Annotated in this window: 42 protein-coding genes and 2 pseudogenes (2 of these 44 only partly in view); 23 read left to right on the top strand and 21 right to left on the bottom strand. The window is 71.6% G+C overall.

Translation table 11 applies throughout. From position 1 onward, the window contains the following. Both efeB and efeO read right to left on the bottom strand, forming a co-directional pair. On the bottom strand, window positions 1-844 hold the 5' portion of the coding sequence (gene efeB / locus QF034_RS11310; protein ID WP_307174815.1) for an iron uptake transporter deferrochelatase/peroxidase subunit. It extends 401 nt beyond the left edge of the window; only the first 844 of its 1245 coding nucleotides appear in the window; the start codon lies at window positions 842-844; the stop codon falls past the left edge of the window. A gap of 14 nt (window positions 845-858) precedes the next feature. Next, window positions 859-2007: an iron uptake system protein EfeO gene (efeO, locus tag QF034_RS11305; RefSeq protein ID WP_307174814.1), complete on the bottom strand. Its 1149-nt coding sequence runs from the start codon at window positions 2005-2007 to the stop codon at window positions 859-861. Window positions 2008-2167: 160 nt separating this feature from the next. Here efeO and QF034_RS11300 point away from each other — a divergent pair, with 160 nt between their 5' ends. Together QF034_RS11300 and QF034_RS11295 are read left to right on the top strand one after the other, a co-directional pair. Continuing rightward, a complete protein-coding gene (locus tag QF034_RS11300; RefSeq protein ID WP_307174813.1) occupies window positions 2168-3037 on the top strand; it encodes a phospholipase D-like domain-containing protein in 870 nt (289 codons plus the stop codon). Next, on the top strand, window positions 3030-3674 hold the full coding sequence (locus QF034_RS11295) for a PhzF family phenazine biosynthesis protein (protein ID WP_307174812.1): 645 nt from the start codon (window positions 3030-3032) through the stop codon (window positions 3672-3674). The genes QF034_RS11300 and QF034_RS11295 overlap by 8 nt, the downstream gene beginning before the upstream one ends. 68 nt (window positions 3675-3742) lie before the next feature. Here QF034_RS11295 and map read toward each other — a convergent pair whose 3' ends face one another. Beyond that, window positions 3743-4600, bottom strand: coding sequence for a type I methionyl aminopeptidase (map, locus tag QF034_RS11290; RefSeq protein ID WP_307174811.1), 858 nt, complete (start codon window positions 4598-4600; stop codon window positions 3743-3745). Between the two features lie 58 nt (window positions 4601-4658). Here map and QF034_RS11285 point away from each other — a divergent pair, with 58 nt between their 5' ends. Continuing rightward, a complete protein-coding gene (locus tag QF034_RS11285) occupies window positions 4659-4889 on the top strand; it encodes a hypothetical protein (RefSeq protein WP_086560640.1) in 231 nt (76 codons plus the stop codon). Between the two features lie 78 nt (window positions 4890-4967). On the opposite strand, the gene QF034_RS11280 is transcribed toward QF034_RS11285, so the two are convergent. Next, window positions 4968-5570, bottom strand: a complete 603-nt coding sequence (locus tag QF034_RS11280) for a hypothetical protein (protein WP_307174810.1) — start codon at window positions 5568-5570, stop codon at window positions 4968-4970. A 109-nt stretch (window positions 5571-5679) separates the two neighbouring features. On the opposite strand from QF034_RS11280, the pseudogene QF034_RS11275 reads away from it, so the two are divergent. The 3 genes and pseudogenes from QF034_RS11275 to QF034_RS11265 all read left to right on the top strand — a co-directional run. Further along, window positions 5680-6368, top strand: a pseudogene (locus QF034_RS11275) (exo-alpha-sialidase); the annotation flags it as partial. Between the two features lie 33 nt (window positions 6369-6401). Further along, entirely contained in the window at window positions 6402-7121 is a 720-nt protein-coding gene (gene npdG / locus QF034_RS11270) for an NADPH-dependent F420 reductase (protein ID WP_307174809.1), read from the top strand. Window positions 7122-7194: 73 nt separating this feature from the next. Next, window positions 7195-7374, top strand: a complete 180-nt coding sequence (locus QF034_RS11265; protein ID WP_086560643.1) for a hypothetical protein — start codon at window positions 7195-7197, stop codon at window positions 7372-7374. 4 nt (window positions 7375-7378) lie between these two features. Here the strand turns inward: QF034_RS11265 and QF034_RS11260 are convergent, their stop codons facing one another. Continuing rightward, window positions 7379-8179, bottom strand: coding sequence for a site-2 protease family protein (locus QF034_RS11260; protein ID WP_086560644.1), 801 nt, complete (start codon window positions 8177-8179; stop codon window positions 7379-7381). Between the two features lie 103 nt (window positions 8180-8282). Here QF034_RS11260 and QF034_RS11255 point away from each other — a divergent pair, with 103 nt between their 5' ends. After that, window positions 8283-9020 carry a DUF6578 domain-containing protein gene (locus QF034_RS11255; protein ID WP_307174808.1) on the top strand — a complete coding sequence of 246 codons (738 nt, stop codon included), beginning with the start codon at window positions 8283-8285 and terminating at the stop codon, window positions 9018-9020. A gap of 673 nt (window positions 9021-9693) precedes the next feature. Beyond that, window positions 9694-12978: an AfsR/SARP family transcriptional regulator gene (locus QF034_RS11250; protein WP_307174807.1), complete on the top strand. Its 3285-nt coding sequence runs from the start codon at window positions 9694-9696 to the stop codon at window positions 12976-12978. Between the two features lie 21 nt (window positions 12979-12999). Here the strand turns inward: QF034_RS11250 and QF034_RS11245 are convergent, their stop codons facing one another. From QF034_RS11245 to panB, 5 genes are all read right to left on the bottom strand, one after another. Beyond that, window positions 13000-13815 (bottom strand): ABC transporter permease, encoded by an 816-nt coding sequence (locus QF034_RS11245; protein WP_307174806.1) that lies wholly within the window; start codon window positions 13813-13815, stop codon window positions 13000-13002. Continuing rightward, on the bottom strand, window positions 13812-14831 hold the full coding sequence (locus QF034_RS11240) for an ATP-binding cassette domain-containing protein (protein WP_307174805.1): 1020 nt from the start codon (window positions 14829-14831) through the stop codon (window positions 13812-13814). The genes QF034_RS11245 and QF034_RS11240 overlap by 4 nt, the downstream gene beginning before the upstream one ends. An 84-nt stretch (window positions 14832-14915) precedes the next feature. Then, entirely contained in the window at window positions 14916-18659 is a 3744-nt protein-coding gene (locus tag QF034_RS11235) for an AAA family ATPase (RefSeq protein ID WP_307174804.1), read from the bottom strand. Window positions 18660-18675: 16 nt separating this feature from the next. Beyond that, entirely contained in the window at window positions 18676-19044 is a 369-nt protein-coding gene (locus QF034_RS11230) for a hypothetical protein (protein WP_307174803.1), read from the bottom strand. 231 nt (window positions 19045-19275) lie between these two features. Further along, window positions 19276-20151: a 3-methyl-2-oxobutanoate hydroxymethyltransferase gene (gene panB, locus QF034_RS11225; protein WP_307174802.1), complete on the bottom strand. Its 876-nt coding sequence runs from the start codon at window positions 20149-20151 to the stop codon at window positions 19276-19278. Window positions 20152-20353: 202 nt separating this feature from the next. On the opposite strand from panB, the gene QF034_RS11220 reads away from it, so the two are divergent. From QF034_RS11220 to QF034_RS11205, 4 genes and pseudogenes are all read left to right on the top strand, one after another. Beyond that, on the top strand, window positions 20354-21955 hold the full coding sequence (locus QF034_RS11220) for an MFS transporter (RefSeq protein ID WP_307174801.1): 1602 nt from the start codon (window positions 20354-20356) through the stop codon (window positions 21953-21955). A gap of 49 nt (window positions 21956-22004) precedes the next feature. After that, the gene (locus QF034_RS11215) at window positions 22005-22643 is read left to right on the top strand and encodes a TetR/AcrR family transcriptional regulator (RefSeq protein ID WP_307174800.1); all 639 of its coding nucleotides are present in this window, start codon (window positions 22005-22007) and stop codon (window positions 22641-22643) included. Window positions 22644-22920: 277 nt separating this feature from the next. Beyond that, a pseudogene (locus QF034_RS11210) lies at window positions 22921-23881 on the top strand (endonuclease/exonuclease/phosphatase family protein); the annotation flags it as partial. Window positions 23882-24037: 156 nt separating this feature from the next. Continuing rightward, window positions 24038-25255: an MFS transporter gene (locus QF034_RS11205; protein WP_307174798.1), complete on the top strand. Its 1218-nt coding sequence runs from the start codon at window positions 24038-24040 to the stop codon at window positions 25253-25255. Window positions 25256-25387: 132 nt separating this feature from the next. Here QF034_RS11205 and QF034_RS11200 read toward each other — a convergent pair whose 3' ends face one another. The 5 genes from QF034_RS11200 to QF034_RS11180 all read right to left on the bottom strand — a co-directional run bounded on the left by QF034_RS11200 (window position 25388) and on the right by QF034_RS11180 (window position 31312). Then, entirely contained in the window at window positions 25388-25954 is a 567-nt protein-coding gene (locus QF034_RS11200) for an O-methyltransferase (protein WP_307174797.1), read from the bottom strand. Between the two features lie 137 nt (window positions 25955-26091). Continuing rightward, the gene (locus QF034_RS11195) at window positions 26092-27846 is read right to left on the bottom strand and encodes an NAD+ synthase (protein ID WP_307174796.1); all 1755 of its coding nucleotides are present in this window, start codon (window positions 27844-27846) and stop codon (window positions 26092-26094) included. Between the two features lie 77 nt (window positions 27847-27923). Continuing rightward, the gene (locus QF034_RS11190) at window positions 27924-29867 is read right to left on the bottom strand and encodes a S53 family peptidase (protein ID WP_307174795.1); all 1944 of its coding nucleotides are present in this window, start codon (window positions 29865-29867) and stop codon (window positions 27924-27926) included. A 159-nt stretch (window positions 29868-30026) separates the two neighbouring features. Beyond that, window positions 30027-30647 (bottom strand): DUF305 domain-containing protein, encoded by a 621-nt coding sequence (locus QF034_RS11185; protein ID WP_307174794.1) that lies wholly within the window; start codon window positions 30645-30647, stop codon window positions 30027-30029. Beyond that, on the bottom strand, window positions 30644-31312 hold the full coding sequence (locus QF034_RS11180; RefSeq protein WP_307174793.1) for a thioredoxin-like domain-containing protein: 669 nt from the start codon (window positions 31310-31312) through the stop codon (window positions 30644-30646). The genes QF034_RS11185 and QF034_RS11180 overlap by 4 nt, the downstream gene beginning before the upstream one ends. A gap of 196 nt (window positions 31313-31508) precedes the next feature. Between QF034_RS11180 and QF034_RS11175 the strand changes: the two genes are divergently transcribed. Then, window positions 31509-31958, top strand: coding sequence for an RrF2 family transcriptional regulator (locus QF034_RS11175; RefSeq protein WP_307174792.1), 450 nt, complete (start codon window positions 31509-31511; stop codon window positions 31956-31958). Here the strand turns inward: QF034_RS11175 and QF034_RS11170 are convergent. Next, window positions 31955-33145, bottom strand: coding sequence for a globin domain-containing protein (locus QF034_RS11170; protein ID WP_307174791.1), 1191 nt, complete (start codon window positions 33143-33145; stop codon window positions 31955-31957). The two genes, QF034_RS11175 and QF034_RS11170, sit on opposite strands and share 4 nt — an antisense overlap. Before the next feature lie 296 nt (window positions 33146-33441). Here QF034_RS11170 and glnA2 point away from each other — a divergent pair, with 296 nt between their 5' ends. Then, window positions 33442-34803, top strand: coding sequence for a gamma-glutamylpolyamine synthetase GlnA2 (gene glnA2 / locus QF034_RS11165; protein ID WP_086560677.1), 1362 nt, complete (start codon window positions 33442-33444; stop codon window positions 34801-34803). A gap of 84 nt (window positions 34804-34887) precedes the next feature. On the opposite strand, the gene QF034_RS11160 is transcribed toward glnA2, so the two are convergent. Further along, window positions 34888-35334 carry a VOC family protein gene (locus QF034_RS11160; protein ID WP_307174790.1) on the bottom strand — a complete coding sequence of 149 codons (447 nt, stop codon included), beginning with the start codon at window positions 35332-35334 and terminating at the stop codon, window positions 34888-34890. A gap of 15 nt (window positions 35335-35349) precedes the next feature. Next, window positions 35350-35871, bottom strand: coding sequence for a pyridoxamine 5'-phosphate oxidase family protein (locus QF034_RS11155; RefSeq protein ID WP_307174789.1), 522 nt, complete (start codon window positions 35869-35871; stop codon window positions 35350-35352). Window positions 35872-36017: 146 nt separating this feature from the next. Here QF034_RS11155 and QF034_RS11150 point away from each other — a divergent pair, with 146 nt between their 5' ends. Beyond that, entirely contained in the window at window positions 36018-39047 is a 3030-nt protein-coding gene (locus QF034_RS11150) for a bifunctional [glutamine synthetase] adenylyltransferase/[glutamine synthetase]-adenylyl-L-tyrosine phosphorylase (RefSeq protein ID WP_307174788.1), read from the top strand. Here the strand turns inward: QF034_RS11150 and QF034_RS11145 are convergent. Next, the gene (locus QF034_RS11145; protein WP_307174787.1) at window positions 39044-39661 is read right to left on the bottom strand and encodes a TetR/AcrR family transcriptional regulator; all 618 of its coding nucleotides are present in this window, start codon (window positions 39659-39661) and stop codon (window positions 39044-39046) included. The two genes, QF034_RS11150 and QF034_RS11145, sit on opposite strands and share 4 nt — an antisense overlap. Before the next feature lie 145 nt (window positions 39662-39806). Here QF034_RS11145 and QF034_RS11140 point away from each other — a divergent pair, with 145 nt between their 5' ends. Both QF034_RS11140 and QF034_RS11135 read left to right on the top strand, forming a co-directional pair. Further along, the gene (locus tag QF034_RS11140) at window positions 39807-41258 is read left to right on the top strand and encodes an APC family permease (protein ID WP_307174786.1); all 1452 of its coding nucleotides are present in this window, start codon (window positions 39807-39809) and stop codon (window positions 41256-41258) included. Window positions 41259-41284: 26 nt separating this feature from the next. Beyond that, window positions 41285-42856, top strand: coding sequence for an amidohydrolase (locus QF034_RS11135; protein WP_307174785.1), 1572 nt, complete (start codon window positions 41285-41287; stop codon window positions 42854-42856). Between the two features lie 634 nt (window positions 42857-43490). Here the strand turns inward: QF034_RS11135 and QF034_RS11130 are convergent. After that, window positions 43491-44369, bottom strand: a complete 879-nt coding sequence (locus tag QF034_RS11130; RefSeq protein WP_307174784.1) for a phosphatase PAP2 family protein — start codon at window positions 44367-44369, stop codon at window positions 43491-43493. A 93-nt stretch (window positions 44370-44462) separates the two neighbouring features. Then, window positions 44463-45497, bottom strand: a complete 1035-nt coding sequence (locus QF034_RS11125; RefSeq protein ID WP_307174783.1) for a LacI family DNA-binding transcriptional regulator — start codon at window positions 45495-45497, stop codon at window positions 44463-44465. Window positions 45498-45900: 403 nt separating this feature from the next. On the opposite strand from QF034_RS11125, the gene QF034_RS11120 reads away from it, so the two are divergent. From QF034_RS11120 to pulA, 6 genes are all read left to right on the top strand, one after another. Then, window positions 45901-47169, top strand: a complete 1269-nt coding sequence (locus tag QF034_RS11120) for an extracellular solute-binding protein (protein WP_307174782.1) — start codon at window positions 45901-45903, stop codon at window positions 47167-47169. Between the two features lie 138 nt (window positions 47170-47307). Continuing rightward, window positions 47308-48312: a carbohydrate ABC transporter permease gene (locus QF034_RS11115; RefSeq protein WP_307174781.1), complete on the top strand. Its 1005-nt coding sequence runs from the start codon at window positions 47308-47310 to the stop codon at window positions 48310-48312. Between the two features lie 14 nt (window positions 48313-48326). Beyond that, complete coding sequence (locus QF034_RS11110; protein ID WP_307174780.1) at window positions 48327-49235, top strand: sugar ABC transporter permease; 909 nt, start codon at window positions 48327-48329, stop codon at window positions 49233-49235. A gap of 194 nt (window positions 49236-49429) precedes the next feature. After that, entirely contained in the window at window positions 49430-51097 is a 1668-nt protein-coding gene (locus QF034_RS11105) for a glycoside hydrolase family 13 protein (protein WP_307174779.1), read from the top strand. A 154-nt stretch (window positions 51098-51251) separates the two neighbouring features. Beyond that, window positions 51252-52622, top strand: a complete 1371-nt coding sequence (locus QF034_RS11100; RefSeq protein WP_307174778.1) for an alpha-amylase — start codon at window positions 51252-51254, stop codon at window positions 52620-52622. Between the two features lie 106 nt (window positions 52623-52728). Next, window positions 52729-57671 carry the 5' portion of a pullulanase-type alpha-1,6-glucosidase gene (gene pulA / locus QF034_RS11095; RefSeq protein ID WP_307174777.1) on the top strand. It continues 487 nt past the right edge of the window, so the window shows 4943 of its 5430 coding nt (coding positions 1-4943); its start codon is at window positions 52729-52731; its stop codon lies beyond the right edge, outside the window.

Here is a 57671-nt window from a genome sequence, read left to right as displayed (position 1 = left end):
TGCGGTCCCAGGTCTCGATGTGCATGCGGATGCGGCGGGCGACGAGGTAGGAGCCGTTCGTCATCCAGGACGGGCCGTCCTTCTCGCCCACCCACACGAACTTCTTCAGCCGGTCCGTCTCCGTGCCCGCGATGTTGCGGGTGCCGTCCTTGAAGCCCATCAGGTTGCGCGGCGTCTGTGCCTCGGGTGTCGTCGACGACGTCTTGCCGAAGCCGAGCTGCGACCAGCGGATGACGACCTTGCCGAAGCCGATGCGGGCCAGGTTGCGGATGGCGTGCACGGCGACCTGCGGATCGTCCGCGCAGGCCTGGACGCACAGGTCGCCCCCGCTGCGGTTCTTGTCCAGGTTGTCGCCCGCGAACTTCGGCAGGTCCACCAGGGCGTCCGGTCGTTGCTCCGCCAGGCCGAACTTCTCGAACAGGCTCGGGCCGAAGCCGATCGTGAGAGTCAGGCGGGAGGGCTTGAGGTCCAGGGCCTCGCCGGTGTCGTCCGGGGGCGCTTCGGGGAGGCCGCCGAAGCCGCCCTCGCCCACCGGGCGCCCGGCCGTCATACGGCGGGCGGCTTCCGTCCAGTCCTTCAGCAGCTGGACGAACTCCGCCCGGTCGTCGGTCGTCACGTCGAACGCGGCGAAGTGCAGCCGGTCCTGGACCGGGGTGGCGATGCCCGCCTGGTGCGGGCCGTGGAAGGGGATCGCGGTTCCGGTGTCCGGCGCGGGATCGTCGTCGGTGCGGGCCATCGCCACGGCTCCGCCCGCCGCGGCGGCGCCGAGGGCCAGGCCCGCACCGCCCCAGCCGAGCAGGGCGCGCCGGGAGGGGGAGTGGGAGGGGGTGTCGTTGTCCGTCATGGCGGGCGCCCCCTCTACTTCGCGACTGCGGCGGCGAGCTTCGACAGGGGCTCGGCCAGCGCGTTGACCGCGTCCGAGAGCTCCTTGCGGTCGGCCTTGCCGACCTTGTCGTACGAGGTGAAGTCGTACGACGTCGTGTCCGGGCGGTACTTGTCGAGCAGCGTGTTCAGGGTGGCGAACTGCTTGTCCAGTTCAGTGGTGAGGGCCTTGTCGTTCTCCTGCGCGACCGGCTTCAGCAGCTCGTAGGACTTCTGCGCGCCCTCGACGTTGGCCTTGAAGTCGACCAGGTCGGTGTGCGAGTAGCGCTCCTCCTCGCCGGTGACCTTGCCGGTGGCGACCTCGTCGAGGAGTTCCTTGGCGCCGTTGGCCATCGAGGTCGGGGTGATGTCGGCCTTGCCGACCCGCTCCTGCCAGTCCTTCAGGTCGGTGATGAGCCGGTCGGCGAGCTCCTTCTCCCGGTCGCCGATCTTCTTGTCCTGCCAGAGGGCCTTCTCCAGGCGGTGCCAGCCGGTCCAGTCCTTCGCCGGGTCCTGGCCGGCCTCCAGGCCGTCCTCGCGGACGTCGACCTTGGGGTCGATGTCGCCGAAGGACTCGGCGACCGGCTCGGTGCGCTCCCAGCCGATGCGGGAGGGGGCGTAGGCCTTCTTCGCGGCGTCCAGGTCGCCGTCCTTGACGGCCCGGGCGAAGGTCTCGGCCTTGGGCAGGGTCTCGTCGGCCTGCTCTTGCGTGTAGGCGCGGTAAGCCGCCACGGCCTGGTCCAGGCGCGGGTCGCGCTTGACCGCCTTGCCGCCGGTGGCCTTGACGGCCTGGCGGATGCCCTTGCCCTTCATGCCGGGCTTGCAGGCGATCTGGTAGTCGCCGGCCTTCACCTCGGCGGTGACCCGCTGCTTGGTGCCGGGGCCTATGTTCTCCCGCTCGGTGACCACGCGGTCGTCGGGGAAGAGCACGTAGACCTCGGTGACCTTGGAACCCTTGTTCTCGACGGCCAGTTCGACGTGCCCGGCGGGGAACTCCTTCTTCGACACCTCGCACTTGTCGTCCGTGGCTGTCACGTGGACCACATGGTCGCCGTCCTCGGCGTTGCTCTTCTCCGTACAGCCGGTGACAGCGGTCAGAGCCGCCGCTGCGGCGATCACGACGGATACAGGGCTGGCGGGTCGCATGAAAGCTCCAGGTTACGGGGAAGGTGAGGCTCACCTAAGCTAGATAAGGATTACCTGAGTGGCTCAAAATCGCTGCCATGAACTGGTCAAGGGCAGGTCAAAAGTCGCGCTTCGGGAGGATCGGCGGTGCGCGGCGGCCGGCGTCCCCGAGACTGTCCCCATGACGCGGGCGCACAGGGAGACGGCACCGGCCGGGGCGCTGGTCCTGGACGTCCACGGCCGCCCCGGGCCGCCACCGTTGCGCTTCGAGGCGGCCGACGGCGGCCGGCTGCTGCTGCGGCAGGGTCGCCGGCCGGTGCTGCTCGGCCGCGTGGACGGCCCGAACGAAGGCCTCTTCCTGCATCGACTGCCCGGCTACCGCTCACCGCTGCCACCCGTCCGCGCCGACCTGGCCCGCTCGAACGCGAACGTGCCGCACCAGTACGCGCGATGGCTCGAAGACTCCTCGCGCGGCCCGCTGCATGACGCGCGCTGGCTCCTCGCCCCCCGGTGCGTCTTCCCGCCCTATGTGTGGACCGGCGACTTCATGCGCGGATGGCCCGGCTGCTACCTCGACTGGTGCGCCGGCGGCTGGCAGGGAGTCGTGCCTCTGCGCCCTCTCTCGGCGCCGGACGCGCCCCGGGTGAAGGCCTACCGGCGACGGGCCCGCGAGGGCACCCTGGCGCCGGTGCTCCTGTGGTTCGTGACCCCCCTCGACGGCTGGCTGATCCTCGACGGCCACGACCGGGCCGTCGCCGCGTTGGCGGAGGGCTCGGACCCCGAGTGCGTGGTGCTCGCCCGAGCCGTCGACGACGGTGTCTGGCGGGGGCAGCTGCGGACCCTGACCGACGAGCACGAGCGGCGCACGGCGGAACTGGCGCGCCGCCCCGGGACGGAGGACCTGAGGCACCGCCTGGCCCAGGGCCTCGGCACCGCACTGGCGGACCTGCCCTACGAAGCGGCCCGCACGGTCGCCTGGCCCCTTCCCGGCGGTCCGGCCGCCTGGGACGACCTGGCCGCCCGGGCGATGTTTGAATGCCTCCGTGACTGACTACGACGTGCTCCGCGTCTTCTGTGGCCCGGACGGTGGATACGGCAACGAACTCGGTGTCGTGCGCGAGGGCTCCCTGCTGCCCGAGCGGAGCGAGCGGCAGGCGTTCGCCGCGAAGCTCGGGTTCAGCGAGACCGTGTTCGTCGACGACCCCGAGCGCGGGGTGATCGACATCTACACGCCCACCCTGCGCCTGCCTTTCGCCGGGCACCCCTGTGTCGGGACGGCCTGGCTGCTCGACGTGCCCGAACTGGTCACGCCCGCCGGGGTGGTCGGTGCCCGGCAGGACGGGGAGTTCTGCTGGATCGAGGCGCGGGCGGAGTGGGTGCCGCAGCGCACCCTGCGGCAGTACGGCAGCGCCGCCGAGGTCGACGGCCTGGCCGTGCCGCCGCCGGGGGAGTGGGTGTACGCCTGGGCGTGGCAGGACGAGCCCGCCGGACGGGTGCGGGCCCGGGCCTTCCCCGGGCGCGGCGACGGGATCGACGAGGACGAGGCGACCGGGGCGGCGGCCCTGCTGCTCACCGACCGGCTCGGCCGGGCCCTCAACATCACCCAGGGCGCGGGCTCCCAGATCCTCACCGCACCCCAGCCGGGCGGCTGGACCGAGGTCGGCGGCCGGGTGCACCTCGAACGCTGACCCGGGGGGCGCGCGAGATCGACACCGAGCCCGCCGATCCGGAGTACCCCCTGTCCCCGCCGACCGGTCTACGGCAGCGTGAGGATCTCCGCGCCCGACTCCGTGACCACCAGCGTGTGCTCGAACTGGGCCGTCCGCTTGCGGTCCTTGGTCACGACCGTCCAGCCGTCGTCCCACATGTCGTACTCGTGCGTCCCGAGCGTCAGCATGGGCTCGATCGTGAACGTCATCCCCGGCTGGATGACCGTCGTCGCGTGCGGGCTGTCGTAGTGCGGGATGATCAGGCCCGAGTGGAACGACGAGTTGATGCCGTGGCCGGTGAAGTCCCGGACCACCCCGTAGCCGAAGCGCTTGGCGTACGACTCGATGACCCGGCCGATGACGTTGATCTGCCGGCCCGGCTTGACCGCCTTGATCGCCCGGTTGAGGGACTCCCGGGTCCGCTCCACCAGCAGCCGCGACTCCTCGTCGACGTCACCGACCAGGTAGGTGGCGTTGTTGTCGCCGTGCACGCCGCCGATGTACGCCGTCACGTCCAGGTTGACGATGTCGCCGTCGCGCAGGACGGTCGAGTCCGGGATGCCGTGGCAGATGACCTCGTTGACGCTGGTGCACAGCGACTTCGGGAAGCCCCGGTAGCCGAGCGTCGAGGGGTAGGCGCCGTGGTCGCACATGTACTCGTGCGCCACCCGGTCCAGTTCGTCGGTGGTCACCCCGGGGGCGATCAGCTTCGCGGCCTCCGCCATCGCCCGGGCGGCGATCCGGCCGGCGAGCCGCATCGCCTCGATCGTCTCGGGCGTCTGCACCTCCGGTCCGGTGTACGGCGTCGGCGCGGGCTTGCCGACGTACTCGGGGCGGCGGATGTTTCCGGGCACGGGACGGGTGGGGGACAGCTCCCCCGGTACGAGCAGCGACTGGCCAGACATGCCAGCGAGTCTAACCAGCGGCCATGGGGGAACATGACGGTGGCGAGAGGAGCTGGTCATGGCCCTGTTCAAGAAGCGGACGGTCGGCAAACCGGGTGAGTGGTACTACTGCCTGGAACACAAAAAGGTCGAGGAGGGGCCGGAATGCCCCAACAAGGACCGGTTCGGGCCGTACGCCTCCCGCACGGAAGCCGAACACGCGATGGAGACCGCCCGCGCACGCAACCTGCAGTGGGAGAACGACCCCAAGTGGCACGACGCCCCGGCGGGCGGCCGTAACGAGGAGTAGGCGCGTCCCGGCGGCTGCGCGCGCCTCGCGCAGCCGCACCACCGGCGGAAGTGCCGTCCTGGGACGGCCCCACCGCGCCTACCAGCGCGCCGGCGGTGGAGCCGTCAGGTGCTCCGCCAGGCGCGACACCCTGTCCCGGAAGCGGCGTCGGCCGCGCGGCGTCGGCAGGGCGTTCTCCCCGGCCGCCGCGCTGACCAGGTGCTGCACCGTATCCAGGTCCAGCTCCGAGCCGTCGGGCACGGCCAGGGACTCGTGGGCCATCGCCGGCAGCTCGCCCTCACCGGGGCCGAGGGACAGCACCGTCGCCCCGGCGCGCCGGGCGTCGGACACCCGTTCGAGGAGGGGTGAGGCCGGGCCCTCGGGGGACACCACCAGCAGCGTCTCGCCCCGCCGGGCCGCCTCCAGCCGCCCGAGGCCGACCGCCAGGTGCGCCGGATCCGAGGGGCGCGCGTCATGCCGTACCAGCGTCGGGGCCAGCTCCGGGGTGCCCGACCACGCCGCCTCGTCCACCAGGTGCGCCGCCAGGTGCCACGGCTCGAACTCCGGCGTGCCGACGAGCAGCAGCCCGCCGCCGTGCGACACCACCGACCCCCGCAGCGTGCCGGCGAACCGCCGCGTGGCGCCCAGCCACTCCGTCCCGGCGAGCACTTCCCGCAACAGCGCGACCCGTACGGCATCCATACGACCGCATCCTGCCCCAACCGGTCACTCGTGACGCGGAATTCACCACGAATTCGCCCGGCTTGGGCAGAGGGACCGGTCATCCGTACCGTCGTCGAACACCCAGAGGAACCCGCGCCCCGTCGTCCTCGACACCGGCCGCGTCCTCCTCGTGCACATACGCAACGCCGCGCTCGCCACCGAGGACGCCATCCGGCGCGGCAAGGTGAGCGCGGCCGACGGACCCCGTGTCTGGGTGCAGCACAGCGACGACGACGGACTCACCTGGTCCGCGCCGCTCAGCGACGACCGGGGCGCGACCTGGCGGATCGGCTACGTCGACGACAACACCGACGGTTGCATCAACGCCAACGAGACCACCGCCGCCGAACTCCCTGACGGCCGCGTGTACTTCAACACCCGCAATGACACGGGAAGTTCCCGCCCGCCCTGTCACCCGGCACCCGCGCCGACGCCCACTCCGCCGACGGCGGCCGGACCCTGGTGAAACCCTTCCGACCGCAGGCCGGCCTGTCCGCTCCCGTGTGCCAGGCGAGCGTCCTCCAGCTCCGCGACCCCGACGTGCTGCTCTGCTCCGGCCCCGCCGACCCCGGCTTCCGCGCTCTCATGACGATCCGCGCCTCCGCCGACGGCGGTACCACCTGGCGCCCGGCCCACACCGTGGACGGCCTGCCCGCCGCCTACTCCGACCTCGTGCGCGTCGACGCGGACACCGTGGGCCTGCTGTACGAGACCGGCGACTTCGGGCCCTACGAGACCATCACCTTCCGGCGGGTGTGCGTGACGGAGCTGACCTGAGGCGATGGCGGCGGCGGACGTAGAGTCGGGGCCATGACCTCTACCGACAGTGCTGCCACCGACAACGCCCAGAAGGCCCCCGCCAAGGACCCCTGGGATCTGCCCGACGTCTCCGGACTCGTCGTCGGGGTGCTCGGCGGGACCGGGCCGCAGGGCAAGGGCCTCGCCTACCGGCTCGCCCGGGCCGGACAGAAGGTGATCATCGGCTCCCGGGCGGCCGAGCGCGCACAGGCCGCCGCGGAGGAACTCGGACACGGCGTCGAGGGCGCCGACAACGCCGAGACCGCGCGCCGCAGCGACATCGTGATCGTCGCCGTGCCGTGGGACGGCCACGGCAAGACGCTGGAGTCCCTGCGCGAGGAACTGGCCGGCAAGCTCATCGTCGACTGCGTCAACCCGCTCGGCTTCGACAAGAAGGGCGCCTACGCGCTCAAGCCCGAGGAGGGCAGCGCCGCCGAGCAGGCCGCCGCCCTGCTGCCGGACTCCCGGGTCACGGCCGCCTTCCACCACCTGTCGGCCGTGCTGCTCCAGGACCCGGAGATCGACGAGATCGACACCGACGTGATGGTGCTCGGCGAGGTCCGCGCCGACGTCGAGATCGTGCAGGCCCTCGCCGGGCGCATCCCCGGCATGCGCGGCATCTTCGCCGGGCGGCTGCGCAACGCCCACCAGGTGGAGTCGCTGGTGGCGAACCTGATCTCCGTGAACCGCCGGTACAAGGCGCACGCGGGGCTCCGCGTCACCGACGTGTGAGCCGGTGAGCCCATGGGGGACACTGGACGGCACCAGCAGTGCCCGCAGTGTCCCCCGACAGGAGCCGACCGACATGCCCCGCCTCGCCCTCTATGCCCTGATCGTCTGCGTCCTCGCCGTGGCCGCGGCCGTCGTCTCCTTCACGCGGGGCAGCTGGCTGGGGATCGTCTGGGTGCTGCTGGCCGGCCTGTCGTCCAACATGTGCTGGTACTACGTGAAGCGCGGCAAGCAGGAGAAGTCCGTCACGGGCTGACGCCTCAGGGAGCGGCCGAGCAGAACTCGTTCGAGCCCTGCCAGAAGCGGTACAGCTCCTGACCGCAGTACGTCTCGAAGTCGCTGATCCCGAGCGACTTCAGGAGCGAGTCGACCACGTCGAAGAACACGCCGTTCACCGCCGGCAGCCACAGCAGCGCGAACACGAACAGCAGACCGAACGGCGCGAACGGCTCCACCTGCCGCCGGATGTTGTACGACAGCCACGGCTCGATGACGCCGTAGCCGTCCAGGCCCGGCACCGGCAGGAAGTTCAGCAGCGCGGCCGTCACCTGGAGCAGCGCGAGGAAGGCCAGGGCGAACCGGAAGTCGGCCGGCACGCCGTCCAGCGCGTCCAGCCAGAACGGGGCCGTGCACACGACCGCGAACAGCACGTTCGTCAGCGGACCGGCGGCCGAGATCAGGCTGTGCTTCCAGCGGCCCTGGATCCGCCCCCGTTCGATGAACACGGCCCCGCCGGGCAGCCCGATCCCGCCCATGATCACGAAGATCACCGGGAGGACGATGCTGAGCAGCGCGTGCGTGTACTTCAGCGGGTTCAGCGTGAGGTAGCCCTTCGCGCCGACCGAGATGTCGCCGCTGTGCAGGGCGGTGCGCGCGTGCGCGTACTCGTGCAGACAGAGGGAGACGATCCAGGCCGCCGTCACGAAGAGGAACACGGCGACCCCGGGCTGCTCCGCGAAACCGGTCCAGGTCGCCCACCCCGTGACCGCCGTCACGGCCAGAATCCCGACGAAGACGGGACTGATCCGCCGCTCACTGTGGCGGCTGGTGGCGGTGGTCATGGGACTCCCTGCACTCTCGGACACGCGATGGGACGCCCGACGGTACCGGGCGCACGGGGAAAACGTCTCGCGCGGGGCGGTCGGTTCCGGAGAGGGTGGGCGCATGGGGCTGTGGCACGTGTTCTACGCGGACTGGCAGATGGAGTGCTGCGGCACGCCGTTCTCCGTGGGGGAGGACGTGAGCTGGCCGCTGATGCTCGTGGACTCCGGCAGCGTGCTGGGCGGCGGCTGGCACGACCAGCTCACCGAGGTCGCCGGGCCGGTGGAGGACGTGGGCGGTGTCCGGGTCGTGCGGGAGGAGACGGGCCTCACGGCGGCCCTGGCCGCGGACCCCGACTCCGAGGAGGACCTGCGGCCGAAGCCGGGGGACTGGATCCGGTCGGTGGGGATGCTGTCCGTCGAGCGGCACGGGGCGGTGTGGCCGCGGGCCGAGGGGCGGGTGCGGGCGGTGCAGGTGCTGACCCAGGTCTACGCCGAGAGCGCGCCGGGATCGCGCTCTTGGGAGCCGGTGCACGGGGAGCGCGGGCTGCGGGCGGTGGACCGGTGCCCGAAGTGGTTCACCGAGACCGAGGGGGAGCGGGGTGCCGACGGACGGGGACGGCGGTCGCGTGAACCGGGAGTGGTGGTGACCCTGGACGTGCCGGGCACGGACTCCTGGCTCTCCCACGCGGTCCGCGAGGCCCGGGGCATCCCGCACCAGGGCGCGGAGCCCGGCGCGGAGACGGCGGGGCTTGCGGCGGCGGACCTGGCGGATCTGCTCCGGACACTGAGCACGGTGGCCGGCCCACGGGGGCGCCGGGGGCGGTCGCGGTCCGGTGGACGGCGCGGCCGACATGCCTGACCGCTGCCGCTCCCGCTGCGGCGGCGGTCGGGCACGGGCGGGGCTCGTGACGGGCCGGTGCCCGGTACCCGGTGCCGGGGTGTCGGCGGTTCGGGGGTTTTCTGTCTTGGCCGGGGTGGTTGGGCCGGTGGGTGTCGGGGGCTGTGGCCGGCCGACACGGCTCGCTCGTCGGGGGGTTGCCGTGGCGGTCGGGTATGGGCGGGGCTCGTGACGGGCCGGTGCCGGGCACCCGGCGCCCGGGCACCGACGGCGGCTGGGGCGCGGCCGGCACGGGCCGGTCCGGCCCGCCGTGGGCCTTGCGGGCTCGGGTTCGTTGGCAGGCTGGGGTTCTCTGTTCGTCGTCCCTGGGCCGTCGTTCGCCGGGTCCTGGGCTCCGGCGGGCGGTCAGCTTCGGGGGTGCGGGCCGACGCGCAGCCTCAGTTCGTGCCTTGTCCGGTCGGTGTCCGTGCCGTTCGGTCGTCGTTGTGGGCCCGGCGGGCCCGGGAACATGGCAGGCTGTGGCCCTCTGCCTGTCGCCCTCGGTCCGTCGTTCGCTGGGCCTTGGCCCTGGCCGGGGCCCGTTCTGGCCGTCGCCCCCGCACTGCCCGCGGCCGGGGTGCAGGCCGGCCTGCCGGTCCGTGCCCGCCGCGCCGTGGAACAACCGTCGTGACCCGCCCTCGGACCACCGGAGACAATGGACCCCGTGCGCTATCGCATCCTCGGCACCACGCAGGCGCTCCGCACCGACGGCACGGTCGTCCCGGTCGGCGGGGCGCGGTTGCGTGCGCTGCTGACCGTGCTGGCCCTGCGGGCCGGCCGTACCGTGCCCGTGGGGCTGCTGGTCGACGAGGTGTGGGGCGGGGATCCGCCCGCCGACGCCCCGGGGGCGCTCCAGGCGCTGGTCGGGCGGCTGCGGCGGGCGCTCGGGGCGGAGGCGGTCGCCTCCGACGAGGGCGGGTACCGGCTCACGGCCGCGCCCGACGACATCGACCTGCACCGGTTCGAGCGGCTGGCCGGTGAGGGGCTGCGGGCCCTGGCCGACGGCGATCCCGCCAAGGCGGTCATGCTCCTGGACGACGCCCTCGCCCTGTGGCGCGGCCCGGCACTGGCCGACCTCCCCGACCGCGCCGCCGAGGCGGCCCGCCGGGACACCCGCCGCCTGGACGTGCTGCGCGCCCGCCACAGCGCCGCCCTCGCCCTGGGCCAGGCCGAGCAGTCGCTGCCCGAACTGACGGCCCTGTGCGACAGCCACCCCCTGGACGAACCCCTCCAGACCCTGCGCCTGCGCGCCCTGCGCGACACCGGCCGCACGGCGGAGGCGCTGGACGCGTACGAGGAGGTGCGGCGGCTGCTCGCCGACCGGCTCGGGACCGACCCGGGCCCGGAACTGCGCTCCCTGCACGCGCAGTTGCTGACGCCGGGAGACGAAAGCCCCGGGCCCGCGCCCGCCGCGGACACCCCGGCCGTCGGCAACCTGCGCGCCCGCCTGACCTCCTTCATCGGCCGCGAGACCGACATCGAGACCATCCGGGACGATCTCGCCGCCGCCCGCCTGGTCACGCTGCTCGGACCGGGCGGGGCAGGCAAGACCCGGCTGTCGCAGGAGGCCGCCGAGGCCGTACGGCACGCCATGCCGGGCGGCGTCTGGCTGGCCGAACTCGCCCCGGTCGACGACCCCGCCGCGGTACCGGAGGCCGTGCTCACAGCCGTCGGCGCCCGCGAGACCGTGCTGTACGGCGCCGGCGCCGAGGGCATCCGGGCCGCCGTGACCGACCGGCTCGACGACCCCGTCGCGCGGCTCGCCGAGCACTGCTCCCGACCCCGCATGCTGCTGATCCTCGACAACTGCGAGCACGTCGCCGACGCCGCCGCCCGGCTCACCGAGGAACTCCTGGAGCGCTGCCCCGGCCTGACCGTCCTCGCCACCAGCCGCGAACCGCTCGGCGTGCCGGGGGAGTTGCTGCGGCCCGTGGAGCCGCTGCCCGAGCCGGTCGCGCTGCGGCTGCTCGCCGACCGGGGCGCGGCGGCCCGGCCCGGCTTCCGGATCGAGGACGACCCCGAGGCGTGCGCGGAGATCTGCCGGCGCCTCGACGGGCTGCCGCTGGCCATCGAACTGGCCGCCGCCCGGCTGCGGATGCTGACACCGCGCCAGATCGCCGACCGGCTCGACGACCGCTTCCGTCTCCTCACCTCCGGCAGCCGCACCGTGCTGCCCCGGCAGCAGACCCTCAGAGCCGTCGTCGACTGGTCCTGGGAGCTGCTCGACGAGGACGAACGGGACGTCCTGCGACGGCTGTCGGTGTTCGCGGGCGGCTGCGACCTGCCCGCCGCCGAGGCCGTGTGCGGCCCGGTCGCCCTGGAGGCGCTCGGCTCCCTCGTCGACCGCTCCCTGGTCGTCGCCACACCGCCCGGCGACCCGGCCGACGGCGAGATGCGCTACCGGCTGCTGGAGACGGTCGCCGAGTACGCCGCCGAGCGGCTGGACGAGTCCGGACAGCGCGCCGACGCCGAGCGCGCCCACCTGACGTACTTCCGTGAACTCGCCCGCACCACCGACCCGTTGCTGCGCGGCCCGGGCCAGCTCGCCGCGATCCGCCGGCTGGAGCGGGAGTACGAGAACCTGCGCACCGCCCTGCGGCACGCCGTCGCCCTGCACGACGAGCAGGAGGCGTTGTGCCTGACGCTGTCCCTCGTCTGGTACTGGCAGATGCGCGACCTGCGCATCGAGGCCCGCAACTGGTGCCGCGAGGTCATGGCCCTCGGCCCCGACCCCTTCGCCGAGCCCGTCCGCCGCGCGGCCCCGGTGTGGCAGCGCTGCACCGACGCCCCGCCCCCGATGACCGGCGAGGCGCTGTGGGAGGCCCGGCGCGGTGTCCATCTGGCCCATCTCGCCTGTATGGACACCGAACTGGACGCCTGGCAGAACCCGCGCTCCCAGCAGAAGCTGCGGACCATCGCCCTGACCTACGAGCCCGGTCTGCCGCAGAACTGCCGGTTGCCCGGCCTGCTCTGGTTCTTCGCCGTGATGCTGACCGGCGACATGGACCGGCTGCGCGTCATCATCGACGCCGCCATCCGCACCTGCCGGGAGACCCCCGGGTTCGACTGGGAGCTGGCCTCCGCCCTCCAGATGCGGGCCAACTTCCTCGCCAACCGCACCGACTGGGCGGGTGACGCCGCGCGCGACGCCGACGAGTCACTGGAGATCTACCAGCGCCTCGGTGACGACTGGGGCACCGCCGAGGCCCTCTCGGCGCGCGCCGAGGCCCATGAACGCAAGGGCCACTTCTCCCTGGCCGCCGCCGACTACGAGGCGGCCATCGGGCACGCCGAACGCATCGGCGCCCGCGCCCAGGCGGCCGTCCTCGCCGCCCGGCTGGGCAGCGCGCTGCTGGAGGCGGGCGAGGGCGAGCGCGGCGAGCGCCTGCTGCGCGAGGTGATCGCGGCGCGCGAGGACGCGCACAGCGAGGCCATGCCCGCCGCCCGCCTCTTCCTGGCCGGCCGGCTCGGCATGACGGGCCGTGTCCCCGAGGCGCGCGAGCAACTGCGGCGGCTGCGCCAGGACTTCCGTATCGCCCACTTCATCATCTTCGACGCGTACATCCTCGGCACGGAGGCGTGGCTGGACGCCACGGAGGGACGGTACGAGGAGTGCCTGGACCGGATCCGCAAGGCGCTGGAGCGGGCCGCCGACCCGCTGTCCGAGGCCATCGCACCCCATATGCGCTCGGGCTACCTGATCATCGGCGCCTCGGCCCTGGCAGCCCTCGACGGCGGGCGGCGCGCCGTGGACGCGGCCCGCTGCCTGGGCGCCTTCGACGCCCTGCTGCCGTCCGGCCACGTCGCCCAGCGGCAGGAGCGCGAGACCCGCGAGCGCACGGAGCGGCAGGTCCGTGCGCTGCTCGGCGACCAGGCGTACGAGACCGCGTACGCGCAGGGCGGCGGCCTCTCCCTGGAGGAGGCCATCGCCCTGCTCTGACGCGGATCGGGCTCCTTCCGGTCAGTTCTTCGTGCGGAACTTGTGGATGGCGACCGGCGCCATCACCGCGGTGATCGCCACCGACCAGCCGAGCGTCACCCCCAGATCGTGCGCGACGGGCCCGCCCACCATCAGACCGCGCGCGGCGTCCGCCAGCGTCGACAGCGGGTTGTAGTCGGTGAACGCCTGCAGCCAGCCCGGCATGGACGTCGTCGGCGCGAAGATCGACGAGCCGAACTGGAGCGGGAACAGCACCAGGAAGCCCATCGCCTGCACGGACTGCGCGTTCTTCAGGATCACGCCCAGGGTGAGGAACACCCACATGATCGACGAGGCGAACGCCGTGGACAGCGCCACGGTCGCGAGCAGCCCCGGCCAGCTCGTGATCTCGAACCCGACCGCGACGGCGACGATCATCAGCACGGCGGTCGCGAACAGCATCCGCAGCAGTTCCACGGAGATCTTCGCGAACAGTACCGAACCGCGCCCGATCGGCAGGGACCGGAAGCGGTCCATGACACCGGAGTTGAAGTCCTGGCTGAAGCCGGTGCCGACGCCCTGGGACAGCGTCATGCTCATCATCGCGATCATGCCGGGGATCACGTACTGCACATAGCGGTCCTGCCCGCCGCCCAGGGCCTGCCCGATCGAGCCGCCGAAGACGAACACGAACAGCAGGGTGAAGATGACCGGCATCAGCAGGGCGTCGGCCATCGACTCCGGGTCCTTGCGGATCCACAGCAGGTTGCGGCGGATCAGGGCCCCGGTGTGACGCAGATGGCCGCGCAGCGAGATACGGGCGTCGGCCTCGGCGTCGTGGACGGTGACGGCGCTCATACGGCGGCCTCCTGAAGGTCTTCGGCGGGCATGGCGTCCTGCGGGGCACTGGCGCGGTGGCCGGTGAGGGACAGGAACACCTCGTCCAGGCTGGGCAGTTCGGTGGTGAGGGAGGAGAGCGTGATGCCGCGCGCGGAGACCGCGCCGACCACGGCGGTCAGCTGCTCGTCGCTGAGGATCGGCACGAGGACGTCACCCCGTTCGGTGTCCACGGTCGTGGTGGCGAGCCCGGTGATCCCCAGCTCGTCCAGCGCGCCGGCGAGGGGCCGCAGCTGCGCCGGATCGGCCGGGCGGATCCGCAGCGCCCGGCCGCCGACCTTCGCCTTCAGCTCCTCGATGGCGCCGCCGGCGATGACCTGGCCCCGGTCGACGACCGTCAGCTCGGAGGCGAGCTGCTCCGCCTCCTCCATGTACTGGGTGGTGAGCAGCACGGTGACCCCGTCGCCGACCATGCGCTTCACCTCGTCCCACACCTCGTTGCGGGTGCGGGGGTCGAGCCCGGTGGTCGGCTCGTCCAGGAAGAGCACGGCCGGTTGTCCGATCATGGACGCGGCCAGGTCCAGCCGCCGCCGCATGCCCCCGGAGTACGTCGCCGCCGCCCGCTTGGCCGCCTCGGTCAGCGAGAAGCGCTCCAGCAACTCGTCGGCCCGGCCGCGGGCGTCCTTGCGGGGCAGGTCGAGCAGCCGCCCGATCATGTACAGGTTCTCCCAGCCGGAGAGCTTCTCGTCCACGGAGGCGTACTGCCCCGTGAGCCCGATCACCCGCCGCAGCTGCCGGGGCTGCCGTACGACGTCGTAGCCGGCCACGGTGGCCCGGCCCCTGTCGGGGGCGAGCAGGGTGGACAGGATCCGTACCAGGGTCGTCTTCCCGGCCCCGTTCGGCCCGAGGACCCCCATGACGGTGCCCTCCCGCACATCCAGGTCGACCCCGTCCAGTGCCTTGGTCTCGCCGTAGTGCTTCACCAGCCCCCGCACGGTCACAGCGGCGCCGCCGGTGTTCTTGTCGATTCGCGTCATGGCACAGACGGTGTCAGCCTCCACCGACAAACGACCGACAGATCACCGACAGCCGCCTGCGGGCCGCCGATACCTTTCCACGAGCTACGTCACGTCCAGCGGCTCCCACAGGAGTACGGTGCGGTCGTGTCCGCCGGTGGCGATCAGTGTGCGTCCGTCGACGTCCGGGACCGTGCACACCGCGCCGACCAAGGTGTCGTCGTCGTGGCCGCTCAGCGGTTCACCGAGTAGTTCGCGGGTGACCGGGTCCCAGAGCCGGAGCAGCCCGTCCCGGCCGACGGTGACGAGCCGCACGCCGTCGGGGCCCGGCAGGGCGCACATGCCGGTCACCCAGCCCCTGTGGGCGCGCAGCGGGTCGCCGACGGGTTCGCAGGTGACAGGGTCCCACAGCCACACGAGGCCGTCCTCGCATCCGGTCGCCAGCAGGGTGCGGCCCTCGACGCCGGGCAGGGCGCACAAGGCGTGGACCGGGCTGTAGCCGAGGTCGCTGCCGGGCCGCATGGCCTTGCCGACCTGGCAGCGCCTGTCCGGGTCGTACAGCCATACGGACGTCTCGCCGGTGATCGCGGCGACGAGGGTGCGGCCCTCGACACCGGGCACCGCGCATACCTCGTCGTAGCCCGTCCCGCCGTCACCGGCGAGCGGTTCACCCAGCGGCTCTCGCGTCTCCGGGTCCCACAGCTGTACCCACCTGCCGGACTCGGACATGGCGAGCAACGTGCGCCCGGCCACACCCGGCACGACACACATGGTGGACACGCTCCGCCAGCCGACCGCGACCGCGTTCCCGATCTGCTCGCCGGTCACCGGGTCCCAGCGCCGTATGTGATGGTCCTCGTGCGCGCTGACGACGACGGGGCGTCCGTCGGTCCCCGTGATCGCGCATACCGCCAGTGTCCAGTTGTGGCGCGGGAAATCCTCGTGGGGCACGTGGTAGGCACGCGGGATGTCGACCCAGGCCTGGACGAGGTCGCCGGTGGCCGGGTCCCACAGCCGGATCGACGCGTCATGGCCGGCGCTGGCGACCAGGGTCCTGCCCTCGACGTCCGGGACGGGACACAGTGCCCTGACCGGTGCGGTGTGACCTTCCGGTGCGGGGTCGGTCAGATCGTCGTGCGGCAGGTCCCAAAGCCGTAGCGAAGAGTCATCGCCGCCTCGCGCGACGCTCGCCAGCTGAACGCCGCCATCGCCCGAGGGCACCGCGCACAGGGACGCCACCTCATGGGTGTGCCCGGTCAGCGCGGGGCCCCACGGCTCTCCCGTCGCGGTGTCCCACAGCCGGATGGTCCCGTCCCGGCTGCCTGCGGCGAGCAAGGAGCGGCCTGCGGGGCCGGGGACCGCGCACAGGGCCCTCACGGAGCCGGTCAGTCCCGTCAGCTCCGGACCGACCCGCTCACCGGTGGCCGGATCCCACAGGGTGATCGGCCCGTCGTAGCCACCGGCCGCGAGCAGCGTGCGGCCGTGACCGTCGGGTACGGCACAAAGGACCGACCAGCCGTCGATCGCCATCTCGCCGACCGGCCGATCACGGCCTGGCTTCCAGAGTTGCAGGCGTGAGCCGTCGGCGGTCGCCAGTACCGGGCTGCCACCGGGGCCCGGGACCACATATATCTTGGCCCACATGCTGTGCAGGGCTACGGGCAGCGTGCCGACCTGCTGCCCGGTGTCCGGGTCCCACCACCGCACCGACCCGCTGTGGTTCACGGTCACCAACAGGTCCCGGCCGTCGGTGTCGGGCACGGCGCACACCTGTTCCACGGCATCGTCGCGGCCGTCCTGCGCGGCGTTGTCGTGGCCGGTCGACAGCGCACGGATCGGCTGTCCGGTCAACAGGTCCCAGATCACCACCGATCCGTCCTCACGCCCGGCTGCCAACAGCGTGCGGCCGTCCCCGGCGCGCACGGTGCACACGCTGTTGACCCACAGGAAAGGGAGCAACGACGGCACATCCTGATCGCCCTCAGGGCGGTCCTCCCGATCGTCCTGAGGGCCGGACAGGACGGCGAGCAGGTCACCGGAGACCGGGTCCCACAGCGTCACGGCCCCGTCGAAGCGGCCGACGGCGAGCAGGGGCGGCCCGCCGCCGACGCGCACGGTGCACACGCCCAGCGGAGTGGAGGTCGTGAGCACCCGGTGCGGGACCCCGGACCACCACGCGGCCCGCAGCCGCCACGGCCAGCTCTGTCCGTCCGCGCACGCCTCGGCCAGTTCGCCGCAGCGGTTCTTGCGCGCGTGTACGTGCAGCCACCACAGCCGGCGTTCGGTCGCGGGTTCCTCGCGCCAGTTGTGGAGGGCCAGTTGGTAGGCGCCGAGCGCGCGCCGCCCGGTGGTCGTGGCGAGGTCGGACCGGTGGCGCAGCAGCGACGGGGGATCGACGGCCAGCAGGAACCCGGGTGCGACCATCAGTTCGTCGAGCCGGTCGGCGGCGGCCGCGTGCCGCGGCAGCGAGAAACGCCCGTACTCGCCGAGGTGCGACCAGTCGCCGTCGTCCGGGACGAGCCAGTCGGCGAGGTGACGGTGTGCCGTCCGCAGCGCCGCACGCAGCGGGCGGCGTACGCCCGCGTCCAGTTCGTCGTCGGGCTCGACAGCGAAAAGGTCGCGCAGGCTCTGGTGGCGGATGGCGTACAGGCCGTCCTCGCGTCTGAGGAAGGGGCGCAGGACCGTCTCCAGCCACCGGCCCGTGGCCCGGGCGTCGGTGCCCGACAGTTCGGCCAGTACGTCCGGTGCGGCCGGGCCCTGCGCGGCGGCGAGCAGGGCGAGCAGCGGCTCTCCGACGCCGTCCCAGTCCGGACGGTCCTGCCAGCGGACGATCTGTTCCTCGTAGTAGCCGACGAGTCCGTCCGGCAGGCGGCCCACCTCGTGCGGCGAGCGGGTGCCCTGAGCGATCTCGTCGAGCACGTACTGCGCGTACATCCAGACCCCGGCGCAGCGTTCGGCCAGTTCGGCCGCGAACCGGGCCGGGGGAGTGCCGTGCGCGCGGACGGCCTGGTGCAAGGGGGTGCCGGCCTCGCCGGCCCGCAGGGTGAGGTAGGCGAGCAGGTCCCGGCGGTTCTCCGCGCCGTCCACCTGGATCTCCAGCACATCCGTCCGCCCCCTGAGGGCCGACAGGTTGGTGCCGAACCGGCTGGTCGTCAGGATGTGCACACCGCGCGGCAGGTGCTGGGGCCTCGGCAGGCCGAGCGGTACGCCGGTGTCGCTCGCGGACGCGGAGGGTTCCGCCTCGTCGAGTCCGTCCACGACCAGGACCAGCGGTGTCGACGGCGCCTCCCGGTCCCGCCGGGCGGCGGCCTCGTGCAGCACCGTCAGCAGCCAGTCGGGGCGGTCCGCGCTCTCGGGCAGCAGCCCGCCCGGGCACAACCGGTCCTCCAGGCGCCATCGCCGCACGAGTTGGGCGGCCAGGTTCTTGCGGGCGATCTCGGGGTTGCGGCCGCCGTAGAGCGCGGTGAAGTGCCGTGGCCAGTCCCGGGCCCGTGCCAGGTGCGCGGCCAGACTGGTCTTGCCGATCCCGGCCTCGGACAGGACGAGCACATAGCCCCTGTCCTGGCGCGCGAGCGCCCTGTCCACCCGCTCGACGAGCCACTCCCGTCCGGTGAAACGCTCCAGGCCGAGGGCGTCGACCAGCGGTGCCGGGTCGAGGAGCGCGTCCGTGAGCCGTTCGGACGACCCGTACTGGATCGACACCGTCACCGGGGCGTTGATGTCGCGCGCCGTCACCGAACCCGCGCCCGCAGCCGTCGCGTCCGCGGGCAGACCGCTGACGTGGGTCGACACCGCGGCCTTGATGTCGCGGCCGGCGTGGACCGAGCCGGGTCCGAGCTCGTAGTTCATCGCTCCGGGTCCGCGTTCATCGCTCCGGATCCGCGGGCGGCGAGGCGAAGTCCACGTGCGTGGAGACTTCGCCCGCGATGTCCCTGCCCGCCTGCACGGCACCCGCGCCTTCGGCAGCCTCGGGACTGTCCGGCAGTCCGGACACCCGGGCGGACACCGCGGCCGTGATGTCCCGCCCCGCGTGGACGCCACCGGGCCCGGGGCGTGACGGCTGCTGGCGAAGTGTCAGAAAGGCTGCCAGGCCGGCCGAGAGAGCGACGACGGCCGCGAGAGCGACCCACCAGCCCCAGCCCGCTCCCACCTCTTCGAGCACCACCGAGGTGACCACGCCCAGCACCACCGTCGCCGCGGCACCACCGGCGGCGATGATCCGCCCACTTGCCATCAGAACCCCCTCGGTCCGCCGGACGTGCCCCTGGGGAGGATAGCGATCCGCAGGCGCCGGGGCCTCGTCGACGGACGGCACGGACACGCCTCCACAACCACCGCAACCATCAATTGAGGAACCACGACGGCGAGCAACCACCTCCGCGAGAGCGGCGCCGGCTTAGGCGCAAAGAGCGGACAGCCCGTCGACGGGGGAAGATCGACGGGCTGCCCGTGGTGCCGCAGTGGCTCAGTGGACGCTGTGCTCCTCCAGCGGGAACGTTCCGCCCACCACGTCCTCCGCGAACGCCTTCGCCGCGTTCCCCATGACCTCACGCAGATTCGCGTACTGCTTCACGAACTTCGGCACGCGCCCGCCGGTCAGACCCAGCATGTCCGTCCACACCAGCACCTGCGCGTCCGTCTCGGCGCCCGCGCCGATCCCGACGGTCGGAATGTGCAGCACCCGCGTCACCTCGGCCGCCAGCTCCGCCGGAACGAGCTCCAGCACCACGGCGAACGCGCCCGCGTCCTGCACGGCCTTCGCGTCCCGCAGCAACTGCTGGGCCGCCTCCTCGCCCCGCCCCTGCACGCGGTAGCCCATCGCGTTGACGGACTGCGGGGTCAGGCCGATGTGCGCCATGACCGGGATGCCGGACTCGACGAGCAGCCGGATCTGCTCGTGCGACCGCTCGCCCCCCTCCAGCTTCACGGCCTGCACGCCCGCCTCCTTCACCAGCCGGGTCGCCGAGCGCAGCGCCTGCACCGGGCCCTCCTGGTAGGAGCCGAAGGGCAGGTCGCCGACGATCAGGGCGCGCGAGGTGCCCCGTACGACCGCCGCCGACAGCATGGTCATCTCGTCGAGGGTGACGGGCACGGTCGTCTCGTACCCGAGGTGGCAGTTGCCCGCCGAGTCGCCGACGAGCATGACCGGGATCCCGGCCTCGTCGAAGACGGACGCGGTCATGGCGTCGTAGGCGGTGAGCATGGGCCACTTCTCGCCGCGCTCCTTGGCGGCGGCGATGTCCCGCACGGTGATGCGGCGGGTGCCCTTGCCTCCGTACAGCGTCTTGCCGCCGTCGGAGGGCTTCTTCTGAGCGGACTGGGCAGCCGGAAGCTGCGTCATTGCACGGCTCCTCACACGTCATCTCGAGGCGCCCTGACGGCGTCCCCGGACCACGTCCATGGTGGCACCTCGTGCCGGCAAGGGCTAGGGGAGCCCCTGTGAGTTCCGCCCCGGCGGCCGGAAGCACAGCGTCCGTAAGGGCTCGGTAAAGGTATTCCAATACGAGACGGTCTCGTATCGAAATGGTCCTACGCTCGGCGGCATGACTACTCCTGCCGACCGCGCCGCCCCCACCGGCCCTCGCATACCGGAAGCGGTGCACCGGCGCCGCTGGGCGATACTCGGCGTGCTGATGCTCAGCCTGCTGATCGTCGTCCTCGACAACTCGATCCTGAACGTCGCCATCAAGACGATCTCCACACCCGCCCCGACCGGCCTGGGGGCCACGCAGAGCGAGCTGGAGTGGGCGATCAACGCCTACACCCTCGTCTTCGCGGGCCTGCTGTTCAGCGCCGGTCTGCTCGGCGACCGGCTGGGCCGCAAGAAGGTGCTGCTCGGCGGTCTGGTCGTGTTCGGGGCCGGCTCCGCGCTCGCCGCCTTCTCCGGTTCGCCGGGGGAGCTGATCGCCTTCCGCGCCGTGATGGGCCTCGGCGCCGCGTTCGTCATGCCGGCCACCCTCGCCGTCCTCATGAACGTCTTCGAGCGCGAGGAGCAGCCGAAGGCCATCGGCATCTGGGCGGGTGGCGTCGGCCTGGCCATCGCCATCGGCCCGATCACCGGCGGTGTGCTCCTCGACCACTTCTGGTGGGGCTCGGTCTTCCTCATCAACGTGCCGATCGTGCTGCTCGCGCTCGCGCTGATGCTGTGGCTGGTGCCCGACTCCCGGGATCCGAACCCCGGCCGCCTCGACCCCGTCGGCGTCGTCCTGTCCGTCGTCGGCCTGGTGCTGCTCGTCTACGGCATCATCAAGGGCGGCCAGCTCGCCGACTTCACCGACGCCACCGTGCTGTCGACGATCGGCGCGGGGCTCGCGGTCCTCGTCGCCTTCGTGGTGTTCGAGAAGCGCAGCGACCACCCGTCCATCGACGTCACGTACTTCAAGAACAAGGTCTTCTCGGCCGCCATCGCCGCCATCGCGCTGGTCTTCTTCGCGCTGATGGGCGTGACCTTCTTCTCGGTCTTCTACACGCAGAGCGTGCGCGGCTACTCGCCGCTGCAGACCGGTCTGCTGATGCTGCCGCTGGCCGCCGCCCAGATGATCTTCGCGCCGCGCGCCCGGCTGCTGGTCGACCGCTTCGGCAACAGGGCCACCACGACCGCCGGACTGCTGGTCATCGCCGCGATGCTGGCCGCCTTCGCCACGCTGGAGGCCGACACCCCCATCTGGATCCTGGAAGTGATCTTCTTCCTGATGGGCACCGGCATGGCGCACATCATGACGCCGGTCAGCGTCGTCATCATGCAGGCCCTGCCCCGCGAGAAGGCCGGCTCGGCCTCCGCCCTCAGCAACACCTTCCGGCAGGTCGGCGGCGCCCTCGGCATCGCCGTCCTCGGCTCGGTGCTGTCCACGGCGTACCGCACGGGCATCGAGGACGAGCTCGGCCAGCTGCCGCCGGCCGCCCGGCACACCGCGGGGGAGTCCATCGAGGCCACCCTCGGTGTCGCCGCGAAGCTCGGCCCGCAGGGCAAGGCCCTGGTCACCCCGGCCTACGACGCGTTCCTGCACGCGATGCACATCACCGCCCTGTGGGGAGCGGGCGTCGCACTGATCGGCGTGGTCATCGTGGCGCTGTTCCTGCCCGGCCGGCCGCCGGCGCCCCAGCAGGGGGAGGAGGAGAAGGAGCTGTCGGACGCGCGCTCGTAGAACCGCGCGAGAATGCATCCCCGACCCGCTCAGGAAAGGACCAGTCGACGTGAGCCTCGCCGAAAGGCAACCCCGGCACGACGGCCCCGCGAGGGGCCGCCCCAGAAGCGAGGCCGTCGAGCGCGCCATCATCGAGGGCCTGATGAAGCTCCTGGAGGAGGGCGTGTCCCTCGCGGAGCTGTCCATCGAGCGCGTCGCCCGGACCGCCGGCGTCGGCAAGGCCACCATCTACCGCCGCTGGAGCGGCAAGGAGGAACTCTTCGTCGACGTCCTGCGCGCCGTCGAACCCCCCGAGCCCCCGCTCCCCGGCACCTCCATGCGCGACGACCTCGTGGCGCTGCTGGAACAGGCGCGCCGGCGCGGCCTGGCCAACCGCTCGTCGGCGATCCTGACCAATGTGCACGCCCAGATGAAGAGCAGCCCGAAGATCTGGGCGGCGTACGAGGCCATGGTCCTCGCACCGCGCCGCCGGCTCGGCCTGGAGATCCTGCGCCGGGGGCAGGAGAACGGCGAACTGCGCACGGACGTCGACCTCGAACTGCTGGGCGACATGTTCATCGCCCCCGTGCTCGTGCGCTCCGTCCTGCGCCCGGACGCCGACCTCCCCGACGACCTCGCCGCCCAGGTCGTCGACACACTCCTCGAAGGCCTACGCCCCGTCAGTTCCGCAGCAGCTCACGGCTCCTAGTGTGCGCGTTTCGTCACAGACGGCGCTTACTGAGGGCCTGGTCGGAACTCGTCGCGCGGGCTCGAACGTCATCGCCCCCGTACGGCCGTCGAAGGACGGCGGGAACGGAACGGATCATCCCCTAGGGTCGTAGACACGGGGGCGATGGTGTGCACGGCAGGCAGTGAGGCGACGGTATGGCGCAGCAGGCGTACATGACGGAGACGGACAACGGCGGCTCGGGGCCCGAGCCCCGGGGAGACCGGCTTCGGCGCCTGTACGACCGGCTGCTCGGCGGCCGGTTCGGCGACCGGCTCCGCGACCGGCGGATCTGGCGGCGCGGCCTCGTCCTGGCCGCGTGCGCGGTGCTGCTGGCCGTGGTCATGATGCTGCACTCGCGCATCCCGAACACGATCGGCAACCTGGGCAGCCTCACCGAGACGTTCCTGCCCTGGCTCGGTCTCCTCATCCCGGTGCTGCTCCTGCTCGCCGTCATCCGCAAGTCCGCGACCGCGCTGATCGCGGTGGTGCTGCCAGCGCTGGTCTGGCTGAACCTCTTCGGCGGCCAGGTCAGCGACAAGACCGCCACCGGCGGCGGCCTCACCGTGGCCACGCACAACGTCAACGCGGAGAACCCCGACCCGGCCGGCACCGCCCGTGACGTGGCCGCCTCCGGCGCGGACGTGCTGGCGCTGGAGGAGCTGACGGCGTCCGCGGTCCCGACGTACGAGCGGGCGCTGGACTCGACGTACCCGTACCACTCGGTGCAGGGCACGGTCGGGGTGTGGAGCAAGTACCCGCTGACCGGAGTGCGGGCCGTCGACATCGACCTGGGCTGGACGCGGGCGATGCGCGCCACCGTGACCGCCCCGGCCGGGCAGGTCGCGGTCTACGTCGCCCATCTGCCCTCTGTGCGCGTGAAGATGGAGGCCGGGTTCACGGCCCGGCAGCGCGACCGGAGCGCCGACTTCCTCGGCGAGGCCATCGCCCACGAACCGCTGAAGAACGTCGTCCTGCTCGGCGACCTGAACGGCACCATGAACGACCGCGCGCTCAACGCCGTCACCTCCCAGATGCGCTCGACGCAGGGCGCCGCCGGCAACGGCTTCGGGTTCAGCTGGCCGGCCTCGTTCCCGATGACGCGCATCGACCAGATCATGGTCCGGGGCCTGAAGCCGGAGAGCTCATGGACCCTCCCGGAGACGGCCAGTGACCATCTGCCCATCGCGGCCCGTGTGAGTGTCACCACAGGCGGCTGAGGAAAACCGCAGCTCAGGGTCTGTTCGGCAGAGGCCGGCAACCGAGGATTCACCTCTCGGCGACCTCGCGGAATACTGAGCCTGCGAGACTTTGTTCCGTACTTGAACATACGAAGTCGCAAGTACGAACCCCCGTAAGTCTCGAAAGGCTCCCTCATGCCCCTGGCCCTGCTCGCCCTCGCCGTGGGCGCCTTCGGCATCGGTACCACCGAGTTCGTGATGATGGGGCTGCTGCCCGACGTCGCGGACGACCTGCACATCTCGATACCCAGCGCCGGCCATCTGGTGTCGGCGTACGCGCTGGGCGTCGTCATCGGCGCCCCGCTCCTGGCCGCGGTCACCGCCCGGATGTCCCGCCGTACGGTCCTGATGGGGCTGATGGGGCTGTTCGTCGCGGGCAACGCGCTGTCGGCCCTCGCTCCCGACAACGGCTGGCTGCTGGCGGCCCGCTTCCTGAGCGGTCTGCCGCACGGCGCCTTCTTCGGCGTCGGCGCCGTCGTCGCGACGAACATGGTCGCGCCCGAACGCAAGGCGCGCTCGGTCTCCCTGATGTTCCTCGGCCTGACGGTCGCGAACGTCGTGGGTGTGCCCGTCGCGACCCTCATGGGCCAGCAGCTCGGCTGGCGGGCGACCTTCCTCGGCGTCAGCGCCATCGGACTGGCGGCGATCGCCGCGCTCGCGTTCCTGATCCCGCACGACCACGAGCACGCCACCGCCAAGGGCCTGCGCGGCGAACTGGCCGCCCTGCGCTCCGTCCCGGTCTGGCTGTCGCTCGGCACCACGGTCGCGGGCTTCGGCGCCCTCTTCGCGGCCTACAGCTACATCACGCCCATGCTCACGGACGCCGCCGGCTACGCCGACGCCAGCGTGACCCTGCTGCTGGCCCTGTTCGGCGTCGGCGCGACCGCCGGCAACCTGCTGGGCGGCCGTCTGGCCGACCACTCCCTGCGGGGCACCCTGTTCGGCGGCCTCGGCGCCTTGATGGCGGTGCTGGCGCTGTTCCCGCTGCTGATGCGCACGGAGGTCACCGCCGGCGTCGCCGTGATCCTGCTCGGCATGGCGGCCTTCGCCACCGGCTCCCCGCTGCAGCTGATGGTCATGGACAAGGCCGCGTCGGCCCCGTCCCTGGCCTCCTCCGCCAACCAGGCGGCCTTCAACCTGGCCAACGCCGGCGGCGCCTGGATCGGCGGCCTCGCCCTGGCCGCGGGCTTCGGGGTCACCTCCCCGGCCCTGGCCGGCGCGGCCCTGGCCGTGCTCGGCCTCGGCGTGGCGTCGCTGGCGTACGCGGTGGACCGGCGCAGTGCGCCGGCCGGCGGGCGCGAGCGGATCGTGGCGAGCCATGTCCCGCAGGAGGCGGAAGCGGTGCGCCACTGACGAAAGTCTCCGCCGGTGCGCCGGCGCGGTGACTCGGGCGGCAGCCCGCGGGTGTGTACCTGCGGGCTGCCGCCCTTTGTGTGCGGGACCGCCCCGTACGGCAACCGAGAGGCGGCGTCGCCTTCCTCGTGGTCAGACGCGACGTGCCGCGACAACCGCCGAACTGGACGGCGTGGTGAGGACTTCGGTGGCGTCCAGGGCCGGGTGGGTGAGGTAGAAGAGGCGAAGCTCGTCCACCTTGCCCTCGAACCGGGGCGGCCAGTCCGCCGACGGGGTGAAGTCGTCCAGGACGAGGATGCCGCCGGGCGCCAGCAGCTCGACGACCCGTTCGGGGGCGTCCCGCTTGCCGCCGCCGTCGCAGAAGAAGACGTCGAACGGGGCGTGCCGCTCCAGCAGCCGCCAGTCGCCGGTCAGCACGCTGACGCGGTCGTCGTCCGCGAAGACGCCCGCCGCTCGCCGGGCCAGGTCCTCGTCCCGCTCCACGGTGACGAGACGCGCGCCGGCCCCCAGGCCACTGTGCAGCCAGGCGGTGCCCACCCCGGAGCCGGTGCCGCTCTCGGCGACGACCCCGCCGGGCTTGGCGGCGGCGGCCAGCCTGAGCAGCCTGCCCACTTCGGGGATGCAGCTCTTTTTGAACCCCGCCTCGGCGGCGAGCCGCTCGGCGACCACCACGCGGTCCGGAACGTCACGCTCTGCCATGCTCAGCCCCCCCTTGTCGGTGTCAGGCCGACGCTACCTGACCCCTCGTCAACGAGTAGACCGGCCAGTGGAGTTCGCCGAACCGCCCGTCGAAGTCAGCGGCGCTGCCCGAAGCCCTGCCGGCTCGTCGACGCGTGTCAGAGCGACTCCCGCCACGCGTTCGTGATCGGCAGGCGGCGGTCCTTGCCGAAGCCCTTCGCCGAGATCTTGGTGCCCGGCGGGTACTGCCGTCGCTTGTACTCCGCCGTGTCGACCATGCGCAGCGTCTTCGTCACCAGCTCCCGGTCGAAACCGGCCGCGACGATCTCGTCGGCGCCCCGGTCCCGGTCGACATAGAGCTCCAGGATCGCGTCCAGCACCGGGTAGTCGGGGAGCGAGTCCGTGTCGACCTGGCCCGGGCGCAGTTCCGCGCTCGGGGGCTTGGTGATGGAGTTCTCGGGGATCGGCGGGGTCTGGCCGCGTTCGCGGGCGGCCCGGTTGCGCCACTCGGCCAGGCGGAAGATCAGCGTCTTGTAGACGTCCTTGATGGGGCCGTAGGCGCCCACCGAGTCGCCGTAGAGCGTGGAGTAGCCGACCGCCAGTTCCGACTTGTTGCCGGGGGCCAGGACGATGTGGCCCTCCTGGTTGGAGATGGCCATGAGCAGCGTGCCGCGCAGGCGGGACTGGAGGTTCTCCTCGGCCAGCCCCGTCAGGCCCAGCGCGCCCATGTACGCGTCGAACATCGGCTCGATGGCGACCGTGCGGTAGTTCAGGCCGGTGCGGCGGGCCAGTTCCGCCGCGTCGTCCTTGGAGTGGTCCGAGGAGTACTTCGACGGCATCGACACGCCGTACACGTTCTGCGCGCCCACCGCGTCGCACGCGATCGCCGCGACCAGCGACGAGTCGATGCCGCCCGACAGGCCGATCAGGACGGACTTGAAGCCGTTCTTCGCGACGTACGCCCGCAGGCCCACGACCAGCGCCGAGTAGACCTCCTCGTCGTCGTCGAGGCGGTCCGCGTAGCCACCCGTGAGCTCCGGCTCGTACCGGGGCAGCGGGTCCTCGGAGAGCACCACCCGGTCGATGCGCAGGCCGTCGTCCACCACGCCCGTCGGGGCGTCCGCCGACGCCGCCGGCAGGTCCAGATCCAGGACGACGCAGCCCTCGGCGAACTGCGGCGCCCGCGCCACGACCTCGCCGTCCCTGTCCACGACGATCGAGTCGCCGTCGAACACCAGCTCGTCCTGGCCGCCGATCATGGCGAGGTACGCCGTCGTGCAGCCGGCCTCCTGGGCCCGCTTGCGGACCAGCTCCAGGCGCGTGTCGTCCTTGTCGCGCTCGTAGGGCGAGGCGTTGATCGAGACCAGCAGACCCGCCTGCGCCGAGCGCGCCGCGGGCACCCGGCCGCCGTCCTGCCAGAGGTCCTCGCAGATGGCCAGGGCGACATCCACGCCGTGGACGCGCAGGACCGGCATGCTGTCGCCGGGCACGAAATAGCGGAACTCGTCGAAGACGCCGTAGTTCGGCAGGTGGTGCTTGGCGAAGTTGGTGACCACCTCGCCGCCGTACAGCACCGCCCCCGCGTTCTGCGGCGCGCCGGCCGGCTGGCCGTACTTCGGCTGGGCGGTCGCGCAGCGGTCGAGGTAGCCGACGATCACCGGCAGCTCGCCGAAGCCCTCGTCGGCCAGCCGGGCGGCGAGGCTGCGCAGCGCCGCCCGGGAGGCCTCCACGAAGGACGACCTGAGGGCCAGGTCCTCGACGGGATACCCGGTCAGCGCCATCTCGGGGAACGCCACGAGATGCGCTCCCTGCTCGGCGGAGTGCCGGGTCCAGCGGACGATCGACTCGGCGTTCCCGGCGAGGTCGCCGACGCTCGAGTCGATCTGGTTCAGGGCGAGACGTAGTTGAGGCACGCGCCCAGTGTAATCGTCAGAGCGACGCAATGGGGTGGTGTGGGTCACGCCACACCACCCCTGTCCCTTTGCGGAGGTCAGCGGCTGCGGTACGACTCCACGTAACCGCTCGCGGGCGTGCCCACGCCGGTGACGTCGTCGTAGCCCTTCACGGCGGACAGCGAGCTGTCCTTGCCCAGGCTGCGCACGGACGTGGCCAGGCCGCCCGTGGCGTCGTAGCCGTTCACGAAGTCGACACGGGCCACGGCCAGGCCGGAGCCCGTCGGGTCGTCGGTGACGTCGTGGTAGGCCTTCGAGCCGGCCTTCGCGTAGATCGCCGGGTTGGCGAAGCCGATCGCCTTGCCGCCGCGGGCCTCCTGGGCCAGGGCCTGGATGGCCGCGATGGTCGGCGCGGCGAGCGAGGTGCCGCCGATGCGGTACTCGCTGTACGCCTGCGTCTTGCCGTCGGGCATCGTCTGGGTCTGGCCGACCAGGAAGCCGGTGTTCGGGTCGGCGATGGCCGCGATGTCAGGGACGACGCGGTTGCCGTCGGCGCTGTTGGCCTTCGCCAGCGCGGACGGCACGACGCCCTTCTGGTACGAGGGCTCGGCGACGGTCCTGCTGGTGCCGCCGCCCGCGCCGGAGGTGAACGCGCCGGGGAAGTCCGTCCAGCTCTTGCCGTCGGCCGACAGGCTCGCCTTGTCGGTGCCCCAGCCGGTCTCCCACAGGTACGTGTCGCCCTTGCCGACGGCCAGCGAGGTGCCGCCGACGGCGGTGACCCACGCCGAGTTGGCGGGGGAATCGACCTGCTTCGTCCCGGAGCTGGCGACCTCGTCGCCGTTGTCGCCGGAGGAGAAGTAGAAGCCGATGCCCTCGACCGCGCCGAGCTGGAAGACCTGGTCGTAGGCGGCCGCGAGGTCGGGCGTCTGCGCGGCCTCGACCTCGCCCCAGGAGTTGGAGACGATGTCGGCCAGGTGGTGGTCGACGATCTTGCCGAGCGCGTCGAGCAGGTCGGCGTCGGTGCAGGACGCGGCGCCCACATAGGTGACGTCCGCGGCCGGCGCGACCGCGTGCACGGCCTCGACGTCCAGGGTCTCCTCGCCGTACCAGCCGGAGGCCGAGCAGTCCTTGGTGTTCGTGTACTTCTTCGGCAGCACCTGGTGCAGCTGGCCGGTCTTCCAGGCCGCGTCGCCGTGCTTGCCGGCGTAGGTGGCCGCGTCGTAGGCGATCGTCGGCGAGGCGTACGCGTCCGTGATGGCGACCCGGACGCCCTTGCCGGTGCGCGTGCCCGCGCCGTAGGCGGCCCGCAGCTGCTTGCCGGTGTAGCCCTTGACCGCGTACGGGATCTTCGTGCCGTACGCGTCCGGCAGCGTGCTCGCGGTGTTCGAGCCGTAGTACGAGGAGAACGGCCCGGCGTTGCGGAACACGGTGTCCGGCGGCGGCAGTCGGTCGTCGTGCGTGACCATGTGCGGCGCGTTGTCCAGGCCGGTGACGGTCAGCACGGTGCCGGCCAGGTTCGCCGGCACGGAGGCGGTGCTCGCCGGGGCGCGGTAGGTCTTCGCGCCCTTGGCGAAGTTGTGCAGCTGGGCGCCGAACGCCTGCTCCGCGGCGGCCACGTCACCGGTGACGGAGACGTAGTGCGCCGTGACGCCGGTGACCTCCAGGCCGGCGGCCGTCAGCCACGCCTTCACGGCCGCCACCTGGGCCTTGGTCGCGCCGAAGCGGGCCTGCGCCTGCTGGGCGGTCAGGTACTTGCCGTACGAGGCCGACGTCGGGTCGGAGACGGCCCTGGCGTACGCGGCGAGGCCGGCCGCGTCGCGACCCCGGAGATAGACCCGGGCCGACACCCTGGCGCCGTCGGAGACGGCACCCTTGTCGGCCCTGGCCGTGGCCCAGGCGGGCTTGGTCCCGGCGAGCAGGTCACGGAGCGGGTGGTCGGCGGCGTGCGCCGCGGGTATGCCGAGCGCCAGCGCACCGGCGAGCATCGGCAGTGTCGCTGCCATGCTCAGCCCGGCGCGCACCTTGGCGCGGTTGGATCTCATGGAACCCCCTGTGCGGTTCGTCGCGAGTGGATCACTCGACGGTCGCCACTCTCGCGATGAACGGTTCATGCCAGGGGAATGCGCACCCCAAGAAGCGCCCTGCGGAGGCCAAGAAGAGCCCAAGAGGCCGTAAGAAAGGGTGATTTGGGGGCTTACGCCCTACGTGCGCGGCGCCGCGCCCCGCTCCTTCAGCAGGTCCGCCATCAGACCGATCTCCGACTGCTGCGCGTCCACCATGCCCTGTGCGAGCCGCTTCTCCACGCCGACCGCGCACTTCTCGACGCAGCCCTCGGCCATGTGGATGCCGCCCTTGTGATGGTCCGTCATCAACTGGAGGTAGAAGATCTCGGCCTGCTTCCCGCTGAGCGTGCCGAGCTTCTTCATCTCGGTGTTGGTCGCCATGCCCGGCATCAGCGCGCCGTCCTTGCCGGAGGCCATGCCGCCCATGTCCATCCAGGTCATCGGCGCCTCGGAGGACACCTTGGGCAGCCCCCACAGGTCGAGCCAGCCGAGCATCATGCCGCGCTGGTTGGCCTGCGTCTGCGCGATGTCGTACGCGAGGCGCCGCACCTCCTCGTCCTTGGTGCGGTCGCGCACGATGTACGACATCTCCACGGCCTGCTGGTGGTGCACCGCCATGTCCCGCGCGAACCCGGCGTCCGCGGACTCGGCGGAAGGGGTCTGGCCGCCGCCGTCGTCCCCGGCGACGGCGTAGGTGATCGCTCCGGCCGCGACGAGCGCCGTCGCCGCGGCCCCCGCGATCAGAGCGGCCTGCCTCACTGCGACAGCCCGTTCGTGCAGGCGGCGCCCGGCTCGGGGGTCTGCTCGCCCTGGACGAACTTCTCGAAGAACGTGTCGACGTTCGGGTCGCTCGCGCCCGTCACCGTGCGCTGGTGCCCCCACGCCGACAGCATGATCGGGTCCTTCTGGTCGTCCATCGGGCTCATCAGCGTGTACGGCGTCTTCTTCACCTTCGCCGCGAGCGCGTCGACGTCGGCCTTCTTCGCGTCGGCGTTGTACGTCACCCACACCGCCCCGTGCTCCAGCGAGTGCACGGCGTTGGTGTTGTCGAGCTCCTTGGTGTAGACGTCGCCGTTGCAGTTCATCCAGACCTGGTTGTGGTCGCCGCCGACCGGGGGCTCGGAGGCGTACTTCACGGCCTTGGTGACGTGGTTGCGGGACAGCTTGCCCTCCCAGGTCTTCACGCCGTCCTTGCCCGTGACGAACTTGCCCTTGCCCGAGGTGTCGGTGGCCGCCGTGTCGCTGCCGCCGCCGTCGGACTGGGACCGCACGAGCACGACACCGCCGACGACGAGACCGCAGACGATCACGACACTGGCCCCGATGGTGAGGAGCCGGTTGCGGCGCTCACGGGCCTGCTCGGCGCGCCGCATCTCCTCTATCCGAGCCTTGCGTGCCGTGCTGCTCTTGTTGGCGGAGCCCATGGGGTGTCCTTCGTGGGAAAGGTGGGACAGTCGGGTGGGCTGATGGTAATGGGGGAGACGGGACCCCTCGTAGGGCGGTCGAGGGAATGGGCTGAATCGATACGGCACCGACAGGTGCCCGACAGCTTCCGCGGATCGGGTGAACCCGGGCTCCGGATTATTTGAACCTGAGATTCCGATTATCTAGGCTGCGGGTATGCGGCTGCTGCGCTCCACCGACCTGGCCCTGCGGGTCCTGATGCGGCTCGCCGTCTCCGGCGAGTCCACTCCGACGACCCGGGACGTCGCCGCCGGCATGGACGTGCCGTACACCCACCTGGCGAAGGTCGTCGCCGAGCTCCAGCACATGGGCCTGCTGGCCGCCCGGCGCGGGCGCGGCGGCGGCCTCACGCTCACCGAGCGGGGCCGCACGGCGTCGGTCGGCGCCGTGGTGCGCGCCTTCGAGGGCGACGGCGACGTCGTCGACTGCGAGGGCCCCACCCCCTGCCCCCTGAACTCCGCCTGCCGCCTGCGCGGCGCCCTGCGCCGGGCCCAGGAGGCGTTCTTCGCCTCCCTGGACCCGATCACGGTGGCCGACATCGTGGCGGAACCCACCGGAGCGCTGCTGCTGGGGATCTCGCGGGGCGCTGATCGCCGTGACGTCTAGGCCGTCTGCCCCGCCAGCCACAGGTCCGGCCCGAACACCTCGTAGTGGATGTCGGCCGGTGCCACGCCCTTGCCGATCAGTTGGGCCCGTACCGCCCGCATGAAGGGCAGCGGTCCGCACAGGTACGCGCGCGTGCCCGGCTCGACCGGGACGTCGGCGAGGTCGACCAGGCCGGAGCGGGTGCCCGCCGGGGCGTCCTGCTCGTACCAGAAGTGGACGGCCGCGCCGGGCAGCTTGGCGGCGTAGGCCGCGTGGTCGGTGCGCAGGGCGTGGGTGGCGGGCGAGCGGTCGCCGTGCACGACGGTGACCGGGGCGCGGTGTCCCGAGCCGGCGAGGTGGGCCAGCATCGCGGTCATGGGGGTCACGCCGATGCCCGCCGAGGCCAGCAGCAGCGGGGTGTCGGGGCCGGCGTCCAGGACGAGGTCGCCGTAGGGCTCGGACAGCTCCAGGACGTCACCCACCTGCACGCGCGCGTGGAGGTGGTTCGAGACCTCGCCGTCGGGGGAGCCGTCGCCGTGCACGCGCTTCACGCTGATCTGCCTCAGGTCCGGGGCGGGCGCCCCCGAGAGGCTGTACTGCCGTATCTGCCGGGCGCCGTCCGGGAGGGCGACGCGGACGGAGACGTACTGGCCCGCGAGGAAGTCCCGCACCGGACCGCCGTCGGCGGGCCGCAGCCGGAACGTGGCGACGTCGTCGGTCTCGGCGACGCGCTCGACGACCTCCCAGTCCCGCCAGGCGTGCCCGCCGCGCTCCTCCCGGAGCCGCTTCTCGACGGCGATGAGGGCGTTCGCCATCAGCCAGTAGACCTCGTCCCAGGCGGCGGCGACCTCGGGCGTGACGGCGTCGCCGAGCACGTCGGCGATGGCGGCGAAAAGGTGCTCGTGGACGATGTCGTACTGCTCGGGCGTGACGCCGAGGGAGGCGTGCTTGTGGGCGATGCGGTGCAGCATCGCGTCCGGCCGCTGCTCGGGGTGGTCCAGCAGGTGCGTCGCGAAGGCGGCGACGGATCCGGCGAGCGCCTGCCGCTGGGTGCCGGCGGCCTGGTTGCCCCGGTTGAACAGGTCGTTCAGCAGCTCGGGGTGGGCCGCGAACAGCCCGGCGTAGAAGCGCTCGGTGATCGTGCCGAGGGCCGCGCCGACGGCGGGAAGGGTGGCGCGGACGGTGACGGCGGACTGCTCGGACAGCATCGGGACTCCTCAGGACTCGACTGCTGCGTACGGTATTTAAAGTTGCATCTGAAATGCAAATTAAGTGGGCCGGGGTTGCGGAGGGAACCGGCCGTTACGGATGTCGGTGCGAGCAGGCACTATGGGCGGAAGAGCAGTCCACCTGCCGTACGTGAGGCGTTCGGTCCCGGGCCTGCCGGGCGATCATGGTGCGCAACGCGTACGAAATGCTCGTGTGGTGGGATGCTCAGGTGCCCGACCGCCTCCCGTGGTACGGAAGACAGGCGGCCTGACCAGCAAGGATGGGGAAGCGGAAGATGGACAAGCAGCAGGAGTTCGTGCTCCGGACGTTGGAGGAGCGCGACATCCGGTTCGTACGCCTGTGGTTCACGGACGTCCTGGGCTTCCTCAAGTCCGTCGCCGTGGCCCCGGCCGAGCTGGAACAGGCCTTCGACGAGGGCATCGGCTTCGACGGCTCCGCCATCGAGGGCTTCGCCCGGGTCTACGAGTCCGACATGATCGCCAAGCCGGACCCGTCGACGTTCCAGATCCTGCCCTGGCGCGCGGAGGCGCCGGGTACGGCCCGGATGTTCTGCGACATCCTCATGCCGGACGGCTCGCCGTCCTTCGCCGACCCGCGCTACGTGCTCAAGCGCTCCCTGGCCCGCGCCTCCGACCTGGGCTTCACGTTCTACACGCACCCGGAGATCGAGTTCTTCCTGCTGAAGGACCGGCCGCTGGACGGCAGCCGTCCGACGCCCGCGGACAACTCCGGCTACTTCGACCACACCCCGACCAACGTCGGCATGGACTTCCGCCGCCAGGCGATCACCATGCTGGAGTCGATGGGCATCTCCGTCGAGTTCTCCCACCACGAGGGCGCACCGGGCCAGCAGGAGATCGACCTGCGCTACGCCGACGCGCTCTCCACGGCCGACAACGTCATGACGTTCCGCCTGGTCATGAAGCAGGTGGCGCTGGAGCAGGGCGTGCAGGCGACGTTCATGCCGAAGCCGTTCTCCGAGCACCCGGGCAGCGGCATGCACACGCACCTCTCCCTCTTCGAGGGCGACCGCAACGCCTTCTACGAGTCGGGCTCGGAGTACCAGCTCTCGAAGGTGGGCCGCTCCTTCATCGCCGGCCTGCTGCGGCACGCCGCGGAGATCTCCGCGGTCACCAACCAGTGGGTCAACTCCTACAAGCGCATCTGGGGCGGCGCGGAGCGCACGGCGGGCGCGGGCGGCGAGGCCCCCTCGTACATCTGCTGGGGCCACAACAACCGCTCGGCGCTGGTCCGCGTCCCGATGTACAAGCCCGGCAAGACGGGCTCGGCCCGTGTCGAGGTCCGCTCCCTGGACTCCGGCGCGAACCCGTACCTGTCCTACGCCGTCCTCCTCGCCGCCGGCCTGAAGGGCATCGAGGAGGGCTACGAGCTCCCGCCGGGCGCCGAGGACGACGTCTGGGCCCTCTCCGACGCGGAGCGCCGCGCGATGGGCATCGAGCCGCTCCCGCAGAACCTGGGCGAGGCCCTGACCCTGATGGAGCGCAGCGACCTGGTCGCCGAGACCCTCGGCGAACACGTCTTCGACTTCTTCCTGCGCAACAAGAAGTCCGAGTGGGAGGAGTACCGCAGCGAGGTCACCGCGTTCGAGCTGCGGAAGAGCCTGCCGGTGCTGTAAGGGCACACGGATCTTCGCCCGAGTGGCACCCAGGGCCGGCGGTCAGGACGCCGTCGGCCCTGGCCCGGGTGAAGCCCGGCAGGGTCAGGCCCCCTGTCGCTTCAGTTCCGCCAGGAGCAGATGCAGCGGCTTCTCCGCCCGCTGCCGGTACTCCTGGATCGCCCAGCCGTTGCCGTCCGGGTCCTGGAAGTGCATGAACGTGGCGCCGTCGTCGGGGGCGTACTGGACCGGCTCCGAGACGTCGAGGCCGCGTTCGACGAGTTCCGTGTGGGCCGCCTTGATGTCGGCGACGCACAGTTGCAGGCCCTGGTAGGAGCCGGGGGCCGGGGTGGGGCCGGGGGTCATCTCCCAGATCGAGTCGCCCAGGGCGATCGAACAGCCGGAGCCCGGAGGCGTCAGCTGGACGATCCGCATCCCGGGCATGACCTCCTGGTCGATGTCCACGTGGAAGCCGACCTTGTCCCGGTAGAAGTCCCGGGCACGGTCGATGTCGGTCACGGGCAGCGGGATGACTTCGAGCGTGAAGTCCATGGCGTGACTCCTTCGTCAGGCATCGGTGAACCGCCACCTCGTCTGGCTGAACGGCTCCCCCTTAGCGAAGCCGAACACGGTGCGCGGCGCCACCGAGTAGACGGCCGCGTGTCCCGCGCCGTGCTGGAAATAGCCCTCCCGTACCTCGAAGTGCCAGAAACTGCCGTACTTCGTCTCCCACGCGGCGGCCAGTTCGCGCAGCCGCCCGTCTTCGGTCACGCGTGCCGCCTCGCCCTCGACCACCAGGTCGTAGCCCTTGTTCCAGGTGTTCGTGCCGGTGGTCAGCACGACGTGCGGGTTCTCCGCGAGGTTCCGCGCCTTGCGCTCTTCCGGGCCCGTGCAGAAGTGCAGGGCGCCGTCCGACCAGACCGCCGGCAGCGGGGTGACGTGCGGGCGGCCGTCGGGGCGCACCGTCGTGATCCAGAACAGTTCGGCTTCCCTGAGCCGCGCCTCGGCCTCCCGCCAGTCGGTCGCGGTGGCCGTCTCGTCGCTGTAGCGGCGGTCCAGACGGGTTTCCTCCGGGTGCATCGTGGTCATGAGCGTCCTCCAGGCCTGTGGCTTCACAGGTGCAGACCCCGTCCGCCCGCCGAACTCATCGGAGCTTCCCCCGGGCTCTGCGGTTAGGCTCAAAGCGGTACGACCTTGATCCGATGCACGTCCGAGACAGAGTGTGGGAGGCCCGGATGACGGCGGCGCCGGGGCGCAGGAGCAGTACCTTCACGCGGCTGCTGCGGCACGGCTTCACCGACGCCTCGGCCGCCGAGCGGCTCCTGGACAGCGCCGAGCTCGTGCCGCTGCGCGACGACCCGGTGCTGCTGGACGCGCTGGGCGCGACCGCCGACCCCGATCTCGCGCTGCTCGGGCTGGTCCGGCTGCTGGAGGCGCAGCCCGGCCCCGGCGCCCGCCGGGAGCTCCTCGACACGCTGATCTCGTCCAAGCCGCTGCGCGACCGGCTGCTCGGTGTGCTCGGCGCCTCCACCGCCCTCACCGACCACCTCACCCGGCACCCGGACGACTGGCAGGCGCTCGTCATGTACGAGGCGCACGACCTGCACCCCGGGGTGGAGGAGTTCGAGGCCGGTCTCGCGGAGGCCACCGACCCCGTCTCCCTGCGCGTCGCCTACCGGCGCTGCCTGCTGTCCATCGCCGCCCGGGACGTGTGCGGCACCACGGGCGTCGCCGAGTCCGCCGCCGAGCTCGCCGACCTGGCCACCGCCACCCTGCGTGCCGCCCTCGGCATCGCCGGGGCGGCCGCGCCCGAGGACGTGGCCCTGTGCCGGCTCGCGGTCATCGCGATGGGCAAGTGCGGCGGCCACGAGCTGAACTACGTCTCCGACGTGGACGTCATCTTCGTCGGGGAGGCCGTCGAGGGCGCCGACGAGACCAAGGCCATCCGGGCCGCGACCCGGCTCGCCTCGCACATGATGCGGATCTGCTCCGAGACGACCGTCGAGGGGTCCATCTGGCCCGTGGACGCCAACCTCCGGCCCGAGGGCAGGAACGGCCCGCTCGTGCGGACCCTCTCCAGCCACCTCGCCTACTACCAGCGCTGGGCGAAGACCTGGGAGTTCCAGGCGCTGCTCAAGGCCCGGCCGGTGGCCGGCGACCTCGACCTCGGCGCGGAGTACGTCGCCGCGGTCCAGCCGCTGGTGTGGAAGGCCGCCGAGCGCGAGAACTTCGTCCCCGACGTGCAGAAGATGCGCCGCCGGGTCGTGGAGAACATCCCCGCGGCCGAGGTCGACCGCCAGCTGAAGCTGGGCCCCGGCGGCCTCAGGGACGTCGAGTTCGCCGTGCAGCTGCTCCAGCTGGTGCACGGCCGGGCCGACACCTCGCTGCGCAGCGGCACCACCCTCGACGCGCTGAAGGCCCTCGCCGCCGGCGGGTACGTCGGCCGGGCCGACGCCGCCCAGCTCGACGAGGCCTACCGCTTCCTGCGCTCCATGGAACACCGGATCCAGCTGTTCCGGCTGCGGCGCACCCACCTCGTGCCCGAGGACGAGGCCGAGCTGCGCCGCATCGGCCGCTCCCTCGGACTGCGCACCGACCCGGTCGCCGAGCTGCTGCGCGAGTGGAAGCGGCACGCCACCGTCGTACGCCGTCTGCACGAGAAGCTGTTCTACCGGCCGCTGCTCGACGCGGTCGCCCAACTCGCCACCGGCGAGGCCCGGTTGAGCGCCGAGGCGGCCCGGGAGCGCATGGTCGCCCTCGGCTACGCCGACCCGGCCTCCGCCCTGCGCCACCTGGAGGCCCTGGCGTCCGGCGTCACCCGCAAGGCCGCCATCCAGCGCACCCTGCTGCCCGTCCTGCTGGGCTGGTTCGCCGACTCGGCCGACCCGGACGCGGGCCTGCTCAACTTCCGCAAGGTGTCGGACGCGCTCGGCAAGACGCCCTGGTACCTGCGGCTGCTGCGGGACGAGGGCGCCGCCGCGCAGAACCTCGCCCGCGTGCTGTCCGCCGGCCGGCTCGCGCCCGACCTGCTGATGCGCGCCCCGGAGGCGGTGGCGCTGCTCGGCGACGGGGACGGCGGCGGCCTCGAACCGCGCTCCCGCGCCCATCTGGAGCAGGAGATACTCGCCGCGGTGAAACGGGCCGACGGTGCCGCCCAGGCGGTCACGGCCGCCCGCGGGGTGCGCCGCCGCGAGCTGTTCCGTACGGCAGCCGCCGACATCGTCGGCTCCTACGGCACCGAGGAGCAGGCCGCTGAGGCCGACGAGGGCGCCCTGGTGGACCGGGTCGGCGGCGCGGTGTCGGACCTGACGGCCGCGACCCTGGCCGGCACGCTCCGCGCGGTCGTGCGCGACGGGTGGGGGGACAGCCTGCCCACCCGGTTCGCGATCATAGGCATGGGCCGCTTCGGCGGACACGAACTGGGCTACGGCTCCGACGCGGACGTGCTGTTCGTGCACGAGCCGCGCGACGGCGTCGAGGAGCGGGAGGCCTCCCAGGCCGCCAACAAGGTCGTCTCCGAGATGCGCCGGCTGCTCCAGATCCCCAGCGCCGACCCGCCCCTCCTCATCGACGCGGACCTGCGCCCGGAGGGCAAGTCCGGCCCGCTCGTGCGCACCCTCACCTCGTACGCGGCGTACTACCGCCGCTGGGCCCTGACCTGGGAGTCGCACGCGCTGCTGCGGGCCGAGCCCGTCGCCGGGGACGAGGACCTGGGCCGCCGGTTCATCGAGCTGATCGACCCGCTGCGCTACCCGGCGGACGGGCTCGCCGACGAGGCCGTGCGCGAGATCCGGCGGCTGAAGGCCCGTATGGAGTCCGAGCGGCTGCCGCGCGGCGCCGACCCCAAGCTGCACGCCAAGCTGGGCCCGGGCGGTCTGTCCGACGTGGAGTGGACGGTGCAGCTGCTGCAACTGCGGCACGGCGCGGCCGAGCCGGGACTGCGCACGACCCGGACGCGCGAGGCCCTGGCCGCCGCCCGTACGGCCGGTCTCATCGGGGACGAGGACGCGGCGATCCTGGACGAGGCCTGGGTCCTCGCGACCCGCGTCCGCAACGCGGTCATGCTGGTCCGCGGCCGGGCGGGCGACACGTTCCCCACGGAGCCCCGTGAACTCGCCGCCGTGGGCCGCTACCTGGGCTACGGCCCCGGCCACGCCGGCGACATGCTCGACGCGTACCGGCGGACGGCCCGCCGGGCCCGGAGCGTGGTGGAGGAGCTGTTCTACGGAGTGTCCGAGCGTCAGGGACTTCGCGGACCCCTCTAGGGGGTGTCCGTACCGGCCCGCAACTCCTTCGCGTGCTTCATGAACCCCGTCAGCCCCACCTCGAACGCCCGGTCCGCCCGGCCCTCGCGCGCCGCCGACAGCGCCTCGGCCAGCCGTGGGGTCGGTGACGAGGCGGTCAGTTCCCACATCGTCTCGGGGGCCGCGAGGTCGAGGGCCGAGCCGAGGACCAGGTTCTCCAGGGCGGTGAGCAGGGGCATCACATCGGCTGGGGCGAAGCCCGCGTCGAGCAGCAGCGTCACGGCCCGCTCGTACTGCTCCAGCACGCGCGGTGCCCGCACGGGGGACGTCATCAGCAGCGGGATCGCCTTGGGGTGCGCGGCGAACGCGGCGCGGTAGGAGCGGGCCCAGGCCTCCAGGGCCGTGTCCCAGGGGCGCAGATCCAGGGTCGCCGGGTCGATCGCCGCCGACACCCGCTCGCGCAGCAGCTCCACGATGCCGTCCCGGCCCTCCACGTGGTGGTACACCGAGCCGGTCTGCGCGCCCAGCCGCTTGGCCACCTGCGGCACGCTGAAGTCGCCGCGTTCGTCGACGATTTCGAGCGCCGTCGTCGCGATGCGCTCGCGGTCGAGGAGCGGTGTGCGCGGCCGTCCCATGGTCGGTGGTCCCCCCTGAGGTCTTCCCGGATGCCGAGGTAGAGGCTACATTGCCAAAACCGAAAGCCTTTAGATTTACCGCGGTGATCCCGCACGCCCGGACTCCCCCCACGCCCTCCCCGTCCGCCGCTCGAAGGGCTTGCCCATGTCCGTCACCACCTCAGGGGAGCGCACCCCGGCCGCCACGGCGACCCTGCGCTCCGGCTCCCTCGGCACCGCGGACATCGCCTTCTTCGTCGTCTCCGCCGCCGCCCCGCTCACCGTCATGGCCGGCGTCGCCCCCCTCGCGATCCTGCTGGGCGGCGTCGGCGCCCCCGTCGGCTATCTCCTGGCCGGTCTCACCCTCGCCGTCTTCGCTGTCGGCTTCACCACCATGAGCCGCCACGTCCGCAGCGGCGGCGCCTTCTACGCGTACATCACCCGCGGACTCGGCCGCCCCGTCGGCATCGGCGCCGCCCTGCTCGCCCTGGTCGGCTACAACGGCATGGAGACCGGCGTCTACGGCCTGCTCGGCTCCGCCGGCCAGGACACCGCACGCGCCCTGTTCGGCACCGACGTCCCCTGGCTGCCGATCTCGCTGGCCGGCCTGCTGCTCATCGGCTACGGCGGCTACCGCTCCATCGACTTCGGCGCCAAGGTGCTCGGTGTCCTGCTCGTCGCCGAGACCGGCATCCTCGTGCTCCTCGCGGGCGGGGTCCTGATCAAGGGCGGCGCGCACGGGCTGTCCCTCGCTTCCTTCGAACCCGGCAACGTCCTGGTCCCGGGCACGGCGGCCGTCCTCGCCTTCGCCTTCGCCGCGTTCACCGGCTTCGAGTCGACCGTCATCTACCGGCGCGAGGCCCGCGACCCCCAGCGCACGGTGCCGCGCGCGACGTACGTGGCCGTCGGGTTCCTCGGCCTGTTCTACGCCTTCATCGTCTGGACCGTCATCCAGGCCTTCGGTGACGCCGAGATCGCCTCAGCCGCCGCAAAGAACCCCGCCGAGCTGTTCTTCACCGCCATCACCACCTACGTGGGCGGCTGGGCGGCCGACCTGATGCACGTCTTCATCGTCACCAGCGTCCTCGCCTCGCTGCTCGCCTTCCACAACGCGATCAACCGGTACGCCCTCGCCCTCGCCGAGGAGGGCGTGCTGCCCAAGGCGCTGGGCCGCATCCACCCGCGGCACGGCTCCCCGTACGTGGCCGGACTCGCCCAGACGGTCCTCGGCGCGGTCGTCGTCCTGGCCTTCGCGGCAGCCGGCGCCGACCCATACGGGCAGCTGCTGCTGTGGGTCAACACCCCGGGGATGATCGGCCTGTTCCTGCTCCAGCTGCTCGCCGCGATCGCCGTGCCCTGCTACTTCCGCCGGGTGCGCCACCAGGAGGGCGCGCTGCGCACGGTCGTGGCGCCCGTCGTCGCCGCCGTGCTGCTCGCGACGGCCATCGTGCTGGTGGTGAACCACATCGACCTGTTCACGGGGGCGTCCCCGACCGTGAACACCGTCCTGGTCGTCACCGCCCCCTCCGTGTTCGCCGCGGGCCTCGCCCTCGCCTGGTGGCTGCGCCGGAAACGCCCGGACGTCTACGCCGGCTTCGCCGCCGAACCCAACGAATAGCCAAGCTGTACAAGGGAGTTCAGTACATGCCGACCGCAGATCTGGTCCTCGCCGGTGCCGAGGTCCGCACCCTCGACCCGGACCGCCCGTACGCCACCTCCGTCGCCGTACGCGACGGGCTGATCGCGGCGGTCGGTGACGATACGGACGTCCGCGACTGGCGCGGCCCGGGCACCGAGGTCGTCCACCTGGACGGCGCGCACCTGGTGCCCGGCCTGGTCGACGCGCACAGCCACCCCGTGTGGGGGCTGGACATGGCGACCGGCACGGACCTGTCGGGCGTGACGGACCTCGCGGGGCTGCGGGCCGCCCTCGCGGACGCGGAGCGCACCGACGGGTGGGTGACCGGCTTCGGCCTCGACCACAACGCCTTCGAGGGCCGCCCCGTCGACCGGGGCCTCATCGAGGACGTCCTGCACGGCACACCTGCCTTCCTGCGCCTCTACGACGGTCACTCCGCCCTCGCGACCGGCTCGGCCCTCACCGCGGCCGGCGTGCACGGTCCCCGGGAATTCCCCCAGCGCTCGGAGGTCGTCTGCGACGCCTCGGGCCGGCCCACCGGGCACCTCGTCGAACACGCGGCGATGGACCTGGTGGCCGCGATCGCACCGCGCCCGTCCCACGCCGCACGCCGGGCGCGCCTGGCGGAGCTGCTGTCCGCCATGGCCGCGACCGGGCTGACCGGGGCGCACGTCATGGACGCCGGCGACCCGGAGCTGATCGACTCCGTGGCCGGGGAGACGGTGCTGCCGGTGCGGCTGCGGTTCGCGCCCTGGTGCATGCCGGGCGCGGACCGTGCCGCCCTGGACGAGCTGGTCGCCGCCCAGGGCCGGGGCGGCCGGCACTGGCGGACCGGCGGGGTCAAGTTCTTCATGGACGGCACCGTCGAGGGCGGCACGGCCTGGCTGGAGCACGCCGACTGCCACGGCCAGGGCACGGACGCCTTCTGGCCCGACCCGGAGGCGTACGCCGCCGCCGTACGGCACCTGCACGCGGCCGGGGTGCGCACGGCCACGCACGCCATCGGGGACGCGGCGGTACGGCACGTCCTGGACGTGGTCGAGGGGCTCGGGCCGGGCGGGAACGGGGCGCACCGCATCGAGCACATCGAGACGGTGCCGGACGAGCTGCTGCCGCGGTTCGCACGGCTGGGTGTGGCGGCGTCCATGCAGCCGCCGCACACCGCGTACACCCGGGCCGACGGCACCGACGAGTGGTCCCGGCGGCTGGGCACCCGGCGGGCGGGCCGCGCCTGGCGGCTGCGGGACCTGCGGGACGCGGGCGCGGTGGTGGCCCTCGGCTCGGACTGGCCGATCGCGCACCACGACGCCCGCGCCGTGCTCGCCACGGCCCGCACCCCGAGGGGCGCGGCATCGACTCGCGCCGGCCTGACCGGCCTGGAGGCACTGGAGGGCTGCACCACCCATGCGGCACAGGCAGCGGGCGAGTCCGACATGACCGGCCGCATCACGCCCGGTTTCCGCGCCGACCTGACGGCCCTGGAGCTGGACCCGGTGACCGCCCCGGCGGACGAGCTGACGGAGGCACCGGTACGACTGATGGTGACCGGGGGGCACGTGGTGTATCGGGGGAAGTGAGCCCCGAGCGGCTTTGCCGGGGCAGCGCGGTCGGCTGTTTCGGGCCAGGCGCGTCCGTGGTGGCAGGGCTGGGGACTTCGGGCCGGATGCTTCCCTGATTGCCGGGCCGGTTGGGTACCGCCGTGGCCGGGGGCCAGGCCGGGCGCGGCCGACTTTGCCCGAGCGGTCCGATCGGCTCCCCGTCGACCGCGGCGGTTCCGCCGCCGTACGGGCCTTTGCGGCCCGGCGTGTCGCCGGTGCCGGCCGGCCGGTGGAGGCGTCTTCGGGCCGGGCGCGGTTCGTTGGCTGGGCCGGTTGGTCACCGCTGCGGCCGGGGGATGTCGGACCGGCACGCGCGGCTTTGCCCGAGCGGCCGGGTCGGCCGACCGTCGAGGGGACTGCCGCCAGTGCCGGCGGCGCGGGCGCCTTCGGGTCGGCGCGCCGGTGGCCAGGTCGGTTGGGCGCCGCCGTGGTCGGAGGGGTCAGTCCGGCCCGCGCGGCCTCGGCCTGGCGATTCGGCCGGCCGCCGTCGAGACGGCGGTCGCGCCGCCGCGCGGGACGCTGCGGCCCGGCGTGGCGGCCGGTGCCGGCAGGCGGGCGGCGACGCCTTCGGGCCCGGTGCGTCCGGTGGTGGTCGGGCCAAGGCCGGCGGCGGTCAGGGCTTGATGGAGGGTACCGGGGTGGGTCGCCTGCCTGAGCTGTCGGTGTCGCGCCTCGGTACGTGCCTCGGCAGTGCGTACGGGTGCCTCCCGTACCAGACCCCGGCCACCGCGAATCCGAAGGCCAGGCAGAGCAGGCCACCGACCGCATCCAGCCAGAAGTGGTTCGCCGTGGCGACGATGACCACCAGCGTCAGCGCCGGGTACAGCAGGCCCAGCACCCGCACCCAGGGGACCGTCGCCAGGACGAAGATCGTCAGGCCGCACCACATGGACCAGCCGATGTGCATCGACGGCATCGCGGCGTACTGGTTGGACATGTGTTTCAGGTCGCCGGACGCCATCGACCCCCAGGTCTGGTGGACCATGACGGTGTCGATGAAATCGCCGCCGTTCATCAGCCGTGGGGGCGCCAGGGGGTACAGGTAGTAACCGACCAGGGCGACGGCGGTCGTCGCGAACAGCACCAGGCGGGTCGCCGCGTACCGGCCGGGATGGCGACGGTACAGCCACACGAGCACACCCAGCGTCACCACGAAGTGCAGCGTCGCGTAGTAGTAGTTCATACCGATGATCAGCCAAGTCACCGAGTTCACGGCCCGGTTCACCGACCCCTCGACGGCGATGCCCAGAGCGTGCTCGGTCTGCCAGATCCAGTCGGCGTTGCGCAGCGCCTCGGTCCTCTGCTCCGGCACGGCGTTGCGGATGAGCGAATACGTCCAGTAACTCACCCCGATCAGCAGGATCTCGAACCAGAACCGGGGCCGGCGGGGGGTGCGCAGCCGGGGGAGGAGACCCCGCCCCGGATCGGCCGCGACCGGGTCCGGAACGGCCGCTTTCCGGCCGTCCAGCGTCGTCACGGTCGTGTCACCCATAGGCACAAAGTCTGCCAGAAAAGCCCTGATCCCCCGATCATCCCCCGCACTGGGGCGGACCGCATGTTCTGCGGCGAAATCCAGCCGCGAGCCTCAGGGGCGAGAGCGGTCCCCGGGCGCCGAGGCGGTCGAGCCGCGCACCACCAGTTCCGGCATGAACACGAACTCGCTGTGGGGCGCGGGCGTCCCGCCGATCTCCTCCAGCAGCGTGCGGACCGCCGCCTGGCCCATCGCCGGGACCGGCTTGCGGATCGTCGTCAGCGGCGGGTCGGTGAAGGCGATCAACGGCGAGTCGTCGAAGCCCACCACGGAGACGTCCTTCGGAACCTCCAGGCCACGCTGGCGAGCCGCCCTGATCGCGCCCAGCGCCATCATGTCGCTGGCGCACACCACGGCCGTGCAGTTCCGCTCGATCAGCGCCGTGGCCGCGGCCTGCCCGCCCTCCAGGGTGTAGAGGGAGTGCTGGACCAGTTCCGTCTCGACGGCCTCGGCACCCAGCCCCAACTGGTCCTGCATGGTGCGCACGAACCCCTCGATCTTGCGCTGCACGGGCACGAACCGCTTGGGCCCCAGGGCCAGACCGATCCGCGTGTGCCCGAGGGACACCAGGTGCGTCACCGCGAGGTTCATCGCCGCGCGGTCGTCGGGGGAGATGAACGGCGCCTGCACCTTCGGCGAGAAGCCGTCGACCAGCACGTACGGCACGCCCTGCGCGCGCAGCCGGTCGTAGCGCTGCATGTCGGCCGTGGTGTCCGCGTGCAGCCCGGAGACGTAGATGATGCCGGCGACACCGCGGTCCACGAGCATCTCCGTGAGCTCGTCCTCGGTCGAGCCGCCCGGCGTCTGGGTGGCCAGCACCGGCGTGTAGCCCTGCCGGGTCAGCGCCTGGCCGATGACCTGGGCCAGGGCCGGGAAGATCGGGTTCTCCAGCTCCGGGGTGATCAGGCCCACCAGACCCTCGCTGCGCTGCCGCAGCCGCACCGGGCGTTCGTAGCCCAGCACGTCGAGGGCGGCCAGCACGGACTGGCGGGTGGTGGCGGCGACGCCCGGCTTCCCGTTGAGGACGCGGCTGACGGTCGCTTCGCTCACCCCCGCCTGAGCAGCGATGTCGGCAAGCCGTGTGGTCACAGCACCGGACTGTAGCGGCCTGGGTTCCGCTTGCACACCGACGGGACGCCTGGTGCGGGCCGGCGCACGGCCCGCTGCGGGTTGCTTGGTCATCGCGGTCCCTCGAAGTCGTGGTCGGCGTCCGATCCGCAACGGATGATTCACCCGGCGGCAACGGATGGCAAGTGCTTGCAGAGTCTTGCACAACTGCCCGACTCCCCGCCGATCAGCCGGAAATCCCCGTTCCGCAACGGTCAGAAGGAGGCCGGGAAGAGGTCACGGCCGGATAACCTTCCGCACCCCTTGCAACTTTTTGCTGCAAGGTCTTTCGCAACTCCTTGCGGCGCGGCTAATCTCACCGACGCCCGGCGGCCAACGGCGCAGTCGGCAGCACGAAACGGGCTTTCACCCTCAAGGAGAACTCATGCGGCGTGGCATAGCGGCCACCGCGCTGGTGGCGTCCCTCGCCCTGGCGGCGACGGCGTGCGGCGGGAGCGACAGCGGCGACGAGGCCGACGGCCCGGTCACCATCACCTGGTGGGACACCTCCAACGCCACCAACGAGGCGCCGGCGTACAAGGCCCTGGTCAAGGAGTTCGAGGCCGCCAACAAGGGCATCAAGGTCAACTACGTCAACGTCCCCTTCGACCAGGCGCAGAACAAGTTCGACACCGCCGCCGGTTCCAAGGGCGCCCCCGACGTGCTGCGCTCCGAGGTCGGCTGGACCCCGGCCTTCGCCAAGAAGGGTTTCTTCCTGCCGCTGGACGGCACCGAGGCCCTCGCCGAACAGGACAGGTTCCAGCCCAGCCTGATCGAGCAGGCGAAGTACGACGGCAAGACCTACGGCGTCCCCTTCACCACGGACACCCTCGCCCTCGTCTACAACAAGGCCCTGTTCAAGAAGGCCGGCGTCGAGGCCCCTAAGACCTGGGACGACCTGAAGAAGGCCGCCGCCACCGTCAAGGACAAGACCGGCGTCGACGGCTACTGGGGCTCCACCCAGGCCTACTACGCCCAGTCCTTCCTCTACGGCGAGGGCACCGACACCGTCGACGCCGACGCCAAGAAGATCACCGTCACCTCGCCCGCCGCCAAGAAGGCCTACGGCACCTGGCAGAGCCTCTTCAAGGGCAAGGGCCTGCACAAGGCCGACACCACCGCCGACGCCTACGCCCACATCCAGGAGGCGTTCGTCAGCGGCAAGGTCGCCTCGATCGTCCAGGGCCCGTGGGAGATCACCAACTTCTACAAGGGCTCGGCCTTCAAGGACAAGAACAACCTCGGCATCGCCACCGTCCCGGCGGGCTCCACCGGCAAGGCGGGCGCCCCGACCGGCGGACACAACCTCTCCGTCTACGCCGGCTCCGACGCGGCCCACCAGAAGGCCTCGCTGAAGTTCGTCAACTTCATGACCTCGGCCAAGGCCCAGGAGACCATCGCGCTGAAGAACTCCACGCTCCCCACGCGCGAGGACGCCTACACCGCCGAGGTCAAGGCCGACCCCGGCATCGCCGGCTACCAGGGCGTGCTGTCCTCCGCCCAGCCGCGCCCGGCGCTGCCCGAGTACAGCTCGCTGTGGGGCCCGCTCGACGACGAGCTGATCGAGATCGCGGGCGGCAAGGAGTCCCTGGACAAGGGCCTCGGCGACGCCGAGACCGCCATCACCAAGCTGGTGCCGGACTTCTCCAAGTGACCGCCGCGTGGCTGCCGGGCCCCGGTCACGGGAAGGGGGCCCGGCAGCCACCGGCCCGCGTCTGCGCCTGCGTCTGCGGCCGCGCTTGCGCCTGGGCAGCCCCCTTGACCTCCTTGAACCTCCAGAAGGTGTCGAACCATGACCGTCGTCATCGACCGAGCGACCGGCAAGCGGCGCGGTGAGCGGGAACCGCGGCCCGGGCCGGGCCGGCGGCTGAAGCACGGCTTCCACAAGCACTGGTACGCCTACGCGATGATCGCCCCGGTGGTGATCGTCCTCGGCGTCCTCGTGCTGTACCCGCTGGCGTACGGCCTGTACCTCACCCTCACCGACGCCACCAGCCTCAACACCGCCCGCACGATCGGCGTCAACGAGATCGACGCCACCTACCGATTCATCGGCCTGGACAACTACGCCGACATCCTGTGGGGCCCGACCTCGTACGACCGCTTCTGGTCGCACTTCCTGTGGACCGTCTTCTGGACGGCGGCCTGCGTCACCCTGCACTACGGCATCGGCCTCGGGCTCGCCCTGCTGCTCAACCAGAAGCTGCGCGGCCGCACCCTCTACCGGATGATCCTGGTCCTGCCCTGGGCCGTGCCGACCTTCGTCACCGTCTTCGGCTGGCGGTTCATGCTCGCCGACGGCGGCGTCATCAACTCCGGCCTGGACTTCCTGCACCTGCCGACACCGCTCTGGCTGGAGGACACCTTCTGGCAGCGGTTCGCCGCGATCATGGTCAACACCTGGTGCGGTGTGCCGTTCATGATGGTCTCGCTGCTCGGCGGCCTGCAGTCGATCGACGCGAGCCTGTACGAGGCGTCCGAGATGGACGGCGCCGGCGCCTGGCAGCGGTTCCGGTACGTCACCCTGCCCGGCCTGCGGTCCGTCAGCACCACGGTCGTGCTCCTGGGCGTGATCTGGACCTTCAACCAGTTCGCCATCGTCTTCCTGCTGTTCGGCAACACCGCCCCGGACGCCCAGATCCTCGTGACCTGGGCCTACCAGCTGGGCTTCGGACAGCAGCCGCGCGACTACGCCCAGTCCGCCGCCTACGGGATCCTGCTCCTGTCCATCCTGATCGTCTTCACCTCCTTCTACCGCCGCTGGCTGAACCGCAACGAGCAGCAGCTCGCGATCTGAGGCAGGAGTCCGAAATGAGTACGACCACCGTCGAGACCTCCGCCGCGGCCACCGGGCGGCGCCCCGCCGGCGCGCCCCGCGCGGTCCGCCGGCGCGGCGAGCACAGCCGCGCGGCCTCCCTCGTCTCGCACGCCATCCTGGTCGGCGCGAGCCTGATCGCGCTCTTCCCGATCGCCTGGCTGGTCTTCCTGTCCCTCGGCCCGGACAAGGACGACTACCTCCACCCCGGGCGCATCTGGGGCAAGATGACGTTCGACAACTACACGTTCGTCCTCAAGGACACGAGCTTCTTCGACTGGCTGACGAGCACGCTGGTCGTGGTGCTGGGCACCACGCTGATCGGCGTCGTCGTCGCGGCGTCCACCGGCTATGCCGTCTCCCGCATGCGGTTCCCCGGCTACCGGAAGCTGATGTGGGTGCTGCTCGTCACCCAGATGTTCCCGATCGCGGTACTGATCGTGCCGATGTACCAGATCCTCTCGGATCTGCAGCTCATCGACAGCTACCTTGGTCTCATCCTTGTCAACTGCACCACGATCGTGCCGTACTGCGCCTGGCTGATGAAGGGCTATTTCGACACCATCCCGTTCGAGATCGACGAGGCCGGACGCGTCGACGGGCTGACCCCCTTCGGCACGTTCGCGCGGCTGATCCTGCCGCTGGCCAAGCCGGGCCTCGCGGTCGCGGCGTTCTACAGCTTCCTCACGGCCTTCGGTGAGGTCGCGTTCGCTTCGACGTTCCTGCTGAGCGACGACAAGTACACGTTTGCCGTCGGTCTTCAGACGTTCGTGAGCGAGCATGACGCGCAGCGGAACCTGATGGCCGCGACGGCTGTGCTGATCGCGATACCGGCTGCTCTGTTCTTCTACCTCGTGCAGAAGAACCTGGTGACCGGGCTCACGGCGGGCGGCACGAAGGGGTGACCTCCGCTTGTCGACCGGCTGCGGGTCCGTCGTGGCTGGTCGCGCAGTTCCCCGCGCCCCTTAGGGCGCTGCCGATCCGCCCTCCAGAATCCCGGGGTGGCCGCGGTGCCCATCCGGCCCCGCTTGTGCCGCGGCCGCCTCGTCACCCACCCCACGCTCACATGACCACACCTCTGTTACGCATCAAGGACGACATGAGCCAGCACTCAGCCGCACCTGCCCCCACCCCCACGTCCGCCGTGGCCGTCGCCAAGCGTCGCGACTGGTGGCGGGACGCGGTGATCTACCAGGTGTATCCGCGCAGCTTCGCCGACAGCAACGGCGACGGCATGGGCGACCTGGAAGGTGTCCGCACCCGCCTGCCGTACCTGCGCGACCTCGGCGTGGACGCCGTGTGGCTCAGCCCCTTCTACGCCTCGCCGCAGGCCGACGCCGGCTACGACGTCGCCGACTACCGGGCCGTCGACCCGATGTTCGGCAACCTCCTGGACGCCGACGCGTTGATCCGCGACGCCCACGAGCTGGGCCTGAGGATCATCGTCGACCTCGTGCCCAACCACTCCTCCGACCAGCACGAGTGGTTCAAGCGGGCCGTCGCGGAGGGCCCGGGCTCCCCGCTGCGGGACCGCTACCACTTCCGCCCCGGCAAGGGGAAGAACGGCGAACTCCCGCCCAACGACTGGGAGTCGATCTTCGGTGGCCCGGCCTGGACACAGGTCCCCGACGGTGAGTGGTACCTGCACCTCTTCGCCCCCGAGCAGCCCGACTTCAACTGGGAGCACCCGGCGGTCGGCGACGAGTTCCGTTCCATCCTGCGCTTCTGGCTGGACATGGGCGTCGACGGCTTCCGGATCGACGTCGCCCACGGTCTGGTGAAGGCGGAGGGACTTCCCGACCTTGGATCCCATGACCAGGTGAAGCTGCTGGGCAACGATGTCATGCCGTTCTTCGACCAGGACGGGGTGCACGAGATCTACCGGCAGTGGCGGCTCATCCTCGACGAGTACTCGGGGGACCGCATCTTCGTCGCCGAGGCGTGGACGCCGACCATCGAGCGCACAGCCAACTACGTCCGCCCGGACGAGCTGCACCAGGCCTTCAACTTCCAGTACCTCAGTACCCACTGGGAGGCCGCGGAGATGCGCGAGGTCATCGACCGCACTCTGGACGCCATGCGCCCGGTCGGCGCCCCCGCCACCTGGGTCCTGTCCAACCACGACGTGACCCGGCACGCCACCCGGTTCGCCAACCCGCCCGGTCTCGGCACCCAGCTCCGTCTGGCCGGCGACCGGGAACTGGGCCTGCGCAGGGCCCGCGCCGCGACCCTGCTGATGCTCGCGCTGCCCGGCTCCGCCTACCTCTACCAGGGCGAGGAGCTGGGGCTTCCGGACGTCGTGGACCTGCCGGACGAGGTGCGCCAGGACCCGGCGTACTTCCGGGGCGCGGGCCAGGACGGCTTCCGTGACGGATGCCGGGTGCCGATCCCCTGGACCCGGGCCGGGTCGTCGTACGGCTTCGGTGACGCGGGCAGCTGGTTGCCGCAGCCGGAGGGCTGGGGCGAGCTGAGCGTCGAGGCGCAGACCGGTGAGCCGGGCTCGACCCTGGAGCTGTACCGGGCGGCGCTCGCCGTGCGCCGGGAGCAGCCGGACCTCGGCGCCGGCGCGTCCGTGGAGTGGCTGCGGGCGCCCGAGGGCGTGCTGGCCTTCCGGCGCGGGGAGTTCGTGTGCGTCGCGAACACCACCGGCGAGTCGGTGGCGATGCCGGCGTACGGCCGGGTGCTGGTCGCGAGCGGGGAGATCGTCCAGGTCGACGACGAGGCGAAGGTGCCCGGCGACACCACGGTGTGGTGGACCACCGCCTGACCATCGTCTGATCCACCGCCTGATTTTCCGTTGAATTTCGCACGGCCCGCTGCCCTTCGGGGCGGCGGGCCTTTACCATCTGCGTCACCGCAAGGTTTCTGAACCTTGCAGCAAGAACCGTCAACAGTCCTTCAACGAAGAAGGAAAACCCCACATGGCACGCAGACACCTCGCCGCCGCCGCGCTCGCCGCGGCTGTGGTTGTCATGAACCCGACTAGTGTGCAGGCCTCCCCACCTGGCACCAAGGACGTCACCGCCGTCCTCTTCGAGTGGACGTACGCCTCCGTCGCCCGCGAGTGCACCGCCGCCCTCGGGCCCGCCGGATACGGCTACGTCCAGGTCTCCCCGCCCGCCGAGCACATACAGGGCCCGCAGTGGTGGACCTCGTACCAGCCGGTCAGTTACAAGATCGCCGGCCGGCTCGGTGACCGCGCGGCCTTCCGGAACATGGTGAACACCTGCCACGCGGCCGGTGTGAAGGTCGTCGTCGACACGGTGATCAACCACATGTCCGCGGGCAGCGGCACCGGCACCGGCGGCTCGCCGTACACGAAGTACAGCTACCCCGGCCTGTACTCCTCGTACGACTTCGACGACTGCACGAGCCCGATCAGCACCTACCAGGACCGCTGGAACGTCCAGCACTGCGAACTGGTCGGCCTCGCCGACCTCGACACCGGCGAGGACTACGTCCGCAGGGCCATCGCCGGGTACATGAACGACCTGCTCTCCCTCGGCGCGGACGGCTTCCGCATCGACGCGGCCAAGCACATGGACGCCGCCGACCTGGCGACCATCAAGTCCCGCCTGACCGACCCGAACGTGTACTGGAAGCAGGAAGTCATCCACGGCGCCGGCGAAGCCGTCCAGCCCACCGAGTACACCGGCAACGGCGACGTCCAGGAGTTCCGCTACGCCTACGACCTCAAGCGGGTCTTCACCAACGAGAACCTCGCCTACCTGAAGAACTACGGCGAGGGCTGGGGCTATATGAACAGCGGCGTCTCCGGCGTCTTCGTCGACAACCACGACACCGAGCGCAACGGCTCCACCCTCAGCTACAAGGACGGCGCGACGTACACCCTCGCCCACGTCTTCATGCTCGCCTGGCCCTACGGCGCCCCGGACGTCAACTCCGGCTACGAGTTCACCGACCACGATGCCGGTCCCCCGAACGGCGGTCAGGTGAACGCCTGCTGGCAGGACGGCTGGAAGTGCCAGCACAACTGGCCCGAGATCAAGTCCATGGTCGGCTTCCGCAACGCCACGCGCGGCCAGGCGGTCACCGACTGGTGGGACAACGGCGGCGACGCCATCGCCTTCGGCCGGGGCAGCAAGGGGTTCGTGGCCATCAACCACGAGTCCGGCTCCCTGACCAGGACCTACCAGACCTCGCTGCCGGCGGGGACGTACTGCGACGTGCAGAACAACACGACCGTGACGGTGAACTCCAACGGGCAGTTGACGGCCACGCTGCGCTCGAACACGGCCCTGGCGATCCACGCGGCCAAGCCGAACTGCTGAAAGTTCTTTCCAGAAGTTGCAGGACTCTTGCTGTAAGCGTTTCGGCGGCGATACGTTCGCGCGGGGTCGGACCCGAGAGAGCCGCAATCGCAAGGAGTCCACGTCAGTGATACCGAGATGGCCGGTGCCGTCCAGGCGCCGAACCTCCCCTGCCGGACGGGTCGCCGCGGTCACCGCGACCGCGCTGGCCGCAGCGCTCGTCCAGCCTCTCGCCGCCGGGGCGGCCACCCCGCCGGCGCCCCCGTCCGACGCGAAGCTCGCCGCCGAGCCCGCTCGGCACGACGCCACCCGTGAGCAGTTCTACTTCGTCCTGCCGGATCGTTTCGCCAATGGAGACGCGGGCAACGACACGGGCGGGCTGACCGGTTCGCGCCTGTCCACCGGCTACGACCCCGCCGACAAGGGCTTCTACCAGGGCGGCGACCTCAGGGGCCTGACCCGGAAGCTCGACTACATCAAGGGCCTCGGCACCACCGCCCTCTGGATGGCCCCGATCTTCAAGAACCGGCCCGTGCAGGGGACGGGCAGCAACGCCTCCGCCGGATACCACGGGTACTGGATCACCGACTTCACCCAGGTCGACCCGCACTTCGGCACCAACGAAGACCTCGAAACCCTCATCGACAAGGCCCACGCCAAGGGCATGAAGGTCTTCTTCGACGTCATCACCAACCACACGGCGGACGTCGTCGACTACGAGGAGAAGTCCTACGACTACCTCTCCAAGGGCGCCTTCCCGTACCTGACCAAGGACGGCGTGCCCTTCGACGACGCCGACTACGCGGACGGGCGGCGGGACTTCCCCCGGGTCGACAGCGGCTCCTTCCCGCGCACGCCCGAGGTGACCAGGAACGACAAGGTCCCGTCCTGGCTCAACGACCCGACGATGTACCACAACCGCGGCGACTCCACCTTCGCCGGTGAGAGCTCCGCTCACGGCGACTTCGGCGGCCTCGACGACCTGTGGACCGAGCGGCCCGAGGTCGTGCGGGGCATGGAGCGGATCTACCAGCGCTGGGTACGGGACTTCGACGTCGACGGCTTCCGGATCGACACCGTGAAGCACGTCAACATGGAGTTCTGGACGCAGTGGGCCACGGCGCTGGACGCCTACGCGGCCAGGCAGGGCCGTGACGACTTCTTCATGTTCGGCGAGGTCTACTCGGCCGACACGTCCGTCACCGCCCCCTACGTCACCCGGGGCCGCCTCGACGCCACGCTCGACTTCCCCTTCCAGGAGGCGGTCCGCCAGTACGCCTCCCAGGGCGGCAGCGCACAGCAGCTCGCGAGCGTCTTCGGCGACGACTACAAGTACACGACCGACAAGGCCAACGCGTACGAGCAGGTCACCTTTCTCGGCAACCACGACATGGGCCGGATCGGGTACTTCCTGAAGCAGGACGACCCGAAGGCCACCGACGCCGAGCTGCTGAAGAAGGGCCGGCTCGCCAACGAGCTGATGTTCCTCAGCCGCGGCAACCCCGTCGTCTACTACGGCGACGAGCAGGGCTTCACCGGCGCGGGCGGTGACAAGGACGCCCGGCAGAGCATGTTCGCCTCCCGCACCGCCGACTACCTCGACGACGACCTGATCGGCTCCGACCGCACCCACGCCGAGGACGCCTACGACACGAGAGCACCGCTCTACCGCCAGATCAGCGCTCTCGCGGGGCTCCGCAAGGCCCACCCCGCCCTGGCCGACGGCGTCCAGCAGCAGCGGTACGCGGCCGACGGGCCGGGCGTGTACGCCTTCTCCCGCACCGACGCGAAGAGCGGCATCGAGTACGTCATCGCCGTCAACAACGCGGACGAGGCGAGGACGGCGACCTTCGCGACCGGCTCGGCCGGCATGGCCTTCAAGGGCATCCACGGCACCGACGTATCCCTGAAGAGCGACGGCGACAGGAAGCTCACCGTCACCGTCCCGCCCGGCTCGGCGATCGTCCTCAAGGCGGCCGGTCGGCTCGCCGCGCCCGCCACCGAGCCGACGCTCACCCTGAAGGCCCCGGCGGCCGGCGCCACCGGCACCGTGGAGCTCTCCGCCGACGATGGGGGCACCTCCCGCTCGAGCGAAGCCGAGAGTGGGGGAGGCGGCCGGCCGGGCCGGGTCGTCTTCGCCGCCCAGGTCGGCAACGGCAGGTGGCAGACCCTCGGCTCCGCCGACCACGCCCCGTACCAGGTCACCCAGACCATCGCCGGCGACGTACCGCCCGGCACGGCCCTGCGCTACAAGGCGGTCGTGGTCGACTCGGCCGGCCGCACCGCGAGCGCCCTGGCCACCTCCACCACCGGCACCCCGCCCGCCGAGCAGCCGCCCGGCGCCTCCTCCCGCGACCACGCGATCGTCCACTACAAGCGCGCCGACGGCGACTACGCCGACTGGGGCCTGTACGCCTGGGGCGACCTCGCCGACGGCGAGACCACCCAGTGGCCCGACAGCCACCCCTTCACCGGCCGTGACGCCTACGGCGCCTTCGCCTACGTCAAACTCAAGCCCGGCGCCTCGGACGTCGGCTTTCTCGTCATCGACAAGGACGGCGACAAGGATGTCGCCACCGACCGCACGATCGATGTCACGAAGACCGGCGAGGTCTGGATCGAGCAGGGCAAGGAGACCGTCACCACCGAGCGCCCGGACTATCCGGCGCCCGACAGGACCAAGGCCGTCCTGCACTACCACCGTGCCGACGGGAACTACGACGGCTGGGGCCTGCACGTCTGGACGGGCGCCGCGCATCCCACCGAGTGGTCGAACCCCCTGAAGCCGGTCAAGACTGATACGTATGGTGCGGTCTTCGAGGTACCGCTCAGCGACGGTGCCACCAGCCTCAGCTACATCCTCCACAAGGGCGACGAGAAGGACCTGCCCGCCGACCAGTCGCTCGACCTCACGGCGAACGGCCACGAGGTGTGGCTGTTGAGCGGCCAGGAGAAGTACCTGCTCCCGCAGCCGGCGGGCACCTCGGCCGCCCTCGACCTGACCACGTCCAAGGCGGTCTGGGTCGACCGGAACACCCTCGCCTGGAACGGCTCCGAGGCCGCCGCCTCCACGCAGCTGCTGTACAGCCGGGACGGCTCGATCACGGTGAAGGACGGCGCGCTCACCGGCGACGCCGCGTGGCTGCGCCTGTCCAAGAGCGAGCTCACCGACGCCCAGAAGGCGAAGTTCCCGCATCTGAAGGAGTACGACGCCTGGACCGTCGACCCGCGCGACCGCGACCGGGTCCGCGAGGCCCTGCGCGGCCAGGTCGTCGCCACGCAGCGGGCCGTGAACGGGGCTGTGCTCGCCGCGACCGGCGTCCAGACCGCCGGTGTCCTCGACGACCTGTACGACGCGACGAAGGCCGACCTGGGGCCGACGTTCCCCAAGGGCCGCCCCACGCTGTCCGTGTGGGCCCCGACCGCGCAGTCCGTCGCCCTGGAGCTGGGCGGGAAGACCGTCCCGATGCGCCGTGACGACACCACCGGCGTCTGGTCCGTCACCGGCCCGAAGTCCTGGAAGGCCAAGCCCTACCGGTACGTCGTGAAGGTCTGGGCGCCCAGCGCCGGCAAGATCGTCACCAACAAGGTCACCGACCCCTACTCGGTCGCCCTCACCGCGGACTCCGAGCGCAGCCTGGTCGTCGACCTCGGCGACAAGTCCCTGGCGCCGAGCGGCTGGTCGACGTACACCAAGCCCGAGGCCGTACCGCTGCGGGACGCCCAGATCCAGGAGCTGCACATCCGGGACTTCTCCGTCGAGGACAGGACGGCGAAGCACCCGGGCACCTACCTCGCCTTCACCGACAAGGTGAGCGACGGCTCGAAGCATCTGCGCCTGCTGGCGAAGGCGGGCACCTCGTACGTCCACCTCCTGCCCGCCTTCGACATCGCCACCATCCCGGAGCGCAAGGCCGACCAGGCGAGCGTCGACTGCGACCTGGCCTCCTACCCGGCCGACTCGCAGAAGCAGCAGGAGTGCGTCGGGAAGATCGCCGCGAGGGACGCCTACAACTGGGGCTACGACCCGTACCACTACACGGTTCCCGAGGGCTCCTACGCCACCGACCCGGACGGCACGGCCCGCACGGTCGAGTTCCGGAAGATGGTGAAGGCCCTCAACGACGACGGTCTGCGGGTCGTGATGGACGTCGTCTACAACCACACCGCGGCCGCCGGCCAGGAGCGGACCAGCGTCCTCGACCGGATCGTGCCCGGCTACTACCAGCGGCTCCTCGCCGACGGCTCGGTGGCGAACAGCACCTGCTGCGCCAACACAGCCACCGAGAACGCCATGATGGGCAAGCTGGTCGTCGACTCGATCGTCACCTGGGCCAGGGAGTACAAGGTCGACGGCTTCCGCTTCGACCTCATGGGCCACCACCCGAAGGCCAACATCCTGGCCGTACGGAAGGCACTGGACGAGCTGACCCTCGCCGAGGACGGCGTCGACGGCAAGAAGATCATCCTGTACGGGGAGGGCTGGAACTTCGGCGAGGTCGCCGACGACGCCCGGTTCGTCCAGGCCACCCAGAAGAACATGGCCGGCACCGGCATCGCCACCTTCTCCGACCGGGCCCGTGACGCCGTGCGCGGCGGCGGCCCCTTCGACGAGGACCCCGGCGTGCAGGGCTTCGCGTCCGGCCTCCACACCGACCCCAACTCCTCGGAGCACAACGGCACCGAGGCCGAGCAGAAGGCCCGCCTGCTGCACTACCAGGACCTGATCAAGGTCGGGCTGTCCGGCAACCTCGCCGGCTACCGGTTCACCGACACCAGCGGCAAGGAGGTCAAGGGCTCCGAGGTCGACTACAACGGCTCACCCGCCGGCTACGCGGACGCCCCCGGTGACGCCCTCGCCTACGCCGACGCGCACGACAACGAGTCCCTCTTCGACGCGCTGGCCTTCAAACTGCCCGCCACGACGAGCGCCTCCGACCGGGCCCGGATGCAGGTCCTGGCCATGGCGACCGCGACCCTGTCCCAGGGCCCGGCCCTCTCCCAGGCGGGCACCGACCTGCTCCGCTCCAAGTCCCTGGACCGCAACTCCTACGACAGCGGCGACTGGTT

Origin of the sequence: Streptomyces africanus (genome assembly GCF_030816955.1) — a bacterium.
GTDB classification, from domain to species: Bacteria; Actinomycetota; Actinomycetes; order Streptomycetales; family Streptomycetaceae; genus Streptomyces; species Streptomyces africanus.
This window is presented reverse-complemented; position numbering and strand designations above follow the sequence as displayed.

Coding starts and splice junctions, on each gene's coding strand:
- efeO (WP_307174814.1), bottom strand. CDS start 2,007: ATGCGACCCGCCAGCCCTGTATCCGTCGTGATCGCCGCAGCGGCGGCT.
- QF034_RS11300 (WP_307174813.1), top strand. CDS start 2,168: ATGACGCGGGCGCACAGGGAGACGGCACCGGCCGGGGCGCTGGTCCTG.
- map (WP_307174811.1), bottom strand. CDS start 4,600: ATGTCTGGCCAGTCGCTGCTCGTACCGGGGGAGCTGTCCCCCACCCGT.
- QF034_RS11285 (WP_086560640.1), top strand. CDS start 4,659: ATGGCCCTGTTCAAGAAGCGGACGGTCGGCAAACCGGGTGAGTGGTAC.
- QF034_RS11280 (WP_307174810.1), bottom strand. CDS start 5,570: ATGGATGCCGTACGGGTCGCGCTGTTGCGGGAAGTGCTCGCCGGGACG.
- npdG (WP_307174809.1), top strand. CDS start 6,402: ATGACCTCTACCGACAGTGCTGCCACCGACAACGCCCAGAAGGCCCCC.
- QF034_RS11265 (WP_086560643.1), top strand. CDS start 7,195: ATGCCCCGCCTCGCCCTCTATGCCCTGATCGTCTGCGTCCTCGCCGTG.
- QF034_RS11260 (WP_086560644.1), bottom strand. CDS start 8,179: ATGACCACCGCCACCAGCCGCCACAGTGAGCGGCGGATCAGTCCCGTC.
- QF034_RS11255 (WP_307174808.1), top strand. CDS start 8,283: ATGGGGCTGTGGCACGTGTTCTACGCGGACTGGCAGATGGAGTGCTGC.
- QF034_RS11250 (WP_307174807.1), top strand. CDS start 9,694: ATGGACCCCGTGCGCTATCGCATCCTCGGCACCACGCAGGCGCTCCGC.
- QF034_RS11245 (WP_307174806.1), bottom strand. CDS start 13,815: ATGAGCGCCGTCACCGTCCACGACGCCGAGGCCGACGCCCGTATCTCG.
- QF034_RS11240 (WP_307174805.1), bottom strand. CDS start 14,831: ATGACGCGAATCGACAAGAACACCGGCGGCGCCGCTGTGACCGTGCGG.
- QF034_RS11235 (WP_307174804.1), bottom strand. CDS start 18,659: ATGAACTACGAGCTCGGACCCGGCTCGGTCCACGCCGGCCGCGACATC.
- QF034_RS11230 (WP_307174803.1), bottom strand. CDS start 19,044: ATGGCAAGTGGGCGGATCATCGCCGCCGGTGGTGCCGCGGCGACGGTG.
- panB (WP_307174802.1), bottom strand. CDS start 20,151: ATGACGCAGCTTCCGGCTGCCCAGTCCGCTCAGAAGAAGCCCTCCGAC.
- QF034_RS11220 (WP_307174801.1), top strand. CDS start 20,354: ATGACTACTCCTGCCGACCGCGCCGCCCCCACCGGCCCTCGCATACCG.
- QF034_RS11205 (WP_307174798.1), top strand. CDS start 24,038: ATGCCCCTGGCCCTGCTCGCCCTCGCCGTGGGCGCCTTCGGCATCGGT.
- QF034_RS11200 (WP_307174797.1), bottom strand. CDS start 25,954: ATGGCAGAGCGTGACGTTCCGGACCGCGTGGTGGTCGCCGAGCGGCTC.
- QF034_RS11190 (WP_307174795.1), bottom strand. CDS start 29,867: ATGAGATCCAACCGCGCCAAGGTGCGCGCCGGGCTGAGCATGGCAGCG.
- QF034_RS11180 (WP_307174793.1), bottom strand. CDS start 31,312: ATGGGCTCCGCCAACAAGAGCAGCACGGCACGCAAGGCTCGGATAGAG.
- QF034_RS11175 (WP_307174792.1), top strand. CDS start 31,509: ATGCGGCTGCTGCGCTCCACCGACCTGGCCCTGCGGGTCCTGATGCGG.
- QF034_RS11170 (WP_307174791.1), bottom strand. CDS start 33,145: ATGCTGTCCGAGCAGTCCGCCGTCACCGTCCGCGCCACCCTTCCCGCC.
- glnA2 (WP_086560677.1), top strand. CDS start 33,442: ATGGACAAGCAGCAGGAGTTCGTGCTCCGGACGTTGGAGGAGCGCGAC.
- QF034_RS11160 (WP_307174790.1), bottom strand. CDS start 35,334: ATGGACTTCACGCTCGAAGTCATCCCGCTGCCCGTGACCGACATCGAC.
- QF034_RS11155 (WP_307174789.1), bottom strand. CDS start 35,871: ATGACCACGATGCACCCGGAGGAAACCCGTCTGGACCGCCGCTACAGC.
- QF034_RS11150 (WP_307174788.1), top strand. CDS start 36,018: ATGACGGCGGCGCCGGGGCGCAGGAGCAGTACCTTCACGCGGCTGCTG.
- QF034_RS11145 (WP_307174787.1), bottom strand. CDS start 39,661: ATGGGACGGCCGCGCACACCGCTCCTCGACCGCGAGCGCATCGCGACG.
- QF034_RS11140 (WP_307174786.1), top strand. CDS start 39,807: ATGTCCGTCACCACCTCAGGGGAGCGCACCCCGGCCGCCACGGCGACC.
- QF034_RS11135 (WP_307174785.1), top strand. CDS start 41,285: ATGCCGACCGCAGATCTGGTCCTCGCCGGTGCCGAGGTCCGCACCCTC.
- QF034_RS11130 (WP_307174784.1), bottom strand. CDS start 44,369: ATGGGTGACACGACCGTGACGACGCTGGACGGCCGGAAAGCGGCCGTT.
- QF034_RS11120 (WP_307174782.1), top strand. CDS start 45,901: ATGCGGCGTGGCATAGCGGCCACCGCGCTGGTGGCGTCCCTCGCCCTG.
- QF034_RS11115 (WP_307174781.1), top strand. CDS start 47,308: ATGACCGTCGTCATCGACCGAGCGACCGGCAAGCGGCGCGGTGAGCGG.
- QF034_RS11110 (WP_307174780.1), top strand. CDS start 48,327: ATGAGTACGACCACCGTCGAGACCTCCGCCGCGGCCACCGGGCGGCGC.
- QF034_RS11105 (WP_307174779.1), top strand. CDS start 49,430: ATGAGCCAGCACTCAGCCGCACCTGCCCCCACCCCCACGTCCGCCGTG.
- QF034_RS11100 (WP_307174778.1), top strand. CDS start 51,252: ATGGCACGCAGACACCTCGCCGCCGCCGCGCTCGCCGCGGCTGTGGTT.